The sequence below is a fragment of the Borborobacter arsenicus genome (assembly GCF_003934165.1).
Classification (GTDB): Bacteria; Pseudomonadota; Alphaproteobacteria; order Rhizobiales; family Rhizobiaceae; genus Pseudaminobacter; species Pseudaminobacter arsenicus.
Genome location: NZ_RKST01000008.1, coordinates 1 through 52,271, shown reverse-complemented (window position 1 = coordinate 52,271; position 52,271 = coordinate 1). Strand labels below are relative to the sequence as shown.

Here is a 52,271-nt window from a genome sequence, read left to right as displayed (position 1 = left end):
ATTCGGCCAGCTTGTCCGCGCACCATTTCGCGCCGCCACGTGCTGCGGCCCGGTGTTTGTCGGTGGTGACGGAATCCTGAGGCCGTTCGGCCCACCCTTGGAGTGTCCGCTGCGCGAATTGCAGCGCTTCCGTTACGCTGCTTTCAAAATCGGGAGTTGCACGGAAAGGCCCACAGCAGGCAACGAGCCCCTTCAGATCGAGGTCATAGGACCAGCTGAAGCCATCATCATCTTTGCGGAAACAGAGCCGGCCCGAGCCGTTCTTGCGCATGCCGCCGATCGTCAACTCGGTAGCATGGTCACCGCTCGGCCGCAGGTCGACAGGAATGAGGGGTGCCGTCTCTCCGGCTGTCACACCACTTTCGGCGGCTGCTCGCTCACAGGTGTCGCTACCGCGTCTCTCCACGTCGTCACGCCTGATAGGAGGTGGCGTTCCCCCTGCATGGTCCGGCCCATGCGCCCTACTCACCTCTCCCGCCATGCTGTCGGAAGGCACCTCAATGGCCTTCACAGTCGCACCGTTGTCCTCGGAGGCTTTCGCTTCGGGATTTTCTACAGCGGCTTTATCGGAGCCACGCGCTGCCAGCGGCCTCCCAAGGCTGCGGCCGCTATCGGCGCCGGCCGCATCTCCCGATTCAAATCCCCATACGTCCCAGCCTGGACGAGGTGAGCGGCAGAATAGTTCGATGCGCGGCACGGCTGGATAAAGCCGCTCGATCTGCTCGGCGAAATAGTCCGGCTTGACCGAATGCTTGCCCTTGCGCTCGCGATAGACCGTCTCTGGCTGGCTGCCCGGCAAGGGCGACGCAACATCGCCACGCCGCCCGATCAGCAACAGCTCGTGACGGTCGCGGCCCCAATAACCTGTCCCGGCAACTTCCTTGTCCCATATCCAGTGATGGACATAGGTGAAGCCCCACGCCTGCATGACGCGCAGGCCGTCGAGTAGCATCGGATTGGTGGCCCACAGGAAGAGTACCGCATCGCGCGCGGCAACGCCGCCGATCTGGGCGAGCAAGCCGCAGATTTCCGTGGTCGGCATGGTCGGATAGTGGTTTTCCGGGCTCTTCTCCCGGCCGGTCACTTCAGAGCGAACGCCAAACTGCCATGGCGGATCGGCATAGATGACCGGATAGAGCGCCCCAACCTTGCCGGGCGCAGCCTGTGCACCCTCGCCCGCGATACGGCGCATATTCTCCAGCCGCTCGCCATGGCGCACCCGCTGCCGTTCGGCGCGCAGTTCCTTGGCGCGAGCGATGATCTCGCGTTGCTCACGCTCCAACACTTCGCGCTGGGCGTCCCGTTCAAGATGCGAAAGCGTCTCGCCCGTCTTTACCGACAGGCGCCCGTCGCGGATTGCATCGACCAGTTCGGAGGAACCATGCTCATGGATCCGGCGCGCTGCCTTCACCGCCCGCTCGGAAATAGACAACCGCTCAGCTGCCTTGTGGGCGGGCACATGTGCACCCCCGGAATGCTGGTTAAGTCCGGTTTCCCAATCGACGATGCGCGCAGCAACCATGGCGCGCTGGCTATCGGTCAGGTGACGCCGGTGCAGATTGTGCGACAGCACGAAGTTCAGCGGATCATCACCGTCATAGGTGACGAAGATCGGCTCGACATCAGCGAACTGACAGGCAGCAAAACGATTGCGCCCGTCAAGAATCTTGCCATCAAGGAGAACGATAGGCACCCGCTGGCCAAACGTCACAATGTCGTCGGCAAGCTCGCGGATCTCCGCGTCCGGCAGCATCGGAAACAGTTCGGCCAGCGGGTGAGCCTGCATCATCAGGCCTCCGGCGCACCTTCGAAGGACGGCAGACCGGTCTTTTCCGCCGCTTCCTTCAGGTCATAGCCGACTTGCTCGCGCAGGAAGCTTTCCCAGCGATAGAGCTGGTAGAACCATTTGATCGAGCCGCCGGCAATCCGGTAGCGCAGCCGCGCCGGTATGCGTACGGCATCGCCGTCGACAAAGGCCGGCACCGACACCATGAAGATGCCGGGAATAATGACCGCTTCACCCTTCGCATTGATATGCTCTTCGGAGAACTCGACCTGACGTTCGCCGGTCTGCAGACGAATGCCCTGCTTTGCCTTGGCGTTGACATGAACTTCCAGATGTCGGGACAGGGCGACGACATCGCTGGGAGTGGCCATCGTCTCATTGAACAGCCGCTCATACTCGCTCTGCTCGCCATCGCTCGGTGCGGCCAGTTCCGCCGCATGCTCCTCGAGGAAGGCCGCAAAGACTTCCTGATCCATCGGCGTGGCATTGCAGCCGACCCAGGCCTTGAATTCCTCAGTCAGTGGGAAGGCATAGACGATGCGATGATTGCGGTTGCGGGCACCGCCTTCGGCGCTGTCGTAATCGATGACGGCTGTGAGCTTCGGTTCCGGCCAGCTGGTGCGGCCGAATAGTGCCGACTGGTCATCCTTGTGCCGATTGACCAGGCCAATGAAGCTTTCCAGCGTGTCGGCGGTAGCGGTGCCGCGGCGACGTGAAGGCGCAACGCGAAATTCATCAATCAGCGGCTTGAGTGAACGGAACGCCTGCGCCTTGCGATCGAAGCCCATCGGGATCGATGCAGGCAAGCCGTCGCCCAGGCCGGACGTGGTGACGTTGATCGTGGCAGGCTTCGCACCCTCATTGGCGAGAGTGGTAATCAGTTCGATGGCATGCGCATCGATAGGCGCTTTCTGCTGGTCGGCCATAGCCGTTTCCTTTCAGGGCTGGAGAAAATCAGGAGGCGGTGGCCGCCTCGTCGCTTTCCGGCTCACGGGCTGACCGGGCCGGGAACATGTCGATCTGGTTGGGGTGCTCGACCGAAAGCATGCCGTCGATCGTCCAGAACGGCGTCTTCATGAACTTGACTGTTTCCGGCAGCTTCGACTTGGCCTCGGCCTTGATGTCGACGCGGCCGAGCTCGTAATCGAGCGTGATCTTGACGGTGATCTCGGCCTTGCACTTGTCGGCTGGGCACTCTTCCAGCGCATCGATCGCTTCGGTGAGGAGCTTGTCGCAATGGTTGGAGAAGTCGCCACGCGACAGAAGGCCAAGCATTTCACGGAAGGTGCGGAGCACGCGGCTCATGGGTCAGTCCTTTCGGGATGGAGGAGATTTTCGGTAGGCACTTCCGGCAGCGGGTCGGCCGGCGTGATCAGGATAGGGAGCTTGTCTCCGGCAAGCTGAGCCTGCAGCTGCGCGATTTTCTCTTTCGCTTTCTCCAGACGGGCGAACATCGAACGCGTGCGCAGCGCGGCGTCATGGGCGCGCTGATTTGCATCCGAAAGCTGCTGGCGCAGATCGTCGACCTCGCGCGCAAGCACGTCGGTTCCGGAATTGGAGAGGCCAGCCTGGGCGAGCAGCGCCAGTGTCAGGCCGCCTGCTCCGGTAAGCCGATACTCGATCTGCTGGTCATCCTGCTCATGCAGCGGGTTATCTTCTGTGCGAGATGCGACCGGCTCGATCAGGCCTTTGCGCTCAAGCGAAGCGCTTGCGCCGTAGATCCGGCGCTCGCCACCGGCGGCAAGGGCCAGTTCGGAAATCTGGTTGCGCGTCAGCGTCAGGCTGAATGCGCCGCTGGTGACGTAGTCGGAGAACCGGGCGTTCATCTCCGCTTCCTCCTGTCGCGCAGCGCCTGCAGGATCCTGTCGACGCGCGCCGCCGGAACGCCGGTCGCCTTGGCGATTGCCGCGGCATCGCCCTGCCCGGCGCAGGCAAAGACCAGGCGCACCTGCTCATCGAGTTCGGCATCGGAAATCGGATCGTCGCGCTCCTGGCCGACGCGCGCGGCAAAGGCGGCATCGAACAGAAGCTGCGCATAGGCCGTGGTGGTGTAGCCGCGCGGCTTCGCCATCTCATGCAGGCGCTGATGCGCCCGCGGCGGCACCTTGATGGTGATGGAGATCGGCGCGGGAGGCATCAGGCTGCATCCTCCACCACGCTCGGGCAGCCGGCGAGATAGGCGCGATGGAAGCTGCAGTAGCAGCCATTCGTCCGGCCCGGACGCCACAGAGCAGGCGATACCGCTTCCGAGCAGAAGCGGGTGCCGCGGTGATCGCGACCGATTGGAAAGCGGCATTCATGCGAATCGAGGTCGATCAGATGCCATCCGTCCGGATCAGCGCCGGGCGCGAGCGGCGGCTTGCGCATGTCGATCATGTCGGCGATCGACCTCACGCCACGCCCCCGCCAACAAGCGAAAGCCCGCCCTGCCCGCGCACACTGGCCACCACCTTGCGATATTCGGCAAGCGAGCGCTCGACACCCGCCAGCGCCTTGTCGATCTGGCTGGCCTCGGCGGGCGTCAGCTTGCCGTCAGCAAAAGCCAGGGCGCCGGCCGTCATCAGTTCGCCCATCTGAACAACAGCCTCGGCGTGGCTAGCCATCACCGAAACATTGTCGGAAGCCGCAACTTCAGTTTCGGCGAACCGGCGGCCACGAGCCGAGGCAATCGCCTCGCTGAGATCGAACCGGCCGGTTTCTTCCTCCAGCGCAAAGATCGCATCGAGCGGCATCAGTTCCGGACTGTCGGAGTTGGCCCAACGGCCCACCGTCGATTTGCCATAGGAGCATACGGAGGCTGCCCGTTCGATGCCGCCAGCTGCTGCGATCAGGTCGCGCTGCTTGGCCTTGAGCAGGAAGTGACGGGCATTCGCGTTGGGTACCATGCTGGCCTCCTCGAAAAGGCAAAAAGCTTCCCGCGCCGGGAAATCCCGGCGTCGTTTCCCGTGGCGGGAACTGGTCAGGTGATTCAGTGTGCGGGGGTCAAAACCTCATGGAGGCCCGCAACAAGATGCTGTCATGGTCCGCCGCTCCTGAAACGGTTGTCGCCGGTTCGGTTGAATGCCGGCAGGTCGGTAAGGTCGCCGTCGCGGGCGAATGCCGCGCGGTTGCGCTCAACCTCGTCGAGCACGGCACGGGCAAGCGGCCCGGCGCCGATCTTGGTGGCGTGGGTGGCAAGCGCCAGCGTCAGGGCCTCGTCGGCAGAACACTGCTCATAGGCTGCGATCGCGCGCAGCAGGATGGTTGCGTGATCGGAGAGACGCACGAACGCCATATCCATGTCGGGGCCGCAGGCGTGATCGACGCCGATGACCACCGGCTCGCATGGCATGGCGTCGGACTCGGTGAAATGAAGAAAGGCCGCCCTGTCACCGGAGGAGCTTGGCGACAGGGCGGCAGTTTCCGCATGCCCGGGAGGAGGTGGACACGCGGTCAGGGGTTCGGGACGAGCTGCACGCTCGCGGAAGGGATCAAATACGCCGGCAAGGCGGGCACCGCGATCAGCCAGGATGGAACTGGAGAGCCGGGACTTCATTCGGCTGCCTCCACCACATTTGGTATGGGCGCACTACTGGACTCCCCCGGATGGATATCTTGCCCGGCGCGAATCGCTGCCGCAGGCTCGCAAGGATCGGATGCGGGGATAAGCGCCTCGATCGGTAGACCGGTTTCCCGGCTGATCGCAGCAGCCAAGCGCAGTGAAGGGGTAGCTTTCCCGGCCTTGATCTTAGTGATCATTGAGCGATCACAACCAACCTTCGCGGCCAGAACCGCATCGGTCGTGTTGGTGGAACTGAGATGTTCGGCCAGCTTTGTCATGCCGGGAACGTGAATGTCATGAACGTGAATGTCAAGCACAATGTGAATGACATTGCATGGACCGCACAACAGCCCAATGCGAAAATGTGAATATGGCTCCCGTAAAAAAAGATCTTAGACCGCTCGGAAAGCACTTCCTCAAGGAGTGGCGCGAATACCGCAAGCTCGACCAGGAGGAGGTGGCGAGCAGCCTTGACGTGTCTCGGACACTCTTATCCAAGATCGAGGGAAGGAAGAGTCCCTATACCCAGCGCACACTCGAAGCTGCGGCTGGAGTTTATGGCTGCACGCCCGCACAGTTACTTTCGCAAAACCCTGGGCGCGCCGACAACTTCATCACGCTGTTTGAACGCGCGGAGAGGTTAGACGGAGCCCGCAGGGATCATGTTATGCGGATTATCGAAGCGGCTCTTGGAAGTCCTTCTGGATAAGCGCGAAAGTCTTATCCACCTGCGAAGACCAATCTCCACCATATAGAGCCGCTAAGGATGCCGCGAGAGCTGCAGCATCCCGCCTCACGCGCTCGTAGGGGTCCATCGCCGCGAGTGGTGATGCTAGCGGTGCCGCGAACACCCCTGAAAACAGAACCCGCCGGTTGATATTGTTAGGTTTGATCGGGTCTTCGGTACACGCACTCAACAAAGCCAAGCCTCCCGCCGCTACATCAAAAACCAGAACATTATACGAACATTGCTCCCTCGAAAGAGTCAACGTCTATTCCGCTTTTCATAATGCGTGGCACATATCACGGCACATTTCCACCTGAAATGACACCATTTAAGCACGTCAAACTTTCAGCCATAAGATTGGTATGTCACAGCAAGAGCCTCCGAGATTTAACCTCCGGTTGACGCCCGATCTCCAGAAGCGGATCAAACACGCCGCTATCGAGAGCGAGCGCAGTGTGAATGCTGAAATTCTCGCGCGGCTTGAGACTACATTCTCACCCGATCCGACAGCTCAACTGGCGGCTGTACTGCGGCCGTTCGCATCCCTGGGTGATCATGACCGCGCCAAGATAGTGGAGCTTTTGGCCCAGACTGTGGATATCCTGGCAAAGGGCACTGCCAAGCGTTAGGCGCTCTCGCGCTGCCGCCACCATTGGATCAGATTCTATTCATCTTTTAACGACTGTTCATCGTATTCACATTTCTTCTTGATCTATGTGTGAATGTCATGCACTATCCAGCGTGACAGTCCCACTGAGCATCGGAGAAATGATCATGGACACTCTGCAGGACATCCTGTCCGGCATTGCGATGGTGAGTTTCATCACTGGCGCAGGCTTCTGGCTTTCGGTGCTGGCATGATCCACCAGCGCAACTATCGCCCCGAATGCGAAAGCTGGCCTGAGTGCAATTGCACCGACCATTGCGAGGTCCGCCGCTTTCTCAACATCGACGAGCCCCGCTTTGGCTGGTTTGAATTCTTCATGCTGGCCTTGCTGCTGATCGGCGTCGCCGCCCTGGCTTATGCCGGGTGGCCGTCATGACGCTGTTCCGCATCCATTTCGACCAGGGCGAGCCGATCGACATCGAGGCAGCAACGCCAGCCGCCGCGCAAGCTGCGGTGCAAAAGCAGCGCCCGGCCGGTTGCATCAAGAAAATCAAGAGGGTGAAAGGAGAAGGCGCGATGCCGGCACCCGCCGAAGAACAACCGCACCCGTGCCCGATCTGCGCCGAGCCGTTCAAGCCGGATGATCTCTGCGCATCGGATGTCGAGATGGGCATCTGTCACGCTGCATGTCTGGAAGGTTCTCCGGTTGTCGACCTTGACACCGGAGAGCCGGTCGACGGCCCGGCCACGACCTATACCTATCGCTCTGTTGAGGGTCAGGCCAATGGCTGATGTGATAGCCGGCGATGCGATAGAGACAGCTGCCCGCAAACTTGCCGCCTGGCTGGGCTATAGTTGGGATGGCCTCGACGATGGCAGCATCGTTGGGAAAGGCTTCCCTGTCTTCGCATTCAACCAGTTCGGCGGCCGGTGCTTCCAGGGCTACAAGGGCGATCTGATCGACTTCGCGCGCGAACTGCTGTCCGCCGCCCCCAAAAAGCCGCGCGATATCAGCGAAGCATTGATCGAGGCCAAGGCGATCATCTTCTTCTACGAAGACGAATTTGAGAACCTTCGGTGGATCGCCACGAACGATGTCAAGGGAAACAAATCCGGTGGCGACAAGCTCGGCCGCGACATGGATCGCTGGGAGAACCATCCCGATCACGTCCATGAGCGCTTTCGCCTGCGCGCGCGGGAAGCACTGGGGGCCAAGACGGCGCAGATCGAATGGATCGCTCTCGGTGGCTATATTGACCCGCCACCGCCCCCGGACGGCTTCATCACTGAAGTTAAGCGCGACGGGCACATGGGTATCGTAACCCACTATCGCTTTGTCTCAGCGCAGGAGGGCCGCCCGAATGGCTGAGCACTCCACCATCGAATGGACCGACGCCACATGGAACCCGATCACCGGCTGTTCTGTCGTCTCCCCCGGCTGCACCAATTGTTACGCCATGCGCCTTGCCGGCACACGGCTGAAGCACATCCCGAGCCGTAAAGGCCTCACCCGCGACAGCAAGGCCGGCCCGGTCTGGACGGGCGAGGTCCGCCTCAACAGCGAATGGCTCGACCAGCCGCTGCGCTGGAAGAAGCCCGGCCGGATCTTCGTCTGCGCCCATGGCGACCTGTTTGCCGAAGGCGTTCCGGACGAATGGATAGACCAGGTCTTTGCCGTCATGGCGTTGGCGCCGCAGCATACCTTTCAGGTGCTGACCAAGCGTGCCGCAAGGATGCGGGAATACATCACTGCACGCTTGAACAATTCGCGGCTCCGGCTCCAGATCGTCGGCACGATGAACATGATGGGCGCCGGTGCAACCCGACCGATCGGCTATCGCATGTGGCCCCTCCCCAATGTCTGGCTTGGCGTCTCTACCGAAGATCAGCAGCGCGCCGACGAGCGCGTTCCAGAGCTGCTCGCCACGCCGGCAGCAATCCGCTTCGTCTCGGCCGAGCCGCTGCTGGGCCCGATCCAGTTCGATGATTTCTGCAACGGATATAAATTCATTGACGCCTTGCGGGGCAATTGGTGGCACGACAACCCGGATGGTCCAAATCCAATCTCGCGCGGCCATGAAAAGCTGGACTGGATCATCGCCGGTGGCGAGAGCGGCAAGGATGCCCGGCCGATGCATCCGGACTGGCCGCGCCAGATCCGCGATCAATGCACAGAGGCTGGCACGGCCTTTTTCTTCAAGCAGTGGGGCGCGTGGCAGATAGCCGAGGAAATCGAGCAGGCCGAAGGAATACCGCACCATTGGCGATTTCCTGACGGGGATGAATTCCACATCGTCTCTGACGGCCACGACATCATCATGTGCGAAGCTCAGGACAGCCGCACGCCGAAGAGGATTTGGCGCGACTATTGGGCAGATGGCCATGGCAACCTTGCCAAGCGCTGCGGCAAGAAAACCGCCGGCCGGCTGCTCGACGGCGTCGAGCACAACGGCATGCCCGAGATCCGCGAGGTGCCATTCTCGTGAGCAGCAAGAACCCGACCGTCAATCGTTGGCTCACCGACAAAGCGATGGACCGTATCGACCATGCGCTGGGCCGTCCGATCTGGCCTTTGCGCGAGACTTACCGCAATCACTATGCGACCGACGCGACTGGCGCACTGGCGATTGATCTCGCCTACTCTGCGCACTGGGAAAGCCTCGGCCAGTCCGGCAGCATGGCATTTTTCGCTGTGACCGTCACCGGTAGGAAAGCCCTCGCTGATTATCTGGACAGCATGGACGCGACCCAGCGCCACCGCGCCTACCTCGTCACCTACGAAGGCCATTCGCGCATAGTGCCGGCCAAGAGCCGTGCCAATGCTCGCTATTCAGAATTTCTGACCATTCGCGATTGCTTCTCCGAATTGACCTTCGGAGAGTTCATCCGCGCATCCAGCGTGAGGCAGGCATGAGCATCGTCCGTCACGAAGGCCTCCAGCAGATCACCTGCGATTCCTGCCCGGCTGCATTCGGCGAGACCTATGCCGACGAGGATTTCGGCCAGATGATCGCCGACGTGAAGGCTGCCCGCTGGCTTGTCCGCCCGGTCAACGCTGCAGCTGCTGCGCGCAACGACCGCTCGACACAGGATCTGTTCGGTTCGGCCCCGCGCATTGCCGGCGGCAAGGCTCAGCAGAAATTCACCCACACCTGCCCGGCCTGCGCCAAGGCGGCACGAGATCAGCGAGGCAGCCTGATATGACCGATCGGCCCATCCTCTTTTCCGCCCCCATGGTCCGCGCCTTGCTCGACGGCAGGAAGACCCAGACGCGGCGGGTGATCGACTTCCCCGGCATCGAAAAGGTGCTGGAGTTTGTTTCCGTCGCCACCGATCAGCAGGGCCGGCGCGTCTATGAAATGAAGGACGCCGCCGGAGAGTTCGTTACGCGGCCGGCCGGCAAGCACTTCGCCGAATACCAGTTCTGGCCGAAATACGCCGTCGGCGACCGCCTCTGGGTGCGCGAGGCGTGGGCTCCGCTCGATGCCCTTACCCATTCCGATCCCGGCGTGCAGGCCCTGGCAGATCGCGGCTTCTATCGGGCCGACGATAGCACAGTGGAAGGAGAAATCTCGCGCTGGCGACCCGGCATACACATGCCCCGTTGGGCCTCCCGCCTCACCCTGAACGTCACCGATGTCCGCGTGCAGCGGGTTCAGGTGATCGGCGAGGCAGATGCCGTCGCAGAAGGCGCGATTGTTCCGAGTAAGACTGGACCGCATTATACGGCGCTCGATGCGCCATTCGGAAAGCGCCGCGTCGGCACAAGTGCCTATAACCTTTTTCGCCAAGTTTGGAACGACATCAACGCCGCACGCGGTTTCGGCTGGGAGGCAAACCCCTGGGTTGTCGCCGTCACCTTTGCAGTCGAGCGGCGCAATATCGATCAGGTGCGGCCGTGAAGAACCCTGCCATCCTGCCCGTCTCGCTCGCCCCTTTCGGCGTCAACCGCGAACAGGCCGCCACGCTGATCGGCGTCAGCCCGACCGTCTTCGATCGCCTCGTGCAGGACGGAACGATGCCGCAACCTCGCTTGCCGGTGAAGGGCCGATGCGTCTGGGATGTGGACGAACTCGCCACGGCCTGGCGCCAGCTGCCGCACCGTGGCGGCGCCTCACATCTTGACGACGCCACCGCGAACGACAATCCTTGGGACCGTAAAGCCGCCAAGAGATGAGCGATCCCGTGAAAATGGACCTTAAAGGCGTGGTGATGGATAAAGATCGCCGCGACAACGAAAGGTACTACTTTCGGCAACTCGGCAAGAAGAAGGTCCGCCTGAGAGAACCCTACGGCTCAGATGCGTTCCTCGAGGAGCTCCGCTGCGCACGCGAAGGCATCCCTTACACACAGAGAGGCGCACACGCGCGCAAGACGAGTAAACGCGATGTCCGGCAGCCGGCCAAGGCAGGCACGCTCCTGTGGCTCTGCCAGGAATATTTCAGGCGCGGCGGCGCAGAGGTCACGCTGGCGACCATGTCGCGCCGCCGCGCGATCCTCGAAGGCATCTGCAAGAAGCCGCACCCGCTGGAAGGCGATCCGGATCCTGACTATCCGACCAAAGGCTCCCTTCCCTTTGCCGGCATGAAGCGAACCCACGTGAAGGAGCTGCGCGACACCCGCCTTGATGCCTTCGGCGCGGCCAACAATATCGTCAAGGCGGTATCGGCCATGTTCGAATGGGCGAAGGACGCCGAGCTCGTCGAGCACAACCCGGCGCACGGCATCAAGCCGCTGAAGAGCGGCGAAGGCTGGCACACATGGACGATCGAGGAGATCGTCCAGTTCGAACAGCACCACGAGGAAGGCTCGACAGCCCGCCTCGCGCTGGCGATTTTCATGTACACCGGCCTGCGCCTGTCGGATGCTTCGATCTTCGGCCGGCAACACATCCAGCTCGTGCGCAACGAGGAAACCGGTGAGCTGGAGAAGTGGATCAAGATCCGGCCGAAGAAAACGAGCCACGGCGCCGATCCTGTTATGGTGGAAATCCCGCTCCTGGCGGATCTCGAAACCGCTCTGGCGAAATGTCCGGCCGATCAGATGACCTATCTGGTCACCTCATTCGGCAAGCCGTTCACGGAAAACGGCTTGGGCAACAAGATGCGCGAGTGGTGCGATTCGGCTCATCTGCATCATTGTTCGGCCCATGGCCTGCGAAAGGCCGGCGCAACCGTGGCAGCAGAGAACGGCGCGACTCACGAACAGCTGAAAGCGATTTACGGATGGACCACCTACAAGCAGCCGGACCTTTACATCCGGAAAGCCAGGCGCCGGAAGGTCGCAAAGGCGGCTTCGCACCTGCTGGTTTTCGACCGAAACGAGAACAAAAAAGTCCCACTTTTGGACGGGGTGGAATTAAGTGGGACGATTTCGGGCAAAAAAGATAATAAAATCAATAGCCACTAAAGTCGTTGGTGGGCTGGATGGGACTCGAACCCATGACCCCAGAATTAAAAGTTCCGTGCTCTACCACCTGAGCTACCAGCCCTCACCAATCCGCTCTGACGGCTTCTCCCGAATTTCGCAGGTTTTCCGCCGGTGCGGCTTGCGAAGATCCAAGGTTTGATAACCGGCAGCGGAGCGGATGCTTTCGGCGGAGCCGGATGCCCCCCGAAATTGCGCCGGAACATAGGGAGAGTGGCACAGCCGGTCAACCGTTAAATAGTGCTCACGAAGCGCAAGCTATCGTCCACGCCAAAGGCTTCAAAGCCCCAGTATGCGATAAGAAATAGAGTATTATTTTCAATGGCTTGTGATTTTTGTCGGAACCGGCTGTGTCTCAAACCGTTTCTTTTCTACAGAAATGTGACCCGCTATCGAGGAGCGAATCATGAAAAAATTCTTGTCAGGCCTTTGTGCCACCACTCTGGCGCTGTCATTCACAGCAGCGTCCATTGCGCCGGCAAATGCCGCGCAACCTTTTGTACCGAAGATTGAAAGCGCCCAACTGGATGTGACCCAGGTTCAGTACCGGGATCAGTTCGGACAACGCTTCTATCCTCGAAACAGCCGTCGGGATTGGCGCGAAGGGCGTGATTTCCGGCGGGACGCGCGGCACTATCGGCGTGGATTCGAAAGTCGCGGCGACTACTATTACTGGAGAGGCCACCGCGGCTATCGTCACTACCGACCCGGTTACCGCGAATATAATGGTTTCTGGTTTCCGGCCGCCGCTTTCATCGCAGGTGCGATCGTCAGCGGCGCATTGAACAATGCCCAGCCTGTTTATCGCGGTGGGGATTCGCACGTTCAATGGTGCTACAACCGCTATCGGTCCTATCGGGCGTCCGACAACACCTACCAGCCTTATAATGGGCCTCGACGTCAGTGCCTCTCGCCTTACTGAGGCAGCAGCGAGCTACCTATCGATTAGGCTGACGACATCCTCTCCTCGCCCAACGGGCGGGGAGCTTAAAAACGAAAGCCAAACGAAGGCGCTGTCGGGATGATTCGTCAGCGCGTTGTCTCCATCAGCTTTACTTCAGTGTCCCGGCAAATCTGGCGAATGGTATCCATCTCGCAGCGATCCGTGATGAAGGTGTCGACCTGCGATAGATGGCCAATGCGCACCGGCGCGGTTCGCTCGAATTTTGTCGCATCTGCGACCAGGATGACGTGACGCGCATTGGCAATGATTGCCTGAGCCACTTTCACTTCGCGAAAATCGAAATCCAGCAATGCCCCGTCGTGATCGATCGCCGAAGCGCCGATCACCGCATAGTCGACCTTGAACTGCCGGATGAAATCGACGGCCGCCTCGCCGACAATACCGCCATCGGATCCGCGAACGACCCCACCGGCAATCACAACCTCGATCTCAGGAAACACCCGCATCCGATTGGCAACATTTATATTATTGGTGATTATCATCAGACCGATGTGGTCAAGCAGCGCTTCGCTGACGGCTTCCGTCGTGGTGCCAATATTGATGAAGAGCGAGGCATTGTCCGGGATGAGGCTTGCGGCCGCGCGTCCTATCGCTTCCTTCTCGTCGGAGGCGATCTTGCGTCTGGCCTCGTATTCCATGTTCTCGATACCGGAAGGAAACAGGGCCCCGCCATGAATGCGGTTCAAGAGGCGCTGCTCACAAAGGTCGTTAAGGTCCTTGCGTATCGTCTGTGGCGTCACTCCGAAATGCGTAGAAAGGTCCTCGACAAGAACGCGCCCGTTGTCCTTGGCCATCTGGATGATTTCGGAATGCCGTGCCGACAGAAACAAGATACGCCTCCGGGTTTCGTTTTCTGGTGATTCTAGTCGAAAACGAAATGCCGAGATAGACGTCCTGTGCCCTTATAGGGTGGGGATATCGCCTCTCGCCCAACCTTCAGTGATAAGGGCGGCGCGCTCGCCAAAGGTGCCAGCTTCTACGGCACCGCGAATATCGGCCATCAGGCGCTGGTAATAGGCAAGATTGTTCCAGGTCAGCAGCATGGCGCCGAGCGACTCCTGCGACTTGACCAGATGATGCAGGTAAGCTCGCGAATAGTCACGCGAAGCCGGGCAATCGCTTTCCTCATCGAGCGGCCGATGGTCCTCGGCATGGCGGGCATTACGCAGATTGATCTTGCCGCGTCTGGTATAGGCAAGTCCGTGGCGTCCAGCGCGGGTTGGCATCACGCAATCGAACATGTCGATTCCGCGCGCCACCGATTTCAGGATGTCATCCGGCGTGCCGACGCCCATCAGGTAGCGGGGCTTGTCACCTGGCAACTGCGGACAGGTCACGTCGAGCATGTCCAGCATCACCGGCTGCGGCTCGCCGACCGCAAGCCCGCCAACGGCATAGCCTTTCAGGTCCAGTCCGGACAGAACCTGCGCTGAGCGTTCACGTAGGAGTGCCACGTCGCCGCCCTGAACGATGCCGAACATCGCCTTGCCCTGCTGGGTACCGAAGGCAGCCTTGCAGCGCTCCGCCCAGCGCAGCGACAGTTCCATCGCCCGTTCGACATCGCTTTCCTTCGCCGGCAGGGCGATACATTCGTCGAGCTGCATCTGGATATCCGAATCCAGCAGGCCCTGGATCTCGATCGAGCGCTCGGGCGTCATCTCGTAAGGCACGCCGTCGATATGCGAGCGGAAGGTCACGCCCTTTTCGGTGAGCTTGCGCAGCTTCGACAGCGACATCACCTGGAAGCCGCCGGAGTCGGTGAGGATAGGATATGGCCAGCGTGCAAATTCATGTAGCCCGCCAAGCCGCGCAACCCGCTCGGCCCCAGGTCGCAGCATGAGGTGATAAGTGTTGCCGAGGATGATATCGCTGCCCAGGTCGCGCACCTGATCCATATACATGGCCTTGACGGTGCCGCCGGTGCCCACCGGCATGAAGGCAGGCGTGCGCACGGTTCCGCGCGGCATGGAAATCTCGCCGCGCCGCGCCTTGCCATCGGTCGCGATCAGCCTGAAGGAAAACTCTTGGGTCATGGATCGGCCCTGAACAGCAGGCTGGCATCGCCATAGGAGTAGAATCGATAGCCGGTCTCGATGGCATGCGCGTAAGCCTGGCGCATAATATCGATGCCCGAAAAAGCCGAAACCAGCATGAACAGGGTCGACCGGGGCAGGTGGAAATTGGTCATCAGCACATCGACGAGCTTGAAGCGATAACCGGGGGTGATGAAAATATCCGTCGGCCCAGACCAGGCCTTGATCCGCCCATCTTCTCCGGCGGCGCTCTCCAGCAGGCGTAGCGAGGTGGTGCCTATGGAAACGATGCGCCGCCCCCCGGCCTTTGCGGCGTTGATCGCGTTTGCTGTCGCCTCCGAGACATAGCCAATCTCGGCATGCATCTTGTGCTCGTCCGTGTCGTCAGCCTTGACCGGAAGAAAGGTGCCGGCGCCGACGTGAAGCGTCACGAAATGGCCCTCGATGCCGCGCTCATCGAGCGCTGCCAATAGTGCCGGCGTGAAATGCAACCCAGCCGTCGGTGCGGCCACAGCGCCATCCTCGCGGGCATAGATCGTCTGGTAGTCGGCGCGGTCGCTCGCATCGTCCGGGCGCTTGGAGGCGATATAGGGTGGCAGCGGGATATGGCCGACAGACCGGATCGCCTCGTCCAGAAAAGGCCCCGATACGTCGAAAGCAAGCAGTGCTTCGCCGCCCTCGCCTTTTTCGACCACGGTTGCATCAAGCGCACCGAGAAAACAGGCGTTTTCGTCATGGCCGAAATGGATTCGGTCGCCTGCCGCAACCCGCTTGCCTGGACGCATGAAGGCATGCCAGCGATCCGCGCCAGCCCGCATATGCAGTGTGGCTTCGACCTGCGCAACGGCCTCACCGCGCCGGCGAATGCCCTTCAACTGAGCCGGAATAACCTTGGTGTCGTTGAACACGACGACATCGCCTGGCGAAAGCAACGATGGCAGATCGGCAACCAGCCTATCCTCTACAGCCTCACCGGGCTCGACCACCATGAGGCGGGCAGCGTCGCGGGGGTGAGCCGGTCGCAATGCAATCCGCTCTTCGGGCAATTCGAAGTCGAAAAGATCAACACGCATCAGAGATAACGCACCATCACTGCGCCGATCAACAAAAGCAGCGCGCCGGCAATCCTGCCTACGGAAATCTCACGTACCGCCACCCCGAGTACGCCGATCCGGTCCACGACCATGCCGGCAATCAATTGCCCGGCAACCAGGAACGCCATGAGCGCGGCAGCCCCCAGCCGTGGAATGAGGATGATGGTGCTGGTGACATAGACCGCCCCGAGACATCCGCCGACGATAAACAGCCACGGCGCGGGCACTCGCCAATCTATGACGGCACCCTGCGCGCGTGACAAGGCAAAGGTCACCAAGCCCAGAACTATCGCGCCAGCAAAAAACGAGATGGCCGCAGCGGCAAGGGTGGAGCCGAGTCCACGCGCCAGTTCAGCGTTGACCGGCGCCTGGACAGCAACGAAAGCGCCGGCCAGAACGCCGAGCAACGGCCACAACATCCCCGCCATGACGCGTGCCTCTTGCTCAGGCTGCGACGTCGGCCGCAACCTTCAGCGACACGATCTTGTCGGGATCCTGCACCGGCTCGCCGCGCTTGATCTTGTCGACATTCTCCATGCCTTCGATCACCTGGCCCCACACCGTATATTGGCGGTTCAGGAACGAAGCGTCCTCGAAGCAGATGAAGAACTGCGAATTCGCCGAGTTCGGATTCTGCGCACGAGCCATCGAGCAGGTCCCGCGCGAATGGTTCACATTGGAGAATTCCGCTTTCAGGTCCGGCTTGTCCGAGCCGCCCATGCCAGCACGCGCCGGGCTGAAATTCGGGCCGTCCGACTTGCCGAACTTCACATCGCCGGTCTGGGCCATGAAGCCATCGATGACGCGATGGAAGACGACGCCGTCATAAGCACCTTCACGCGCCAGTTCCTTGATGCGGCCGACATGGCCGGGAGCCAGATCGGGCAGAAGTTCGATGACGACCTTGCCCTTGGTGGTCTCCATGATGAGCGCGTTCTCGCGATCCTTGATTTCGGCCATTTTACGTTTTCCTTGTTAAAACTAATTTCCGTCGCCGACGATCCGCACCTTGATCATGCGGTCGGGTCCATTGACAAGCCCATTGGCAGCCGGGTCACCCTTTTTTATCTTGTCCACCGCTTCCATGCCGCTCTCGACGGTGCCGACGATCGTGTACTGGCCGTCAAGGCCCGGATTTGGCGCGAACATGATGAAGAATTGCGAATTGGCTGAGTCCGGATTTTGCGCCCGCGCCATGCCCACCGTGCCGCGCACGAAATGCTCTTCGGAAAACTCAGCCGGAATATCGGGCAGTTGCGAGCCGCCAGTGCCGGAGCGTTCGGCGCTGTAGCCATCCTCCAAGTCGCCGAATTCGACGTCTCCGGTCTGGGCCATGAAGCCGTCGATGACGCGATGGAACGCAACATTGTTATAGGCGCCTTCACGCACCAACGTCTTGATCTGCTCGACATGTTTGGGTGCCAAATCTGGACGCAGCGCAATGGTGACATCGCCATCCTTGAGCGAGATCACCATAGTGTTGTCCGGCTCGGCGGCCAGGCTTGCTGCCGGCACTCCGACCAACCCGGCAAGAACAATGAGGGGAAGGCCAAGCCTTTTGAAATGCATGAGCATGCTTTGAAACCTCTATTTTGCAAATTTAGCGGTAAGCGCGCCCGCCACGACCTCCGGTACAAAAGGCCGTATATCACCACCCATCGAAGCTATCTGGCGGACGAGTGTGGCGGTAATGGTGCGCACCGACGGGCTTGCCGGCAAGAACACCGTCTGCAGTTCCGGCGCCATGGTCTCGTTCATGCCGGCCATCTGCATCTCATAATCCAGATCGGTGCCATCGCGCAGGCCCCTGATCATGATGGAGGCACCGTTCTTACGTGCTGCATCGATCACCAGCCCGTCGAATGCGACCACCTTGATGCGATGACTGTCGGCACCAAACTCGGCTGCGGCGGATTTCTCGATCAGTTCGACACGTTCATCGAAAGAAAACAGCGGCTTTTTCGATGGCTGCACGCCGATGGCCGCAAATACTGTATCGGCCACGGCAAGCGACGCCTTCAGCACATCGAGATGGCCGTTGGTCAACGGGTCGAAGGAGCCGGCATAGATGGCGATACGATCTGTCATGGCGTGGCTTTTTAGCGGTCGCGTGGCGCAAAGGCAATCTGCATAGATCACGGCGATGAACGCCAGATGAACACTGTGATCACGGCAAGTTCAAGTCAGGCAAGTAAGCATCGCTGGAAAAGACGAAACCAAATCACCATATCCGCGTTGTAGGGATCAGGAGAACAACATCATGATCATTTACATGCTAGCCGCCGCAATGACCATTGCCATGCTGATCGCCACTGCGTTCGGAATCCATCAGGAGACGCAGCGGTTGCGCTATCGGGAGCAGAAAGCGCGCACCGACGGATTTGGCCGGCGCTAAGTATAGTCTCGCCGACGGCCTCGCCAATCGAGGCCGTCACGGTCATGCAGTCTAGCTCGAAGGCTCCCCTGCAATAGAAGCCGAATTCCCGTCCAAGCCAGCAGATTCGCTTTCCTCCCCGCCTTCAGATTCCTCCTCGCCATTGGCTTCGGAAATCCGTTCGACCGAGACCACCCTTTCACCATCCGCAGTATTGAAGATAGTCACGCCCTTGGTGGCACGGCTGGCGATGCGAATGCCGCCAATGGGCACCCGAATGACCTGCCCACCGTCCGAAACCAGCATGATCTGGTCGTCGTCGCCTACAGGGAAGGCCGCAACCAGGCGCCCGATCTCCGCCGTCTTCGATACGTCGGTTGCACGAATGCCCTTGCCGCCGCGCCCGGTCAGACGGAAGTCGTAGGATGACGAGCGCTTGCCATAGCCCTGCTCGGTCACCGTCAGCACGAACTGCTCGCTTGCCTTCAACTCTTCATAACGCTCCGGCGCCAGCGTCGTCTCTTCTCCGACTTCCTCATTGGTCAGGGAAATGTCGTCTTCATCACCGGTCGACAGCTTACGCTCGGCCGTCGACTGCTTGAGGTAAGCCGCACGCTCGGCCGGCGTCGCCTCGACATGGTGCAGAATGGTCAGCGAGATTGCGCGATCGCCTTCGGCCATGGAAATACCACGCACGCCCACCGAATTGCGGCCGGCGAAAACGCGCACGTCGCCCACCGGGAAGCGAATGCACTGGCCGGATGCGACCGTCAGCAGCACATCGTCATTTTCCGTACAGGTTTCGACGCCGAGGATCTCATCGCCCTCCTCGTCCAGCTTCATGGCAATCTTGCCGTTGCGGTTGACCTGGACGAAATCCGACAGCTTGTTGCGTCGCACGGTGCCGCGGGTCGTAGCAAACATCACGTCCAGTTCACCCCAGCTCGCCTCGTCTTCCGGGAGCGGCATGATGGTGGTGATGCGCTCGCCCTGTTCCAGCGGCAGCATGTTGATCAGAGCCTTGCCGCGCGATTGCGGATTGCCGATCGGCAGGCGCCAGACCTTTTCCTTGTAGACGATGCCGCGCGAGGAAAAGAACAGCACCGGCGTGTGGGTATTGGCCACGAACAGGCGGGTGACGAAATCCTCGTCCTTGGTCGACATGCCCGAACGGCCCTTGCCGCCCCGGCGTTGCGCCCGGTAGAGCGAAAGCGGCACGCGCTTGATGTAGCCGGTATGGCTGACGGTCACGACCATGTCCTCGCGCTGGATCAGGTCCTCGTCGTCCATGTCCGAACCGCCGTCGGTGATCTCGGTGCGGCGCGGTGTACCGAACTCGTCGCGAACCGCGGCAAGCTCGTCCTTGACGATCTGCTGGATGCGGGCACGCGACGACAATATGTCGAGATAATCGCGGATTTCTTCGCCGATCGTGTTCAACTCGTCGGCGATCTCGTCACGGCCTAGCGCCGTCAGGCGCTGCAGGCGCAGTTCGAGGATGGCACGCGCCTGCTCTTCCGACAGATTGTAGGTGCCGTCGTCATTGATGCGATGACGCGGATCGTCGATCAGCCGGATCAGCGCCTCGACATCGGTTGCCGGCCAGCGGCGCTCCATCAACTGGTCGCGCGCCGTTTGCGGGTCAGGAGCGTGACGGATGAGCTTGATGACCTCATCGATATTGGCAACAGCAATGGCCAGACCAACCAAGACATGGGCGCGGTCGCGCGCCTTCCGCAGAAGATACTTGGTGCGGCGGCTGATGACGTCCTCGCGGAATGCCACGAAGGCCTTCAGCATATCGGTCAGCGTCAGCACTTCCGGCTTGCCGCCATTGAGTGCCACCATGTTGCAGCCGAATGAGGTCTGCAACGGTGTGAAGCGGTAAAGCTGGTTGAGGATGACCTCGGCATTGGCGTCGCGCTTCAGTTCGATGACGACGCGGTAGCCTTGTCGATCGGACTCGTCGCGGATATCGGAGATGCCCTCGATACGCTTGTCGCGCACCAGTTCGGCCATCTTCTCGATCATCGTCGCCTTGTTCACCTGATAGGGAACCTCGGTGATGATGATCGCCTCGCGGTCGTTGCGGATCTGCTCGATCGCCACCTTGCCGCGCATGATGACGGAGCCGCGCCCGCTGGAATAGGCGCTGTAGATGCCTGACCGGCCAAGGATCAATCCGCCGGTCGGGAAATCCGGACCCGGAATGATCTCCATCAGTGCAGGCAGATCGATCGCGGGATTATCGATGACCGCAATGGCGCCGTTGCACACCTCCATGAGGTTGTGCGGCGGGATGTTGGTGGCCATGCCGACGGCGATGCCGCCCGACCCATTGACCAGCAGATTCGGGAAGCGTGCCGGCAGGACGCGTGGCTCCTTGCCCGAGGCATCGTAGGTTTCCTGGAAATCGACCGTATCCTTGTCGATATCCTCCAGAAGCTCATGCGCAACCCGGGTCAGGCGGGATTCGGTGTAGCGCATCGCCGCCGGCGGATCGCCATCGATCGAGCCGAAATTGCCCTGCCCGTCGATAAGCGGCACGCGCAAGGACCAGTCCTGCGCCATGCGCACCAATGCGTCATAGATCGAGGCGTCGCCATGCGGGTGATATTTACCCATGACGTCTGCCACCGGGCGCGCCGACTTCACATATTTGCGGTTCCAGTGATAGCCGCTCTCATGCGAGGCATAGAGGATACGGCGATGAACCGGCTTCAGCCCATCGCGGACATCTGGGAGGGCACGGCTGACGATGACGCTCATCGCATAGTCGAGATAGGAGCGTTGCATCTCCTCTATGATCGAGACAGGCTCGATGTCGGAGGGGCCGCCGGGTCCACCCGGTATTTTCTGGTCGGTCAAATCAGGTCACTTGAACTCTTGGGAATCACCGTCCTCTTATATAGGAACGGGATGGATTTCTCCAATTCCGCCATGTTTTTTCCAACGTTGATTTCCCTCGGAAAATCAAACGGATATCGGATTCAAACGGCCATGCGACACCATGGCCCCAGCCCAACAGGGCGTAGCAGGCACGCCGCCCGGCGATGTGAGGGTGGAATGCGCTCGCCAATAGCTATAGCCTGCCTGCGCGGAGGGGTCGTATATGCCGAATTTCGAGAGTATTTTCAACGCTTTCGTCACAATTCTCGTGACCATCGATCCGCCCGGCCTTGCACCGTTATTCCTTGCGGTGACACGCGGCATGAGTCGCGACCAACGCCATCAGGTGTCGATCCGGGCCAGCATCATTGGCTTTTGTGTCATGGCGCTGTTTGCGGTTGCGGGTGCCTCCATCCTCTCGGTCTTCGGCATCACGCTGCCGGCTTTCCGTGTTGCCGGCGGATTCCTGCTGTTCTTCATCGCTTTCGAAATGGTGTTCGAGAAGCGGCAGGACCGCAAGGAGAAGATCTCCGATGTGGCAATCACCCGCGACCACATCCACAATATCGCCGCCTTTCCACTGGCGATCCCGCTTATTGCCGGACCCGGCGCCATTTCGGCAACCGTGCTCCTGTCCGGTTCGTTTCAGGGATGGGCTGCGCAGGCGACCCTGGTTGGCATCATCCTCGTCTGCCTGCTGGCGACCTATCTTGTCTTCGTGCTTGCCGAACGTATTGATGGGCTGCTCGGGCAGACCGGGCGCTCCATCCTCACACGCCTTCTCGGCGTTATCCTTGCTGCATTGGCGGTCCAGTTCGTGGCCGATGGCGTTAGGGCACTGGCAACAGCTTAAGACTTGCGATACACGCCAAGGTAGCGGGGGCGCGCAAACCAAACCGTTGTCAGGCAGAACCATGAACCAGAACAGGCTCTATTTCATCATCGGCGCGCTTGTCGTCGTCGTGATTGTTCTCGGCATCTACATGTATCGGCAGGAAACCAAACCAAGCGGCGTGGAACTTCGTATCGACGAGTCCGGCGTATCGGTCCAGCAACAGTAGCCGGACAAGAAACAGCGTTCAGCGGCAAGGCGAAGGCTACTGTAGCCTGCACCGCCCATGGAATTGCCGACGCGCTGTTCCGGATTCACAAAGACCCGACCGAATACAGCTCCACGTCTCGGTCGGGTTACCCTACCCGCTCCGATGCCCAATGAAGCCAGGATCGACTTATGCGCTCAATTTTCGGGGCACCTTAAAGCCGCTTCGGAGCTTACATCCCCAAACGCAAATCGGGCTCAGAACGGAATTTCGTCATCGAGATCGCGTGACGATCCTCCGCCCCGGTTGCCGCTGCCACCACCGCCACCGCGCCAGTCGTCGCTCGGCCCGGATTGGCCGAAGTCCGAGCCACGGCTGCCACCGCCGCCATAGCCAACCTGGCCGCCCTCGCTCTGGCCGCGCGAGTCGAGCATCTGCAACTCACCACGGAACTTCTGCAGCACGATCTCGGTCGTGTAGCGCTCGATGCCGTCCTTTTCCCATTTGCGGGTCTGCAACTGGCCTTCGATGTAAACCTTCATGCCCTTCTTCAAATACTGCTCGGCGACCTTGGCGAGATTGTCATTGAAGATCACCACCTGATGCCATTCGGTCTTTTCGCGGCGCTCGCCGGAATTCTTGTCGCGCCACGTTTCGGAAGTCGCGATGCGCAGATTGACGACCGGATCACCGGAGTTGAGGCGCCGGATTTCAGGGTCCGCTCCAAGATTACCGACCAGAATGACCTTGTTGACGCTACCCGCCATGACATTGCTCCATACGCATCCGAATATCTGCTGACCGCAACCGGCAGCAACGTCGCTACACCCTAGACGATGTTGCCCGCCCATGCCCTGGGCGGATCAAAATTCGATCTACTGTCCACAACTCATTTGTTCTTATTTTGTTCTAAACGAAACGAGCCTCCGTTTCAAGTGTGTAGTTTCCGCTCCGCCGCATGCCGGTCCGCTACCTGGCAAACCAAGGCCTCGCGGCTCATTCAAGTGCACGCGAGGCCCTTATGGCATTCTAGCCAATTGCCGGGAGTGGTTTACCGGCTTTGATTTCGGATGCACGCGGCAGTCAGCCGACGATCCGACTACAGTCTCTGATTTTCAAGGGGGACATCAGCCTGCGTTGATCGGGGAAACCCGAGGGCTAGGCTTGATGCGGCTCTGCACCGTTGCAAAGCCCTTTGGGACTGTCAGGTGGGGTCATGCCTCCGCTCCTCTGTCAGTTGCTCCAAAGTCTTCCGTAGCACCTATCCGCCTGCCTGCGGCGTCTCGCAGACTGCCCATTGGCGACGAAGAGCATCAGGGGATGCTCGGCTTCGGATGACGAAAGCAACTCTGCCCCTATTGGCCTGCCGACGTCAACAGCCAAGGGAGGGACCGATCAAAATGTGATTGAAACGCCGGCAAACGACGACAATGACGGGCAATCCAACGCCACTGTCTGGCCGTTCCTGGCGGCTTTTTTTATTCTCAGGAGATGTCAGGAACTTGTTCGGCCTTTGTTCTTTTTGCTTGCTCCACCGGCGCAAAAGCGGCAAAACCTGCTGACAGTGGACAGGCCGCCTCGACAGCGCGGCAGGAATACCTACATGAGCGTTTGGCCGGACAAACCAGCCAATCCGAAACTTTTTGAATTGAGGCGGCGGATCCGGCATGGCCGACCATAAATATCTCTCCGTTCGCGGCGCGCGCGAACACAATCTGAAGAATGTCGATCTCGATCTGCCGCGGGACTCGCTGATCGTCATGACTGGCCTGTCCGGTTCGGGCAAATCCTCGCTCGCCTTCGATACGATCTATGCCGAGGGCCAGCGGCGCTATGTCGAGAGCCTATCGGCCTATGCGCGTCAGTTCCTGGAAATGATGCAGAAGCCGGATGTCGACCAGATCGATGGCCTGTCGCCGGCAATCTCCATCGAACAGAAGACGACCTCGCGCAATCCGCGCTCCACGGTGGGCACTGTCACTGAGATCTATGATTATATGCGCCTGCTGTTTGCGCGTGTCGGCATACCCTACTCGCCCGCCACCGGACTGCCGATCGAGAGCCAGACGGTCAGCCAGATGGTCGACCGGGTGCTGGCGCTGGATGAGGGCACGCGCCTTTATATCATGGCGCCCATCGTGCGTGGCCGCAAAGGCGAGTACCGCAAGGAATTGGCCGAACTGCAGAAGAAGGGGTTCCAGCGCGTCAAGATCGACGGCGCCTTCTACGAGATCGCTGATGCCCCGGCACTGGACAAGAAATACAAGCACGACATCGACGTCGTGGTGGACCGCATCGTCGTGCGCGGCGACCTCGGAACGCGGCTTGCGGATTCGATCGAGACCGCGCTGAAGCTGGCCGATGGCCTGTGCGTCGCCGAATTCGCCGACCGGCCGCTGCCGGCCAGTGAGACGGCCGAGGACTCGGTCAACAAATCCAAGAACGAGACGCACGAGCGCATCCTGTTTTCGGAGAAATTCGCCTGCCCCGTGTCGGGTTTCACCATTCCCGAAATCGAGCCTCGGCTGTTTTCCTTCAACAACCCCTTCGGCGCCTGCCCGGCCTGCGACGGCCTTGGAACGCAACGCGCCATCGATGCCAGCCTCGTCGTGCCCGACGACAATGTTTCGCTGCGCGGCGGCGCGGTTTCGCCCTGGGCCAAGTCGACCTCGCCATATTATGCGCAGACGCTGGAGGCCCTGGGCAAGGTCTATGGCTTCAAGCTTGCCGACAAGTTCAGCGACCTGGACGAAGAAGCCAGGAATGCGATTCTTTACGGCACCGGCACCCAGGAAATCACCTTCCATTATGATGACGGCCTGCGCTCCTACAAGACGACCAAGACTTTCGAAGGCGTGATCCCAAATCTGGAGCGCCGCTGGAAAGAGACGGAATCGGCCTGGATGCGCGAGGAGATCGAGCGCTTCATGTCCTCGACCCCCTGCCCGGCCTGTAACGGCTATCGCCTGAAGCCCGAGACGCTGGCCGTCAAGATTGCCGGCAAGCATATCGGCCAGGTCTCGGAAATGTCGATCAGGGCTGCCAATAGCTGGTTCAAGCACCTGCCGGCCGAACTGAACGAAAAGCAGAACGAGATCGCTGTCCGCGTCTTGAAGGAAATTCGCGAGCGGCTGCGCTTCCTCAATGATGTCGGCCTCGATTATCTGACACTTTCGCGCAATTCCGGCACGCTTTCGGGCGGCGAAAGCCAACGCATCCGGCTTGCCTCGCAGATCGGCTCGGGTCTGACGGGCGTGCTCTATGTGCTTGATGAACCTTCGATCGGCCTTCATCAGCGCGACAATGCGCGCTTGCTGGACACGCTGAAGCATCTGCGCGACCTCGGCAATACGGTGATCGTGGTCGAACATGACGAGGACGCGATCCTGACCGCCGACCATGTCGTCGATATCGGCCCCGCTGCCGGCATCCATGGCGGGCAGATCATCGCCGAAGGCACACCAGCCGAGATCATGGCCAATCCCGCGTCGATCACCGGCAAATATCTGACCGGCGAACTCGAAATCGCCATGCCGGCAGAGCGTCGCCAGCCGAAAAAGGCACGCCGCATCAAGGTGGTTGGCGCACGCGGTAATAATCTGAAGAATGTCACGGCCGAAATCCCGCTCGGCACGTTCACTGCGGTCACCGGCGTCTCGGGCGGCGGCAAATCGACCTTCCTGATCGAGACGCTTTTCAAGGCAGCATCGCGCCGCATCATGGGCAGCAGAGAGCATCCGGCCGAACATGACCGCATCGAGGGGCTGGAATTCCTCGACAAGGTCATCGACATCGACCAATCGCCGATCGGCCGCACGCCACGCTCCAATCCGGCGACCTATACCGGCGCTTTCACGCCCATCCGTGACTGGTTTGCCGGCCTGCCGGAAGCCAAAGCCCGTGGCTACCAGCCCGGCCGCTTCTCCTTCAACGTCAAGGGCGGGCGTTGCGAGGCCTGCCAGGGCGATGGCGTCATCAAGATCGAGATGCACTTCCTGCCGGATGTCTATGTCACCTGCGACGTCTGCCATGGCAAGCGCTACAATCGCGAAACGCTCGACGTCACCTTCAAGGGCAAGTCGATTGCCGATGTGCTTGAAATGACTGTGGAAGAAGGCGTCGACTTCTTCGCCGCAGTGCCGGCGGTGCGCGACAAGCTGCAGACGCTGGCCAAGGTCGGCCTGGGCTACATCAAGGTCGGCCAGCAGGCGACCACGCTGTCGGGCGGCGAGGCGCAGCGCATCAAGCTCGCCAAGGAATTGTCGCGCAAGGCGACCGGCAAGACACTCTATATCCTCGACGAGCCGACGACCGGTCTGCATTTCCATGACGTCGCCAAGCTGCTGGAAGTGCTGCACGAACTGGTCGAGCACGGTAATACGGTGGTGGTGATCGAACACAATCTCGAGGTCATCAAGACGGCGGACTGGATACTCGACCTCGGTCCCGAGGGTGGCGACGGCGGCGGCGAACTAGTGGCTGGCGGAACGCCGGAAGACATCGCCCGCGAGCCGCGCAGCTATACCGGCCAGTTCCTCAATGAATTGCTGGAGCGCCGGCCGAAACGAAAGGCGGAAGCGGCGGAATAGATTTCCGCATGCATCGATTTGTGGAGGATCAAATGACGGCTAGTGGAAAAATCCGTGCCGGCATGGGCGGTTGGACCTTCGAGCCTTGGGAAACCTCCTTCTATCCCGAGAAGCTCGCCAAGGCCAAGCAGCTGCAATATGCCAGCCGTCAGGTCCCCACCATTGAGGTAAACGGCACCTATTATTCGTCTTTCAAGCCCAATACTTTCGCAAAATGGGCAAGCGAAGCGCCAGAAGGCTTTGTTTTTTCACTGAAAGGCAATCGCTTCGTCACCAATCGGCGGGTGCTGGCGGAGGCTGGCGAGTCGATGATGCGCTTCTTGGAATCCGGCGTGTCGGAACTCGGCGAAAAGCTCGGGCCAATCCTTTGGCAATTTGCACCCACCAAGAAATTCGACGCCAAGGATTTTGGTGCCTTCCTTTCCCTGCTGCCTGAAAAGCAGGATGGCGTGCCACTGCACCACGCTGTCGAGGTCCGGAATCCTTCCTTCGTGGTGCCGGAGTTTGTTGCGCTTGCGCGCAAGCATAATGTCGCGATCGTCTATGCCGATCACGCCACCTATCCGGCAATTGCCGATGTGACCGGCGATTTCGTTTATGCGCGCCTGCAGACCGGGCACGACGAGATAGCAACCTGCTATCCACCCTCCGCGCTGGATGCATGGGCCGCGCGCGCAAGGTTGTGGGCCGGAGGCAAGGCACCGGGCGACCTGCCACTCGCTGCGCCGGACGAACCCGCACTGGTCAAGCCCCGAGATGTGTTCATCTATTTCATCACCTCGGGCAAGGTGCATGCACCGCATGGCGCAATGGCCTTCATGGAGCGGGTCGGCTAGCCCGACGCCCGAGTTGGATAGCATTGCGTCCTAACGGACGGATATTGGCGATCTATCCCTTTGTTTGAGCATCGGGTTTTCCGAAAACCGTATTCCACCTTTCGGCCTGACGCGCTGGCAGCAACTCTCGTATGGTGGGCAACAGGGCTAGTGGCAGGTCTTCGGCGATCAGCCCCGGCCCGAAGCGCAAGGCAGCATCCGCATGGGCCCACACCGCCGCACATGCCGCTTCGAATGGCGGCATGCCTTGCGCCAACAGGCCGGCGCAGATGCCGGAAAGCACGTCACCCGAACCTGCAGTGGCCAGAAGCGGCGTACCGTTGCCGTTGATTGCAGCGTAACCGGAAGGCGCGGCAATCACGGTGTCGGGTCCCTTGTAGATGATGACGGCTCCGGATCGCTTTGCCGCAGCCCGCGCCTTTTCCAGCTTCGAGATTTGGCTTTCGCCGGCAATGTCCGGAAAAAGCCGGCGAAATTCGCCTTCATGCGGGGAAAGCACCGTGGCCGGAGCCCCGTCCCTATGCAATGCGTCGAACAATAGCTCTGGCCGGCCGGCGAATGTCGAAAGCCCATCGGCATCGAGGACAAGGCTTGGCAAGCCGCCGGCTTTCGCCAGCATGGCGAGGAGGAAATCACCCGCGTCGGCTTCAGCGCCCAGGCCCGGCCCATAGACGAGCGAGTGCGGGCGACGGGCTTCCAGGAACGCCAGCACCTCCTCTAGCGTGTCAGCCTCGCGCAGGATGATCGATGTCAGATGCGCTGCGTTAATGGCGGTCGATGCGGAGGGCGATAACAGGGTCACCGCCCCTGCCCCGATCCTTGCTGCCCCCATTGCAGCAAGCCGCGCGGCCCCCGTCGCAGCCGGCCCACCGGAAAACACGCCGACATGGCCGCGGCTGTATTTATAGCTGTTGATATTTGGAGCCGGGAAATGGCCGATCCACGCGGCGGGCGTATTTTCCACGCAGGCGCTACCGATCGCAGCCACTGTCCGGTCGCCAATGCCGATATCGGCCACCACCACCTCGCCGCAGAAATCCCTGCCCGGCAGCAGCAGATGCCCCGGCTTCTTGCGTGTGAATGTCACGGTTATTGCCGCGCGAAAAGCCGCCCCAAGTATTACTCCGGTTTCGCCCGAAACGCCCGACGGTAGATCCACCGCTACGACGGTGCGTGAAGAAGTCGCCTCCGCGATCCGGCACAGCTCGTGCGACAGGGGCTTCGACAGCCCGGCCCCGAACAGTGCATCGACGATGACAGAGCCGGCTTCGGGCTCGTAATCGGCCAACGGCTGAGGTTGGATTGGGCATTCGCGTGCTGCGATGGCCGCATCGCTGCCCACGCGCGGCCGACCCTGTGCATACAACGCAACATTCATCCCAGCGTCCGAAAGCAGGCCCGCGACGACATAGCCATCGCCGCCATTATTGCCCGGCCCACACAGCACGTCGACCTTGGCGGCTCCGGAGAACCGCTCCAGGATAAGTGCTGCAACCGCATGACCGGCGTTGTGCATGAGATCAATGCCGCTGAGCGGGCCGCCTTCTATGGCCGCCCTATCAACCAGCGCCATTTCAGCGGGGGTAAGAATTTCATGCGCCATGCGCGACGCCTCGATAGGTCTCAATATCGACCTGTCTATCATATCGCGGCTGCGGCCTGAACCGGGTCTCTGCTCCGGCAACGATCCAATCTGCCTAAAAACTAGGCGCATTGCACAATCGATAGCCTGCCACGCTTTCAGACTTTGTAGTGGTGTAAAGTGTCTTGCTGCAAACACCTGAAAACATGACTGAAACACAACTTTTCCGCGCCCAATACGTCAAAGGCGACGAGTTCTTGCTCACAACGCAAACTGGCACGCTTCCTGCTTGAATATGGGCAATCGGCGCAAGGCCGTTCGTTTCTTCCAGCGGAGGCATATTTCCAAATGAAAAAAATCGAAGCGATCATCAAGCCGTTCAAGCTCGATGAGGTCAAGGAAGCTCTTCAGGAAGCCGGCCTGCAAGGCATTACGGTGACCGAGGCAAAGGGTTTCGGACGCCAGAAAGGCCACACGGAACTCTATCGCGGCGCCGAGTATGTCGTAGACTTTCTCCCCAAGGTGAAGATCGAACTGGTTCTGGGTGACGATTCCGTCGAGGCGGCCATCGAGGCCATCCGCAAGGCCGCCCAGACCGGCCGCATCGGCGACGGCAAGATCTTTGTCTCCAACATCGAGGAAGTGGTTCGCATCCGCACCGGCGAAACCGGCATCGATGCCATCTGAACCGGCTCTGCCGGGCACTCTCTTTAACGTCATACACAGGAAGATCACATGACGACAGCCAACGACATCCTCAAGCAGATCAAGGAAAACGACGTGAAGTTCGTTGACCTGCGCTTCACAGACCCCAAGGGCAAATTGCAGCATGTCACGATGGACGTTGCCGAGGTCGATGAGGACATGTTCGCCGACGGCGTCATGTTCGACGGTTCCTCGATCGCCGGCTGGAAGGCCATTAACGAGTCCGACATGGTTCTGATGCCGGACCCCGACACCGTTCACATGGACCCATTCTTCGCGCAGTCGACCATGGTCATATTGTGCGACATTCTCGATCCGGTCTCCGGCGAAGCCTATAACCGCGACCCGCGCGGCATCGCCAGAAAGGCCGAAGCCTATATGAAGGCCGAAGGCATCGGCGACACCATCTTCGTCGGCCCGGAAGCCGAATTCTTCATTTTCGATGACGTCCGGTTCAAGGCCGACCCATACAATACCGGGTTCAAGATCGACTCCAACGAACTGCCCTCCAACGACGACACTGACTACGAGACCGGCAACCTTGCCCACCGGCCGCGCGTCAAGGGCGGCTATTTCCCGGTGCCGCCGATCGATTCCTGCCAGGACATGCGCTCGGAAATGCTCACTGTTCTGACCGAGATGGGCGTGCGGGTGGAAAAGCATCATCATGAAGTGGCGCCCGCGCAGCACGAACTCGGCGTCAAATTTGACGCGCTGCTGCGTAACGCCGACAAGATGATGCTCTACAAATATGTCGTGCACCAGGTCGCCAATGCCTATGGCAAGACGGCCACCTTCATGCCCAAGCCGCTGTTCGGCGACAATGGTTCGGGCATGCATGTGCATATGTCGATCTGGAAAGAGGGCAAGCCGACCTTTGCCGGCAACGAATATGCCGGCCTCTCGGAAAGCTGTCTCTACTTCATCGGCGGCATTATCAAGCACGCCAAGGCCATCAACGCCTTCACCAATCCGCTGACCAACTCCTACAAGCGGCTTGTGCCTGGCTACGAAGCGCCTGTCCTGCTCGCCTATTCGGCGCGCAACCGTTCGGCCTCCTGCCGCATACCGTTCGGTTCTTCGCCGAAATCCAAGCGCGTCGAAATCCGCTTCCCCGATCCGGGCGCCAACCCGTATCTGGCATTTGCCGCCATGCTCATGGCCGGTCTCGACGGTATTAAGAACAGGATTCATCCGGGCCAGCCTATGGACAAGGACCTCTACGACCTGCCGCCGAAGGAATTGAAGAAAATCCCGACCGTCTGCGCCTCGCTGCGCGAAGCGCTGCAGAGCCTCGACAAGGATCGCGGCTTCCTCAAGGCCGGTGGCGTCTTCGATGACGACCAGATCGACAGCTATATCGAACTCAAGATGGCCGAGGTGATGCGTTTTGAAATGACGCCGCATCCGGTCGAGTTCGATATGTATTATTCGGTGTAATTTCGATCACCCGTTGCCAAAGAAAAAACCCGGCGCTCATCACGCCGGGTTTTTTTTATGAACTGGCTGCCCCAGTCTAACCCAATGCTTCGAGCAGGCGAACAGCACCTGTCATGTCACGCTTGCGATAGTTGCGGCGCGCAAGAGCTTCCGAATCCTGCCCCCATTGCTCGATCTGCCAGTCCTCATCGATGTGAGCTGCCGTCCACGCAGTCTCAAGGTCGAGCTCACCGCATTCGACGGCTAGTGCAAGAAGTGCCGACCCGGTCAGTGAGGTCATCAGATGGAGGGCCGCCAGTCGCATCGGCTCGCTTCTGTGACTGAGGTGGATGCCGATCGCGCCGATTGCCTCGCGCGGCTGCTCGACATGCACCACCCCTTCGGCCAGCAGGAACCGCGCGCCAAGCGCAGCACGCGCCCAATCCAGCACGCCGTCCCATGCATCGGCCTGGCGCCGTACCACCGCTTCGGGCGTGTCGGCGCGGTAGCAGAGCATGTCCGACGAGGCGAAACGCAATATATCCTCAAGCACCGCCTGGGGGTCGGCAGCGACCCCGTCGATCGCCGTATTGGCCAACCGCATCACCGGCATGGTTATGGCATCGATATGGTCGGCCTGAGCGGAAAACTCCGCCGCCACCAATTCAGCCGCAGCCCTGGTTGGTAAGATCAGCATGGCCCGCGCCGGCGTGCGTATCGGCTTGCCATCAAGATGAATTGCAAACCCTTCCTCAAGCGGTGCGACTGCAACCTCCTTGTAGAAGCGCTTCGGCAATTGTCGTTTCAGCTGGCTTTGCGCCCTTCGGATCGGGTCGGGATCAGAAAGAAAGTCAGTGGTTTCGAGATCGTTCAGAAGATCACGCATCGTTGGCCTCGTAGATCTGTCGGCGTGGCGGTCGATTGACTATGGTCAGCCCGGCCGCGATCAACGCCAGCGCCAGGAATATCCGGATGCTCAACGGCTCTCCCAGCAGCACCCCCCCACACAGAACACCAAAAGCCGGCGTGAGGAAGGCAAAACTCGCCAAGCCTGAGGCTGGATAGCGCCGGATCAGCCAGAACCACAAATTATAGGTGAAGGCGACGACCACGATTGCCTGGAAAAGAAGGGCAGTATTTGCCAGCAACGTGACCTCGCGAACGATCGGTCCCGCCCATATCAACAACGGCGCGGCCATGACCGTGGTGACGAGCAGTTGGTAGAGCAATAGCTTCTCGGGCCCGGCGCTGTTGAGCCGGCTTTTCTTGATCACCAAAGTGTTCCCCGCCCAGAATATGCCGGCACCCAGGCTGAGCAAATCACCCGTAATCGCCGATGGGCTGGGTAGGCTGAGCTTGTCCGAAAAAACCAGACCGACACCAAGGAAGGCCAGCACCAGGCCGAGGAACTTGGACAGTGTTATGCGCTCGCCAAGCAGGAAATGCGCGCCGATCAGCACCCAGAACGGCATCGTGTTGACCATCAGGGAACTACGCGCAACGGTGGTGAACTCTAGCCCGATGAAGAGCAAGATGAACTCTCCGGCAAAGAGCGCGCCAGCCAGCAGGCCTACCCAAAGCGTACCGTCGGGTTCGAACAGCCGAATGCGGCGGTAGTGGCACCACCACAGAACGAGCAGCCCACCGATAGCCGAGCGCGCCAGGGTGACAAAGATCGGATTGTAGCCGCCATAAGACAGTTTCGCGGCCACGCCGTTGAGGCCCCAGGAGAATGTGAGGCCAATCATGATTGCGGCGGCGAAAGCATCGACAGCTTCGCGCCGCGCCAAAGGTGCGGTCGTCACGCTCACAGATCGTCCTCGGCGCTCGCCTCGTCAAAGCCGAGCAGGTTCCAGCTTTGACGCATATGCTGCGGCATCGGCGCTGTGACGTCGATCACACCATTGTCCGGATGTGGAATTCGAATCCGCCTTGCATGGAGATGCATCCGGTTCTGGATGCCTCCGGGAAACTCCCAATTCTGGTCGGCCTCGAAATATTTCGGATCACCGATAATCGGGCAGCCGAGATGAGCGGCATGCACGCGCAATTGATGCGTGCGGCCGGTATGCGGTTCCATTTCCAGCCATGACAGCGCCTGGGCCGCCTGCTCGACGACGCGATAGTAGGAAACCGCGTGGTCCGCACCTTTTTCGCCATGCTGGGCGACCCTCATCCGGTCGCCATCCGGTGTCGACTCCTTGGCCAGCCAGGTCGAAATCTTGTCCTCACGCTTCTTGGGCACACCTTTCACCAAGGCCCAATAGGTCTTCTTGGCGTCGCGCCCGCGAAAGGCTTCGGAGAGCTTCATCGCCGCAAGCCGAGTACGCGCCACCACCAGCACGCCCGAGGTGTCGCGGTCGATCCGATGGACCAGGCGCGGTTTCTCGCCCTTGCTGTTGCGCCATGCTTCCAGCATGTCATCCACATGACGAACGACGCCCGATCCGCCCTGGACAGCGAGGCCGGCGGGCTTGTTGAAGACAAACACTTTCGCATCTTCGTAAAGCAGCATCTGCGACAGGACATCGCCGTCGTCCTGGTTGCGCATGGTCTTTTGCGTCAGCGGACCAGCGCCCTGCTTGTCGACCCCAAGCGGCGGCACGCGGATTGTCTGGCCGGGCTCTATGCGCGTATCGGCCTTGGCGCGCGCACCATCGATCCGGATTTGCCCGGAGCGCAGCAGTTTCTGGAGATGCCCGAATCCGAGACCGGGAAAATGTGCCTTGAACCAGCGGTCGAGGCGCATGCCTGTCTCGCCGGCTTCGACCTTGATCTGCTCTACGCCTGCCATCGTCATTGTCCTTCGATCCGCAACGGATCACGGCCTGGAGCATCGGACCGAAAGGTGGATACCGGTTTTCGGATTTGTCCGATGCTCGCTCAAACAGTTAGAGTGACCCTTGTGCGTCCGATTAGACGTACGGCGCTCTAAACGGGCGCCATAGCATCAGCCGAAGCTTCTTGCGAGCCACATTCCCGGGAACAGGGCTAAAATGGGGCCGGTGACGCTGGCGATCAGCTATGCCAGTGCCGAGAATGACACCCCTCGTTCCCTCGGCTACTTTTTGCCGCGTGCCTGCCTTTCGCTTCTGAGCTTCGACCAGTAGTCGAGCCGTTTCCTGATCTCGCGTTCGAAGCCACGGTCCGGCGGCTCATAGAAGATCTGGCGTCCCATCTTCTCAGGAAAATAATCCTGACCGGAGAAGGCTTCAGGCGTGTCGTGGTCGTATTCGTACCCCTTGCCGTAGTCCTCATCCTTCATGAGCTTGGTCGGCGCATTGAGGATATGCCTGGGCGGCAGCAGCGATCCGTTCTCCTTCGCCGCCCGCATCGCCTCCTTGAAGGCGGTATATACGGCATTGGATTTCGGCGCTGTGGCGAGATAGACGGTCGCCTGGGCGAAGGCCAGTTCCCCCTCCGGCGAGCCCAGATAATCATAGGCATCCTTGGCGGCATTGGCGATGGTCAGCGCCTGCGGGTCGGCCAGGCCGATATCCTCGACCGCCATGCGTACCAGCCGCCGGCCGATGTAAAGCGGGTCCTCGCCGGCATCGAACATGCGCGAGAGATAATAGAGTGCCGCATCGGGGTCCGAGCCACGCACGGATTTATGCAGGGCCGAGATCAGGTTGTAGTGGCCGTCCTGACCCTTGTCGTAGATAGGCGCTCTGCGCTGGACGACACGCTGCAACCCCTCCGGATCGAAAATCTCGTCCGGCTTGGCCGCCCGCCAGATCTCCTCGGCCAGCGTCAGCGAAGCGCGCCCGTCTCCATCCGCCATGCGCATGAGCATCGCACGCGCTTCGGCATCCAGCGGCAGCTTGCGTCCCTCCGCCTCTTCCGCCCGCAACAGAAGCTTGGCGATGCTGTCCTCATCGAGCGATTTGAAGATCAGAACGCGCGCGCGTGACAACAAGGCGGCATTGAGCTCGAAGGAGGGATTTTCGGTCGTTGCGCCGACCAGGATGACGGTGCCGTCTTCCATGACGGGCAGAAAGGAATCCTGCTGCGCACGGTTGAAACGGTGGATCTCGTCGACGAAGAGCAGGGTCTGGCGGCCATTGGAGCGGCGTAAACGGGCAGTCTCGAACACCTTCTTGAGATCGGCGACGCCGGAGAAAATCGCTGATATCTGCTCGAAGGCAAGTCCGGTTTCGCCCGCAAGCAGTCGTGCCACCGTGGTCTTGCCGGTGCCCGGCGGCCCCCAGAAAATCATCGAGCCAAGCGAACCGGAGCGGATCATGCGCGTCAACGCGCCGTCCTCACCGGTCAGATGCTCCTGCCCGAAGACCTCGGCTAGGCTCGCCGGGCGTAGCCGGTCGGCAAGCGGGCGTCCAGGCGGTGCTTTGTCCGGTTCACCGGCACCAAAAAGATCAGCCATAGCTCTAATATCGCAACATCTGGCGCATCAATTGGCCGTTGCGTTCGACCGTGAAACGCCACCAGCGCGTATCCTGTTCCGCCACCTGCTTCAGCTTCTCCGGCGTATCGATCGTTTCGCCATTGACCTCTCGCACGATATCCCGCGGCTGGAAGCCGAATCCCGCTGCCGGCGAGTTGCGGTCGATATCCACTACGGTGACACCGGATGCATCTGAACGCATGCCAAGGCGCTGGGCAAGGCGCGGCGACAGCGCCGCCACCTTGATGCCGGCAAACGGGCTGCTCCCGCCTATGGTGACTTCCGTGGCCGATGTACCTTCGGGAGGGCGCTCAAGTTTGACATTTACGGTCTTCTCTTCGCCCTGGGTCAGGACCGACACCGTGGCTTCGCTGCCCACCGCAAGCGTGGCAAGCCGATAGCCCAGGGCCTCGACATGCTCCACGGCAACGCCATTCAGCGACAGCACGACGTCGCCGGGCTTCAAGCCTGCCTTGGCGGCCGGCCCGTCCGGCACCACGGCGCTAACGAGAGCGCCGGTAGGCTGCGGCATGCCAAGCGACTCGGCAATCAGCGCGGTCACCGGCTCGAAGGTCGCCCCGATGAATGGGCGCTCGAAATAGTCCCTGCCCTGCCTCGCCGCTTCGGCGACAGCCCGAACCATGTTGGACGGAATAGCAAAGCCAATACCGATCGAGCCGCCACTGCGGCTGTAGATGGCCGTATTGATGCCGACGAGCTGCCCCGTCATGTTGATCAGCGCGCCACCCGAATTGCCCGGATTGATCGCCGCATCGGTCTGGATGAAGAAACCGAAATCGGACACGCCGATATGCGTGCGGGCCAGCGCAGAGACAATGCCGCTGGTCGTGGTCTGGCCGACACCGAAGGGATTGCCGATCGCCAGCACCAGATCGCCGACCTCGAGCGCATCGGAATCGCCGATGGGAATGACTGGAAACGGCTTGTCGCTCTCGATCTTCAACACAGCGAGATCGAGCGTCTCGTCCTTGAGCAGCACCTTGCTTTCGAATTCCCGCCCGTCCGACGTGGCCACCTTCACCTCGTCCGCGTCGCGGATCACATGGTAGTTGGTCACCACGACGCCGCTTGGGTCGACCAGCACGCCAGACCCGAGCGAGGACTGCATGCGCTGAGGTGCCTGCCGACCGAAGAACTGCTCGAAGAACGGGTCGCCAGCGAAGGGCGAGCGCACGCGCACCTGCTGCGAGGCATAGACGTTCACCACCGCCGGCGCGGTTTCCTTCACCAATGGCGCAAAGGAAAGCTGGATTTCAGCTCGCCCGAATGGCAGCCTGCGGCCCTGTGGCGCGGGTGCAGCCGCCGGCTCGTCGCCACGCCGCAAAAGCTCGTTCAGAACTTCCTTCAGGCCGGGATCTTCTTTCGGTGCCGGAGCGGCCTGCTCGGCCGGAGCTTGCTGAGAGGGCTCTTTTTCCTGTGCCAGGGAAGGTATTGCCAGAAACGCGAAAGCGGCAGCAACCAGGGCGGCAACAGGAATGAATGGCAGTCGTTTCGCGACCATGCGAATCCTCCGGAACAAACGGCGCCATTGTCGCCACGATTGTGCAAAATGAAAGGCTGCAGAGACGGAAATCATTGCAGTTGCGCTATTTGCGCCAACCAGCCTCGATTGCGCGATCAAAAGCAAAAAGGGGCCGCAATGGCCCCTTCCTGTTCCGGTCGGCCCGAAGGCCGCGAATGTCAGCGAGATTACGCCGCTTCAGCTTCAGAATTGGCTTCCTCGGCTTCCACACGCGCACGATCGGCTGCGCCCTTGGCGTCAACATCGCGCTCGACGAACTCGATCACCGCCATCGGGGCATTGTCGCCGTGGCGGAAGCCCGCCTTCATGATACGCAGATAGCCGCCATTGCGGGTCGCATAACGCGGCGCGATCGTATCGAACAGACGCTTGACGACGCCTTCGTTACCGATCTGGGCAATGACCTGACGGCGAGCGTGCAGGTCGCCGCGCTTGCCCAAGGTCACCAACTTCTCGACGATCGGACGCAGGTCCTTCGCCTTGGGAAGCGTCGTTGTAATCTGCTCGTGCTCGATCAGCGAGACTGCCAGATTGGCAAACATCGCCTTGCGGTGGCTTGAGCTGCGGCCTAGCCGGCGGCCGGCAAATCCATGGCGCATGGCCCTACTCCTTTAAAATCCTGTTTCGAGAGGCCTGTGCCTCAATATTGGTCTTCGTAGCGCTTGGCGAGGTCTTCGATGTTCTCCGGTGGCCAATCGGCCACTTCCATGCCGAGATGGAGGCCCATCGCAGCAAGAACTTCCTTGATCTCGTTCAGCGACTTGCGACCGAAGTTCGGAGTGCGAAGCATCTCCGCCTCGGTCTTCTGGATCAGATCGCCGATATAAACGATGTTGTCGTTCTTCAGGCAATTGGCCGAACGCACCGAAAGCTCCAGTTCGTCGACCTTCTTGAGCAGCGCCGGATTGAACGCAAGTTCGGTGACCTGCTCGGCGGCAGCTTCCTTCTGCGGCTCTTCGAAATTGACGAAAAGGCCGAGCTGGTCCTGCAAGATGCGCGCGGCAAAGGCGACCGCATCTTCGCCCGAAATCGAACCATTGGTCTCGATCGTCATGGTCAGCTTGTCATAGTCCAGAACCTGGCCCTCGCGGGTGTTCTCGACCTTGTAGGAGACCTTCTTGACCGGCGAATAGAGGCTATCGACCGGGATAAGCCCGATCGGCGCATCTTCGGCGCGATTGCGGTCGGCCGGGACATAGCCCTTGCCGGTATCGACGGTGAATTCCATGCGGATCTCAGCGCCCTCGTCGAGGGTGCAGATGACGTGGTCGGGGTTCAGGATCTCGACATCGCCAACCGTCTGGATATCGCCGGCGTGAACGGCACCGGGGCCCTGCTTGCGCACAACCATGCGCTTGGGGCCGTCGCCTTCCATGCGGATGGCGATTTCCTTGATGTTGAGCACGATATCCGTGACATCCTCACGCACACCGGCGATGGAGGAGAACTCGTGCAGCACGCCGTCGATTTGGACGGCGGTCACGGCGGCGCCGCGCAGCGACGACAGAAGCACGCGACGGAGCGCATTGCCGAGCGTCAAGCCAAAGCCGCGCTCCAGCGGTTCAGCAACCAGCGTCGTCAGCGTCTTGTTCTTGGAAGAGAACTCGATCTTGTTAGGCTTGATCAGTTCCTGCCAGTTCTTTTGGATCATTTTGTCTTCCTTCCGATTCCCCACCACCATCCAATCGTGGCAGGCGATCTGGAAAAAGCCGCAGGGACGCCCGAAGCGCCCATGCGGCGGTGAATACGCAAACTAGACGCGGCGCTTCTTGCGCGGGCGGCAGCCATTGTGCGGGATCGGCGTCACGTCGCGGATCGAGGTGATGGTGAAGCCACCTGCCTGCAGTGCGCGCAGCGCCGATTCACGACCCGAACCGGGGCCGCAGACCTCGACTTCGAGAGTGCGCATGCCATGTTCCTGCGCCTTCTTGGCCACGTCTTCGGCAGCCATCTGGGCAGCGAAAGGCGTCGACTTGCGCGAACCCTTGAAGCCCTGGGCACCGGCCGACGACCAGGCAATCGCATTGCCCTGCGCGTCGGTGATGGTGATCATCGTGTTGTTGAAGGTCGAATTAACGTGGGCAACGCCCGACGAGATGTTCTTACGTTCGCGACGGCGAACCCTTACGGCTTCCTTGGCCATGATGTTCCTTTCAACGATATCTGCGCCGCCGTAACACCAGCGGCTACACCTGAGGCAGTCGGGGTTGGGCAGTCGGCAATCGGTTCACGCCCGAATGCCTACTGCCGATTGCCGGCTGCCTTACTTCTTCTTACCGGCAATCGCCTTGGCCGGACCCTTGCGGGTGCGGGCATTGGTGTGGGTGCGCTGGCCGCGAACCGGCAGCGAGCGGCGGTGACGCAGGCCGCGATAGCAGCCCAGATCCATCAGCCGCTTGATGTTCATCGAGACTTCGCGACGCAGATCGCCCTCAACCTGATAGTCGCGGTCGATGGTTTCGCGGATCGCCAGAACCTCGGCATCGGTGAGCTGGTTGACGCGACGATCGGCCGGAATGCCGACCTTTTCGATGATCTCGGCAGCAAACTTCTTGCCAATGCCGTGAATATACTGGAGCGCGATGATCACGCGCTTATTGGTCGGGATATTGACGCCGGCTATACGAGCCATTTTCTTCTCCATGTAGGCCGGTCAAGCCGGCGAGTGCGTTAACCCGCGTCCGGTGGAGGCCGGCCCTTGCGGGTGTTCCTGGTTCAATGCGACTGCCTTGCCCTCACGGACACGCAGAACTGACGCCTGAATGGGAGACGGGTCGCCATAGTCCAGACAGAGCGGATTGTCAACTGGAGCGGCCTATTTTGCCACTGTCTCCTTGAGGATCGACTCTATTGCTTCCGTAACGCTGTCGATCGGCGCCATGCCGTCCACGCCTTTCAGCATTCCCTTGGCATAATAGTAGCCGATCAGCGGGGCGGTCTTTTTGTAATATTCGCGCAGGCGCTCCTCGAAAACTTCCGGGTTATCGTCCTTGCGCACTGGCAAGCCGGCGGCCTGGGCTTCCTGTGCCCGCTTGACGATGCGCCCGACGAGAGCCTTGTCGTCGACGACCAGCTCGATCACGCTGTCGAGAGTCAACCCACGCTCGGCAAGCATCGACTGTACGGAATCGGCCTGCGCCAGGGTGCGGGGATAGCCGTCCAGAATGAAGCCCTTCGCGCAGTCCGGCTGATCGATGCGCTCTGCCACGATGGCATTCACGATCGCATCGGACACAAGCTCGCCCGCATCCATGACCGCTTTTGCCTTAAGTCCGACCGGCGTGCCCGCAGCAACGGCAGCGCGCAACATATCGCCCGTCGAAAGTTGGGGTATGCCGTACCGCTCTACCAGTCTTTGTGCCTGAGTCCCCTTGCCCGCTCCGGGTGGTCCCAGCAGTATCAGCTTCATTTGCCTCTCTTGCCCCCGCGCAACTTCGACTTCTTGATCAGCCCCTCATACTGGTGGGCAATCAGGTGACCCTGAATCTGCGCAACCGTATCCAGCGTTACACTGACCACGATCAGAAGCGAAGTGCCACCAAGGTAGAAGGGGATGCCAGTCGCCGAAATCAGGAACTCGGGCAAAAGGCACACAGCAACCAGATAGATGGCGCCGACAGCAGTGATGCGCGTAAGCACATAATCGATATATTCGGCAGTCCGCTCGCCCGGGCGGTAGCCGGGAATGAAGCCGGAATGCTTCTTCAACTGATCGGCCGTATCCTTGGGGTTGAACACGATCGCAGTGTAGAAGAAGGCAAAGAACGCGACCATCGCCGCATAAAGGAACATGTAGAGCGGCTGGCCATGGCCAACGGCGGCAAGCGCACTGGCCGCCCACGCCGGCAGGTTAGCGGTGTTGGAGAAACCAGCCACGGTCGCCGGCAAAAGCAGCAGTGACGACGCGAAGATCGGCGGGATGACGCCCGACGTATTGAGCTTCAGCGGCAGGTGCGACGTGTCGCCCTGGAACATGCGGTTTCCGACCTGGCGCTTCGGATACTGGATCAGAAGGCGGCGCTGCGCCCGCTCGACGAAAACGATAAGCGCCGTTACCGCGATTGCCAGCACGATGATGGCGAGGATCAGGCCGGTCGACAGCGCGCCGGTGCGGCCGAGTTCGAGCGTGCCGCCAATGGCACCGGGCATGCCTGCCACGATGCCGGCAAAGATGATCAACGAAACACCGTTGCCGATGCCGCGTTCGGTGATCTGCTCACCGAGCCACATCAGGAACATGGTGCCGCCGGTAAGGGTGATGACGGTGGACACGCGGAAGAACAGGCCCGGATCGGTCACAATTCCGCTGCCGCTTTCAAGCCCTACGGCAATTCCGTAGGACTGGACGATGCCCAGAAGCACCGTGCCGTAGCGAGTATACTGGTTGATGATCTTGCGACCCTGCTCGCCTTCCTTCTTCAGCGCTTCAAGCGTCGGCACCACCGACGTCATGAGCTGCATGATGATGGAAGCGGAGATGTAGGGCATGACGCCCAGCGCAAAGATCGCCATGCGCTCGACAGCGCCGCCGGCGAACATGTTGAACATGCCAAGCACGCCGCCGCTCTGCTGCTGGAAAGCCTGCGCAAAAGCCTCGGGATTGATTCCGGGGACCGGGATGTAAGTGCCGAGCCGATAGATGAACAGCGCACCCAGGGTAAACCAGATGCGCTTCTTGAGATCCTCGGCCTTGGCAAAGGCTGCGAAATTCAGATTGGAGGCTAATTGTTCAGCAGCCGATGCCATGGATTAAGTCTCCGCTTGGTCACGCTCGAAAGCCCGCGCCGGGCGGCACGTGTCGACGAAGCCACGAGATAGGCCTCGGACGATAAAGATGCAAGCGGCCACCGTGTGCCGGCAGCCGCTTAACCAAGGTTCTTTATTCTGCTTCGGCAGCCTGCTCGGGCAACTTGATCGAGCCGCCAGCCTTTTCGACTTTTTCGATCGCCGCCTTCGACGCGCCGGCGATATCGAACGCCACCTTACCCTTCAATTCGCCATCGCTGAGCAAGCGAACGCCGTCCTTCACACGACGGATCACGCCGGCCTTGACCAGAGCTTCCGCATTCACGACTTCCTTGGCATCGAGCTTCTTGGCATCGATCGCCGCCTGGATACGCGCAAGCGACACTGTAGCATAGCTCTTTGCGAACAGATTATTGAAGCCACGCTTGGGCAGGCGCCGGTAAAGCGGCATCTGGCCACCCTCGAAGCCATTGATCGACACGCCGGAGCGCGACTTCTGGCCCTTGACGCCGCGGCCACCGGTCTTGCCGGAGCCGGAACCGATGCCGCGACCGACGCGCTTCTTGGTATGCGTCGCGCCGTCCTTGTCACTCAGTTCGTTGAGTTTCATGATTCTTCTCCTGCGCCCGGTCTTACTTCTCGTCCACGACGCGGACGAGATGGCTGACCGCCGCGATCATGCCACGCACCGACGGCGTATCCTCAAGGGTGCGCTGCCTGTGCATCTTGTTGAGGCCGAGGCCGACCAGCGTCGCACGCTGTTCCTTGGGCCGGCGGATCGGGCTGCCGATCTGCTCAACGGTGATGGTCTTTACTGCTTTCTTGGCCATGGTCCTGGTCCCTGGTCAGCGCCGACTATTCTTCAGCCGCAACGGCAGAGCCGCGGCGTGCTTGAAGGGTCGAATATTTGATGCCGCGCGCTGCCGCCACATCCTTCGGATGCAACTGGCTCTTCAGCGCGTCGAAAGTGGCGCGAACCATGTTGTAGGGGTTCGACGAGCCCATCGACTTGGCGACGACGTCATGTACGCCCAGCGATTCGAAGACAGCGCGCATCGGGCCGCCGGCGATGATACCGGTACCCTGCTTGGCAGCGCGCAACAGAACGCGGCCGGCACCCCAACGTCCCTCGACGTCGTGATGCAGCGTACGGCCCGAACGCAGCGGAACGAAGATCATGTCGCGCTTGGCCGATTCGGTTGCCTTGCGGATCGCTTCAGGCACTTCACGCGCCTTGCCATGACCGAAGCCGACGCGGCCCTTCTGGTCGCCGACGACGACGAGCGCGGCAAAGCCGAAGCGCCGGCCGCCCTTGACGACCTTGGCCACGCGGTTGATGTGAACGAGCTTGTCGATAATACCGTCGTCGCGCTCTTCGCGGTCACGACCGCGCTCGCGGCCGCCGTCCCTGCGTTCTTGTGCCATATCCTGATTCCTTATTCTTTTCCGGAAGCACGGTTTCTACAAATACCGGCGCCGCTTTTGCGACGCCGGAGGTGAATTAGAAGTTAAGGCCTGCCTCGCGGGCGGCATCGGCAAGCGCCTTGACGCGGCCATGATAGATATAGGGCCCGCGGTCGAAGACCACTTCCTTGATGCCAGCCTTGACAGCGCGCTCGGCCACGAGCTTGCCGACAGCAGCAGCCGCCGCAGTGTCAGCACCCGTCTTCAAGGAACCCTTTAATTCCTTCTCAAGCGTAGATGCAGCGGCAATGGTGTGCCCCTTGCTGTCATCGATGATCTGAGCGTGAATGTTCTTCGACGAGCGATAGACCGAAAGACGCAGCCGGTCGCCCGAAACCTTCTTGAGTTGACGGCGCACGCGCGCGGCGCGGCGCTGAGTGGATTCCTTGGAAGCCATGATGTTCGTTCCTTGCCTTCTAAAACGGGAGCGGCCATCTGCGGTAGGCGATAGCGCCTCCCGCGACCGCGCACCGCGGCGTTACTTCTTCTTGCCTTCTTTGCGGACGATGACTTCGCCAGCATATTTCACGCCCTTGCCCTTATAGGGCTCGGGGCCGCGATATTCGCGGATCTCGGCGGCGACCTGGCCGACCACCTGCTTGTCGATGCCGGCGACCACGATCTCGGTCGGCTTCGGGACGCTGATCGTGACGCCTTCGGGCGCTCGGTAGATCACGTCATGGCTGAAGCCCAGCGCCAGTTGCAGATCCTTGCCCTGGAGGGCTGCACGATAACCGACGCCATTGATCTCGAGCTTCTTCTCGAAACCGTCCTTGACGCCTTGCAGGATGTTGACGATCTGGCTGCGCGACATGCCCCACTTGGAGCGCGCATCCTTAGACTCGTCGCGCGGCTGGACGGAGATTTCGCCGTCCTCCAGCTTGACCAGCACTTCATCGTTGACCACGAACTTCAGTTCACCCTTCGGCCCCTTGGCCGTAACGGTCTGGCCATCGACGGTGGCGGTAACGCCCTGCGGCACCGAGACGGGTTTCTTGCCAATACGAGACATGATGTTGTCCTCGCTCTTTCTGTCTTATGCTCGCCCGATCAGAATATCTGGCAGAGGACTTCTCCGCCGACATTCTGTTCGCGCGCTTCATGGTCGGCCATCACGCCCTTCGGCGTCGACAGGATCGAAATGCCAAGGCCGTTCGCAACCTGCGGAATCGACTTGACCGAAACATAGACGCGACGACCAGGCTTGGAGACGCGAGAGATATCGCGAATGACCGGAGCACCGTCAAAATATTTCAGCTCAATCTCGATTTCCGACTTGCCGTCGCCAAAATCGATCTGGCTGTAGTCGCGGATATAGCCTTCCGCCTTCAGCACGTCGAGAACGCGGGCACGCAGACGCGAGGCCGGCGTAGAGACCTTCGTCTTCCTGCGGCCATAAGCGTTGCGGATGCGGGTCAGCATATCGCCGAGAGGATCACTCAATGACATGGTGTGTGCTCCTTACCAGCTCGACTTGACCAGACCGGGCACGGCGCCCAGCGATCCAAGTTCACGAAGCGCGATGCGCGACATTTTCAGTTTGCGATAATAGGCGCGCGGACGACCGGTGACCTCGCAACGATTGCGGATACGGGTCTTGGACGAGTTGCGCGGCATGGCCGCAAGCTTCAGCTGCGCCCGGAAACGCTCCTCGATCGGCAGGCTCTTGTCCATGATCGTCGCCTTCAGCGCCTTGCGCTTGGCGGCGTTCAGTTCCACGAGCCGGCGGCGCCGGTTGTTCTTCTCGACTGAGCTGGTCTTTGCCATTTCAGATTTTCCTTTGCTCGCTGCCGTTACTGGCGGAAGGGGAAGTTGAAAGCCTTGAGCAGCGCCCGGGCTTCGTCATCCGTCTTCGCAGTCGTACAAACGATGATGTCCATACCCCAGATCTGGTCGACCTTGTCGTAATTGATCTCGGGAAACACGATATGTTCCTTGATGCCCATTGCATAGTTGCCACGGCCGTCAAAGCTCTTCGGGTTCAGGCCGCGGAAGTCGCGAACGCGTGGCAGCGCGATGTTCACCAGACGGTCCAGGAACTCGTACATGCGATCCTTGCGCAGCGTCACCTTGGTGCCGATCGGCATCTTCTCGCGGACCTTGAAGCCGGCGATCGAATTGCGGGCATAGGTGATAACCGGCTTCTGGCCGGCGATCAGCGCCAGGTCGGCAGCAGCGACCGAAGGCTTCTTGGAGTCGCCGGTTGCTTCACCGACGCCCATGTTGAGAACGATCTTGTCGAGGCGCGGAACCTCCATTTCATTCTCGTACTTGAACTGTTCCAGCAGCGCCTTGCGGATGGTCTCGTTGTAGACCGTCTTCAGGCGGGCCTGATATTCTGCCTTAGCCATTGATCACTTCTCCCGAGCGCTTTGCCACGCGCACCTTCGTGCCGTCCTTCTGGACCTGGAAACCGACGCGGGTCGGCTTGCCATCCTTGGGGTCGGCCAGCGCGATGTTCGACAAATGGATCGGCGCTTCCTTGGTAATGATCCCGCCCTCTTGGGACTGGGTCTGCTTCTGGTGGCGACGGATCATGTTCACGCCGCGAACGATGGCCTTGTCGTCCTTGGGCATAACCCGGACGACCTCGCCCGAGCGACCCTTGTCCTTGCCGGCCAGAACGACGACTTTGTCGCCTTTGCGAATCTTCTGCATTTTTCCGGCTCCTTACAGCACTTCAGGCGCGAGCGAGATGATCTTCATGTGGTTCTTGGCGCGCAATTCGCGCGGAACCGGTCCAAAGATACGCGTGCCGATCGGCTCTTTCTTGTTGTCGACGAGAACGGCAGCGTTCTTGTCGAAACGGATCACGCTGCCGTCCGGACGGCGGATGTCCTTGGCCGTGCGAACCACGACCGCCTTCATCACATCGCCCTTCTTCACGCGGCCGCGCGGAATGGCTTCCTTGATCGACACCACGATGATGTCGCCCACGGAAGCATATTTCCGCTTCGAACCGCCCAGCACCTTGATGCACATGACACGACGAGCGCCGGAATTATCCGCCACGTCGAGGTTTGTTTGCATCTGAATCATGACTGGCCGCCTTCTTCATTCATGGGCATCGGCATTGGCGCCCTGCCCGGCTTGTCCAAAATTTCGTTACTGCGATGCCTGGGCATCGGTGATGACGACCCAGCGCTTATCCTTGGAAATCGGAGCCGATTCCTGGATGAAGACCTGGTCGCCAACCTTGCAGGCGTTGTTTTCGTCGTGTGCCTTGTACTTCTTCGACATACGCACGACCTTCTTCATGACCGGGTGCGTGAAGCGCCGTTCGACCTTGACGACAACCGTCTTCTCGTTCTTGTCGCTGACGACAGTGCCCTGCAGAATGCGCTTTGGCATGTTTTTCGTCCTTAAGCCTTCTTGCCGGCCGATTTCTCGGCGGCGATGGTCTTGATGCGCGCGATGTCCCTGCGGACCTGCTTCACGCGGGCTGTCTTTTCGAGCTGACCGGTCGCCTTCTGGAAGCGCAGGTTGAACTGCTCCTTCTTCAGCGCGGCCAATTCATCGTTCAACTGGTCCGGGGTCTTCGACCGAACGTCTGCGGCTTTCATGACTCGTGACCTTTCTATTCAGCTATGCGCTGCACGAAGCGCGTTCTGACCGAGAGCTTGGCGGCGCCAAGACGCAGCGCCTCTCGCGCCACTTCCTCCGAGACGCCATCGATCTCGAACATCACGCGGCCCGGCTTGATGCGGCAGGCCCAGTAATCGACCGCGCCCTTGCCCTTGCCCATGCGGACTTCGGTCGGCTTGCCGGTCACTGGAACATCCGGGAAAATCCGGATCCACACGCGGCCCTGGCGCTTCATTTCACGCGTGATCGCACGGCGGGCCGCCTCGATCTCACGCGCCGTTACGCGGTTTGGCTCCAGCGCCTTCAGTCCAAAGCCGCCAAAATCCAGATTGGTGCCGCCCTTGGCGGCGCCGTGGATGCGGCCCTTGAACTGCTTGCGGAACTTTGTGCGCTTTGGCTGCAGCATCGTTCTTACTCCAAATTCTCAAATGTCTCAGGCGTTCTCGCGGCGGCGGCCGCGATCACCGCGCTCGCCTGCATGCGCCTCGCCCTCGGTCGCACGACGCTCCGAAGCCATCGGATCGTGCTCGAGGATCTCGCCCTTGAAGACCCAAACCTTGACGCCGCAGATGCCGTAAGCGGTCTGCGCCTCTGCCGTGCCGTAGTCGACATCGGCGCGCAGCGTGTGCAGCGGCACGCGGCCTTCGCGATACCACTCCATGCGCGCGATTTCCGCACCGCCCAGGCGACCCGAACAGTTGATGCGGATGCCTTCCGCACCCAGACGCATCGCCGACTGGACCGCGCGCTTCATGGCGCGGCGGAATGCAATGCGGCGCTCAAGCTGCTGGGCGATCGACTGAGCAACCAGCGTGGCGTCGGTCTCGGGCTTGCGAACCTCGACGATATTGAGGTGCGTTTCCGACTTGGTCATCTCGGTCAGCTTGCGGCGCAGCTTCTCGATGTCGGCGCCCTTCTTACCGATGATGAGGCCGGGACGCGCAGCATGGATCGTCACGCGGCACTTCTTGTGCGGACGCTCGATCACAACCTTGGAAATGGCAGCCTGCTTCAATTCCTTTTCAAGATACTCGCGGATCTTGATGTCTTCATGCAGCAGCTTGCCGTACTCGCCGGTGTTTGCGTACCAGCGCGAGTCCCAGGTGCGGTTGATGCCGAGGCGAAAGCCAATCGGGTTGATCTTCTGGCCCATTATGCGGCCTCCACTTTTTCTTCGACTTCGCGAACCACGATCGTGAGATGCGAGAACGGCTTCTCGATCCGGCTGGCGCGGCCACGGCCACGGGCATGGAAGCGTTTCATGACGATCGACTTGCCGACATAGGCTTCGGCAACCACGAGGGCATCGACGTCGAGGTCGTGATTGTTCTCCGCATTGGCGATAGCCGATTCCAGCGTCTTGCGAACGGTGCCGGCGATGCGCTTGCGCGAAAATTCCAGATCCGAAAGCGCGGTAGCGACCTTCTTGCCGCGGATCAGAGCGGCAACCAGATTCAGCTTCTGCGGGCTGACGCGAATGGTGCGCAGAACCGCACGCGCCTCGTTGTCAGCAAGCCTGCGCGGAGCTTTGGCCTTGCCCATGTTACTTCCTCTTCGCTTTCTTGTCGGCGCCATGACCGAAATAGGTCCGGGTCGGGGCGAATTCGCCGAACTTGTGGCCGACCATGTCTTCCGACACGCTGACCGGGATATGCTTCTGGCCGTTGTAGACGCCGAAGGTCAGGCCGACGAACTGCGGCAGGATCGTGGAGCGGCGGCTCCACATCTTGATCACTTCGTTGCGGCCGCCTTCGCGCACCTTCTCGGCTTTCTTGAGAAGAAAGCCGTCGATGAACGGGCCTTTCCAAACTGAACGGGTCACGTCAGACTACCTCTCTTTAGCTCTTGCGCTGATGACGCGAGCGCAGGATGAACTTGTCGGTCGCCTTGTTGGACCGCGTCTTCTTGCCCTTGGTCGGCTTGCCCCACGGCGTCACCGGATGACGGCCGCCGGAGGTGCGGCCTTCGCCGCCGCCATGAGGGTGATCGACCGGGTTCATGGTCACGCCGCGATTGTGCGGACGCTTGCCGAGCCAGACCCTGCGGCCGGCCTTGCCGAGATTGATGTTGGCGTGATCCGGGTTCGACACCGCGCCAACCGTGGCAATGCAAGAACCGCTGACGGCACGCTGCTCACCGGAATTGAGGCGCAGGATCGCCATGCCCTGGTCGCGTCCGACGAGCTGGGCGTAAGACCCGGCCGAACGTGCGATCTGGCCGCCCTTGCCCGGCTTGAGCTCGACATTGTGAACGATCGTGCCGACCGGCATCGAGCCGAGAGGCATCGCATTACCTGGCTTCACGTCGACATTGTTGCCGGCCACCACCTTGTCGCCGACAGCCAGACGCTGCGGGGCCAGGATATAGTTCAGCTCGCCGTCTTCATATTTGATCAGCGCAATGAAGGCCGTGCGGTTGGGATCGTATTCGATCCGCTCGACGGTACCCGCAACATCGAACTTGCGACGCTTGAAGTCGATGATGCGGTAGCTGCGCTTGTGACCGCCGCCGATGAAGCGCGCCGTGATGCGGCCGTAATTGTTGCGGCCGCCCGACTTCGTCAGGCCTTCGGTCAGGCCCTTGACAGGCTTGCCCTTGTACAGGCCGGAGCGGTCGACAATGACCAGCTGGCGAAGGCCAGGCGTTACCGGTTTGAAGTGTTTCAATGCCATTTTCTTGTCCTCGCGTCCGTCAGAGGCCCGTCGCGACGTCGATCGACTGGCCGTCGGCCAGCGTCACTACCGCCTTCTTCACGTCGCCCTGACGGCCGATCGTGCCACGGAAACGCTTCACCTTGCCCTTGCGGACCAGCGTGTTGACCGCCGTCACCTTGACGCTGAACAGCGCTTCGACCGCAGCCTTGATTTCCGGCTTGGTCGCCTTGCGGGCGACGTTGAAGACAACCTGGTTCTGTTCGGAAGCCATGGTCGACTTTTCAGTGATCGCCGGGCTGACGATCACATCGTAGTGGCGCAGATCCGTCATTTGAAGCGCTCCTCGAGAGCCTCGACGGCGGCCTTCGAAAGGACCAGCGTGCCGCGGCGCAGAATGTCGTAGACGTTGATGCCCTGGATCGGCAGGACATCGATGTTCGGAATGTTGGAGGCAGCGCGCTTGAAGTTTTCGTCAAGCTGCGCACCGCCGATCAGCAATGCGTTGGTCAGGCCGAGCTTGGCGAAATTCGCCACCAGGGCCTTGGTCTTGGCATCGGCCAACGCCAGATCATCGACTATGATCAGGTTCGACGCCTTGGCCTTGGCCGACAGCGCATGCTTCAGGCCGAGCGCGCGCACCTTCTTGGGCAACTCGTGCTCATGGCTGCGAACGACCGGGCCGTGCGCCTTGCCGCCGCCACGGAACTGCGGTGCACGTGCCGAGGAGTGACGGGCGCGGCCCGTCCCCTTCTGCTTGTACATCTTGGCGCCGGTCCGCGAGATGTCTGCGCGGCCCTTGGCCTGGTGCGTACCCTGCTGCTTCTTGGCAAGCTGCCAGCGCACGACGCGCTGCAGGATGTCTTCGCGCGGGTCAAGGCCGAAAATCTCCTCGGAGAGTTTGACCTTGCCGGCGTCGTCGCCGGCCAGCGTTGAAATCTTGAGATCCATTATTCCGCTCCCTCACTGGCCGGAGCTTCGTTCTTCTGCACCGCACGAATGCCGGCCGGCTTCGGCGCATTCTCCGGGAGCGCTTCCTTCACGGCATCGCGAACCAGGATCCATGCGCCCTTGGAGCCGGGAACGGCACCACGGATGAGGATCAGGCCACGATCGCTGTCCGTCGAGACAATCTCGACATTCTGCGTCGTCACACGGGTCGCACCCATGTGGCCGGCCATCTTCTTGCCCTTGAACACCTTGCCGGGGTCCTGACGCTGACCGGTCGAACCATGCGAACGGTGCGAAACCGAGTTACCATGGCTGGCGCGGCCGCCACCGAAATTGTGGCGCTTCATGACACCCTGGAAGCCCTTGCCCACCGAGGTGCCGGTCACGTCGACCTTCTGGCCCGGAACATAGTGCTCGACGGTGATTTCTGCGCCGACATCCAGCATGTTCTCGTCAGAGACGCGGAATTCGGCAAGCTTGGCCTTGGGCTCGACCGAGGCGGCGGCGAAATGGCCGCGCAGCGCCTTGGACGTGTTCTTGACCTTGGCGAGGCCAACGCCGAGCTGGACGGCGGTGTAGCCGTTCTTCTCTTTCGTGCGCTGCGCCACGACCTGGCAATTCTCCATGCGGAGAACGGTGACGGGAACATGCTCGCCAGCATCGTTATAGATGCGGGTCATGCCCAACTTCTGTGCGATAACACCTGAACGCATCGGTTCACTTCCTTCAGAGTTCGCTGTCGGGGAAAACCCTCCAGGCCTCTTGTTCCTCTGGAGTATCCTTCCGGGCTACTGCCCCTCAGGCCTCCTGTTCCAAGCCTTAGAGCTTGATCTCGACATCGACGCCGGCGGCCAGATCGAGCTTCATCAAAGCATCGACGGTTTGCGGGGTCGGGTCCACGATATCAAGCAGCCGCTTGTGCGTGCGCATCTCGAACTGCTCACGGCTCTTCTTGTCGACATGCGGCGAGCGGTTGACCGTGAATTTTTCGATCCGCGTCGGCAGCGGAATGGGCCCGCGAACATTGGCGCCGGTGCGTTTGGCCGTCGACACGATTTCGCGCGTCGAGGCGTCGAGCACCCGGTGATCAAACGCCTTCAGGCGGATGCGGATATTCTGACCGTTCATGCGTCACTTCCTTGTTCTGGCGCGGCGCGGGCATCCCCGCGCCCGCGACAGATCGATTAATTCTGGTTACTCGGTGATCGACACGACGACGCCGGCGCCGACCGTGCGGCCGCCTTCGCGGATGGCGAAGCGCAGCTTCTCTTCCATGGCGATCGGCACGATCAGTTCCACGTCCACCGTCACAT

The 52,271-nt window shown here is 60.6% G+C and carries 72 protein-coding genes and 1 tRNA gene (1 of these 73 running past the window's edge); 19 read left to right on the top strand and 54 right to left on the bottom strand.

Annotation, left to right across the window (positions count from 1 at the left end):
- The 9 genes from EET67_RS26095 to EET67_RS13760 all read right to left on the bottom strand — a co-directional run.
- A protein-coding gene (locus EET67_RS26095; protein ID WP_245450919.1) for an MT-A70 family methyltransferase crosses the window boundary here: on the bottom strand, positions 1–1,789 show its 5' portion. Its footprint begins 2,510 nt before the window's first position; only the first 1,789 of its 4,299 coding nucleotides appear in the window; its start codon is at positions 1,787–1,789; its stop codon lies beyond the left edge, outside the window.
- Positions 1,789–2,712, bottom strand: a complete 924-nt coding sequence (locus tag EET67_RS13795; RefSeq protein WP_128626767.1) for a DUF2303 family protein — start codon at positions 2,710–2,712, stop codon at positions 1,789–1,791. Before EET67_RS13795 ends, EET67_RS26095 begins: the two co-directional genes overlap by 1 nt.
- 28 nt (positions 2,713–2,740) lie before the next feature.
- Positions 2,741–3,091, bottom strand: coding sequence for a hypothetical protein (locus EET67_RS13790; protein WP_128626766.1), 351 nt, complete (start codon positions 3,089–3,091; stop codon positions 2,741–2,743).
- Positions 3,088–3,612: a hypothetical protein gene (locus tag EET67_RS13785; RefSeq protein WP_128626765.1), complete on the bottom strand. Its 525-nt coding sequence runs from the start codon at positions 3,610–3,612 to the stop codon at positions 3,088–3,090. Before EET67_RS13785 ends, EET67_RS13790 begins: the two co-directional genes overlap by 4 nt.
- The gene (locus tag EET67_RS13780; protein WP_128626764.1) at positions 3,609–3,923 is read right to left on the bottom strand and encodes a helix-turn-helix domain-containing protein; all 315 of its coding nucleotides are present in this window, start codon (positions 3,921–3,923) and stop codon (positions 3,609–3,611) included. Before EET67_RS13780 ends, EET67_RS13785 begins: the two co-directional genes overlap by 4 nt.
- Positions 3,923–4,180: a hypothetical protein gene (locus EET67_RS13775; RefSeq protein ID WP_128626763.1), complete on the bottom strand. Its 258-nt coding sequence runs from the start codon at positions 4,178–4,180 to the stop codon at positions 3,923–3,925. The genes EET67_RS13780 and EET67_RS13775 overlap by 1 nt, the downstream gene beginning before the upstream one ends.
- Complete coding sequence (locus EET67_RS13770; protein WP_128626762.1) at positions 4,177–4,671, bottom strand: phage regulatory CII family protein; 495 nt, start codon at positions 4,669–4,671, stop codon at positions 4,177–4,179. The genes EET67_RS13775 and EET67_RS13770 overlap by 4 nt, the downstream gene beginning before the upstream one ends.
- Before the next feature lie 131 nt (positions 4,672–4,802).
- Positions 4,803–5,321 (bottom strand): hypothetical protein, encoded by a 519-nt coding sequence (locus tag EET67_RS13765; RefSeq protein WP_128626761.1) that lies wholly within the window; start codon positions 5,319–5,321, stop codon positions 4,803–4,805.
- A complete protein-coding gene (locus tag EET67_RS13760; RefSeq protein ID WP_128626760.1) occupies positions 5,318–5,605 on the bottom strand; it encodes a helix-turn-helix transcriptional regulator in 288 nt (95 codons plus the stop codon). The genes EET67_RS13765 and EET67_RS13760 overlap by 4 nt, the downstream gene beginning before the upstream one ends.
- 56 nt (positions 5,606–5,661) lie before the next feature.
- Between EET67_RS13760 and EET67_RS13755 the strand changes: the two genes are divergently transcribed.
- The 11 genes from EET67_RS13755 to EET67_RS13705 all read left to right on the top strand — a co-directional run bounded on the left by EET67_RS13755 (position 5,662) and on the right by EET67_RS13705 (position 12,070).
- Complete coding sequence (locus tag EET67_RS13755) at positions 5,662–6,036, top strand: helix-turn-helix domain-containing protein (RefSeq protein WP_128626759.1); 375 nt, start codon at positions 5,662–5,664, stop codon at positions 6,034–6,036.
- 380 nt (positions 6,037–6,416) lie between these two features.
- The gene (locus tag EET67_RS13750; protein ID WP_128626758.1) at positions 6,417–6,683 is read left to right on the top strand and encodes an Arc family DNA-binding protein; all 267 of its coding nucleotides are present in this window, start codon (positions 6,417–6,419) and stop codon (positions 6,681–6,683) included.
- A 228-nt stretch (positions 6,684–6,911) separates the two neighbouring features.
- Positions 6,912–7,097 carry a hypothetical protein gene (locus tag EET67_RS13745; RefSeq protein WP_128626757.1) on the top strand — a complete coding sequence of 62 codons (186 nt, stop codon included), beginning with the start codon at positions 6,912–6,914 and terminating at the stop codon, positions 7,095–7,097.
- A complete protein-coding gene (locus tag EET67_RS13740; protein ID WP_128626756.1) occupies positions 7,094–7,453 on the top strand; it encodes a hypothetical protein in 360 nt (119 codons plus the stop codon). Before EET67_RS13745 ends, EET67_RS13740 begins: the two co-directional genes overlap by 4 nt.
- A complete protein-coding gene (locus tag EET67_RS13735) occupies positions 7,446–8,030 on the top strand; it encodes a hypothetical protein (protein ID WP_128626755.1) in 585 nt (194 codons plus the stop codon). The genes EET67_RS13740 and EET67_RS13735 overlap by 8 nt, the downstream gene beginning before the upstream one ends.
- On the top strand, positions 8,023–9,147 hold the full coding sequence (locus EET67_RS13730) for a phage Gp37/Gp68 family protein (protein WP_128626754.1): 1,125 nt from the start codon (positions 8,023–8,025) through the stop codon (positions 9,145–9,147). The genes EET67_RS13735 and EET67_RS13730 overlap by 8 nt, the downstream gene beginning before the upstream one ends.
- Positions 9,144–9,575 carry a hypothetical protein gene (locus EET67_RS13725; protein ID WP_245450918.1) on the top strand — a complete coding sequence of 144 codons (432 nt, stop codon included), beginning with the start codon at positions 9,144–9,146 and terminating at the stop codon, positions 9,573–9,575. Before EET67_RS13730 ends, EET67_RS13725 begins: the two co-directional genes overlap by 4 nt.
- Positions 9,572–9,865 carry a hypothetical protein gene (locus EET67_RS13720; protein ID WP_128626753.1) on the top strand — a complete coding sequence of 98 codons (294 nt, stop codon included), beginning with the start codon at positions 9,572–9,574 and terminating at the stop codon, positions 9,863–9,865. The genes EET67_RS13725 and EET67_RS13720 overlap by 4 nt, the downstream gene beginning before the upstream one ends.
- The gene (locus EET67_RS13715; protein WP_128626752.1) at positions 9,862–10,563 is read left to right on the top strand and encodes a hypothetical protein; all 702 of its coding nucleotides are present in this window, start codon (positions 9,862–9,864) and stop codon (positions 10,561–10,563) included. The genes EET67_RS13720 and EET67_RS13715 overlap by 4 nt, the downstream gene beginning before the upstream one ends.
- Positions 10,560–10,838: a helix-turn-helix transcriptional regulator gene (locus EET67_RS13710; RefSeq protein ID WP_128626751.1), complete on the top strand. Its 279-nt coding sequence runs from the start codon at positions 10,560–10,562 to the stop codon at positions 10,836–10,838. Before EET67_RS13715 ends, EET67_RS13710 begins: the two co-directional genes overlap by 4 nt.
- A complete protein-coding gene (locus tag EET67_RS13705; RefSeq protein WP_165899904.1) occupies positions 10,835–12,070 on the top strand; it encodes a tyrosine-type recombinase/integrase in 1,236 nt (411 codons plus the stop codon). Before EET67_RS13710 ends, EET67_RS13705 begins: the two co-directional genes overlap by 4 nt.
- 6 nt (positions 12,071–12,076) lie before the next feature.
- On the opposite strand, the gene EET67_RS13700 is transcribed toward EET67_RS13705, so the two are convergent.
- A tRNA-Lys gene (locus tag EET67_RS13700) sits at positions 12,077–12,152 on the bottom strand.
- Positions 12,153–12,494: 342 nt separating this feature from the next.
- On the opposite strand from EET67_RS13700, the gene EET67_RS13695 reads away from it, so the two are divergent.
- Complete coding sequence (locus EET67_RS13695) at positions 12,495–13,010, top strand: BA14K family protein (protein ID WP_128626750.1); 516 nt, start codon at positions 12,495–12,497, stop codon at positions 13,008–13,010.
- Between the two features lie 107 nt (positions 13,011–13,117).
- Here the strand turns inward: EET67_RS13695 and EET67_RS13690 are convergent, their stop codons facing one another.
- From EET67_RS13690 to coaD, 7 genes are all read right to left on the bottom strand, one after another.
- Positions 13,118–13,882, bottom strand: coding sequence for a DeoR/GlpR family DNA-binding transcription regulator (locus EET67_RS13690; RefSeq protein WP_128626749.1), 765 nt, complete (start codon positions 13,880–13,882; stop codon positions 13,118–13,120).
- A gap of 72 nt (positions 13,883–13,954) precedes the next feature.
- Complete coding sequence (gene tgt / locus EET67_RS13685; protein ID WP_128626748.1) at positions 13,955–15,085, bottom strand: tRNA guanosine(34) transglycosylase Tgt; 1,131 nt, start codon at positions 15,083–15,085, stop codon at positions 13,955–13,957.
- Entirely contained in the window at positions 15,082–16,158 is a 1,077-nt protein-coding gene (gene queA, locus EET67_RS13680; protein WP_128626747.1) for a tRNA preQ1(34) S-adenosylmethionine ribosyltransferase-isomerase QueA, read from the bottom strand. Before queA ends, tgt begins: the two co-directional genes overlap by 4 nt.
- Positions 16,158–16,607 (bottom strand): DMT family transporter, encoded by a 450-nt coding sequence (locus EET67_RS13675; protein WP_128626746.1) that lies wholly within the window; start codon positions 16,605–16,607, stop codon positions 16,158–16,160. Before EET67_RS13675 ends, queA begins: the two co-directional genes overlap by 1 nt.
- Positions 16,608–16,623: 16 nt before the next feature.
- The gene (locus EET67_RS13670; RefSeq protein ID WP_128626745.1) at positions 16,624–17,139 is read right to left on the bottom strand and encodes a peptidylprolyl isomerase; all 516 of its coding nucleotides are present in this window, start codon (positions 17,137–17,139) and stop codon (positions 16,624–16,626) included.
- A 21-nt stretch (positions 17,140–17,160) separates the two neighbouring features.
- Positions 17,161–17,748: a peptidylprolyl isomerase gene (locus EET67_RS13665; RefSeq protein ID WP_128626955.1), complete on the bottom strand. Its 588-nt coding sequence runs from the start codon at positions 17,746–17,748 to the stop codon at positions 17,161–17,163.
- Positions 17,749–17,766: 18 nt separating this feature from the next.
- Positions 17,767–18,267 carry a pantetheine-phosphate adenylyltransferase gene (coaD, locus tag EET67_RS13660; RefSeq protein ID WP_128626744.1) on the bottom strand — a complete coding sequence of 167 codons (501 nt, stop codon included), beginning with the start codon at positions 18,265–18,267 and terminating at the stop codon, positions 17,767–17,769.
- 172 nt (positions 18,268–18,439) lie between these two features.
- Between coaD and EET67_RS26410 the strand changes: the two genes are divergently transcribed.
- A complete protein-coding gene (locus EET67_RS26410) occupies positions 18,440–18,574 on the top strand; it encodes a hypothetical protein (protein WP_281011082.1) in 135 nt (44 codons plus the stop codon).
- Between the two features lie 51 nt (positions 18,575–18,625).
- On the opposite strand, the gene gyrA is transcribed toward EET67_RS26410, so the two are convergent.
- Positions 18,626–21,421, bottom strand: a complete 2,796-nt coding sequence (gene gyrA / locus EET67_RS13655; RefSeq protein WP_128626743.1) for a DNA gyrase subunit A — start codon at positions 21,419–21,421, stop codon at positions 18,626–18,628.
- Between the two features lie 244 nt (positions 21,422–21,665).
- Between gyrA and EET67_RS13650 the strand changes: the two genes are divergently transcribed.
- Both EET67_RS13650 and EET67_RS25655 read left to right on the top strand, forming a co-directional pair.
- A complete protein-coding gene (locus EET67_RS13650) occupies positions 21,666–22,295 on the top strand; it encodes a MarC family protein (RefSeq protein WP_128626742.1) in 630 nt (209 codons plus the stop codon).
- Between the two features lie 61 nt (positions 22,296–22,356).
- Positions 22,357–22,503: a hypothetical protein gene (locus EET67_RS25655; RefSeq protein ID WP_165899903.1), complete on the top strand. Its 147-nt coding sequence runs from the start codon at positions 22,357–22,359 to the stop codon at positions 22,501–22,503.
- 236 nt (positions 22,504–22,739) lie between these two features.
- Here the strand turns inward: EET67_RS25655 and ssb are convergent, their stop codons facing one another.
- Together ssb and EET67_RS13640 are read right to left on the bottom strand one after the other, a co-directional pair.
- Positions 22,740–23,249, bottom strand: coding sequence for a single-stranded DNA-binding protein (ssb, locus tag EET67_RS13645; RefSeq protein WP_128626741.1), 510 nt, complete (start codon positions 23,247–23,249; stop codon positions 22,740–22,742).
- Positions 23,250–23,966: 717 nt separating this feature from the next.
- Positions 23,967–24,161: a hypothetical protein gene (locus EET67_RS13640; RefSeq protein WP_128626740.1), complete on the bottom strand. Its 195-nt coding sequence runs from the start codon at positions 24,159–24,161 to the stop codon at positions 23,967–23,969.
- On the opposite strand from EET67_RS13640, the gene uvrA reads away from it, so the two are divergent.
- Positions 24,150–27,071: an excinuclease ABC subunit UvrA gene (gene uvrA, locus EET67_RS13635; RefSeq protein ID WP_128626739.1), complete on the top strand. Its 2,922-nt coding sequence runs from the start codon at positions 24,150–24,152 to the stop codon at positions 27,069–27,071. The two genes, EET67_RS13640 and uvrA, sit on opposite strands and share 12 nt — an antisense overlap.
- Before the next feature lie 32 nt (positions 27,072–27,103).
- A complete protein-coding gene (locus EET67_RS13630; protein ID WP_128626738.1) occupies positions 27,104–27,907 on the top strand; it encodes a DUF72 domain-containing protein in 804 nt (267 codons plus the stop codon).
- 52 nt (positions 27,908–27,959) lie between these two features.
- Here EET67_RS13630 and EET67_RS13625 read toward each other — a convergent pair whose 3' ends face one another.
- Complete coding sequence (locus EET67_RS13625) at positions 27,960–29,510, bottom strand: NAD(P)H-hydrate dehydratase (protein WP_128626737.1); 1,551 nt, start codon at positions 29,508–29,510, stop codon at positions 27,960–27,962.
- Between the two features lie 327 nt (positions 29,511–29,837).
- Here EET67_RS13625 and EET67_RS13620 point away from each other — a divergent pair, with 327 nt between their 5' ends.
- A complete protein-coding gene (locus tag EET67_RS13620; RefSeq protein WP_128626736.1) occupies positions 29,838–30,176 on the top strand; it encodes a P-II family nitrogen regulator in 339 nt (112 codons plus the stop codon).
- 48 nt (positions 30,177–30,224) lie between these two features.
- Positions 30,225–31,634: a type I glutamate--ammonia ligase gene (glnA, locus tag EET67_RS13615; RefSeq protein WP_128626735.1), complete on the top strand. Its 1,410-nt coding sequence runs from the start codon at positions 30,225–30,227 to the stop codon at positions 31,632–31,634.
- 76 nt (positions 31,635–31,710) lie between these two features.
- Here the strand turns inward: glnA and EET67_RS13610 are convergent, their stop codons facing one another.
- The 33 genes from EET67_RS13610 to EET67_RS13450 all read right to left on the bottom strand — a co-directional run.
- Positions 31,711–32,499 (bottom strand): ATP12 family chaperone protein, encoded by a 789-nt coding sequence (locus EET67_RS13610; RefSeq protein WP_128626734.1) that lies wholly within the window; start codon positions 32,497–32,499, stop codon positions 31,711–31,713.
- The gene (locus tag EET67_RS13605) at positions 32,492–33,424 is read right to left on the bottom strand and encodes a DMT family transporter (protein ID WP_425359525.1); all 933 of its coding nucleotides are present in this window, start codon (positions 33,422–33,424) and stop codon (positions 32,492–32,494) included. Before EET67_RS13605 ends, EET67_RS13610 begins: the two co-directional genes overlap by 8 nt.
- A complete protein-coding gene (locus tag EET67_RS13600) occupies positions 33,421–34,407 on the bottom strand; it encodes an RluA family pseudouridine synthase (protein WP_128626733.1) in 987 nt (328 codons plus the stop codon). The genes EET67_RS13605 and EET67_RS13600 overlap by 4 nt, the downstream gene beginning before the upstream one ends.
- Positions 34,408–34,674: 267 nt before the next feature.
- Positions 34,675–35,997, bottom strand: a complete 1,323-nt coding sequence (locus tag EET67_RS13595) for a replication-associated recombination protein A (RefSeq protein WP_128626732.1) — start codon at positions 35,995–35,997, stop codon at positions 34,675–34,677.
- 4 nt (positions 35,998–36,001) lie between these two features.
- On the bottom strand, positions 36,002–37,540 hold the full coding sequence (locus EET67_RS13590; RefSeq protein WP_128626731.1) for a DegQ family serine endoprotease: 1,539 nt from the start codon (positions 37,538–37,540) through the stop codon (positions 36,002–36,004).
- A gap of 188 nt (positions 37,541–37,728) precedes the next feature.
- A complete protein-coding gene (gene rplQ / locus EET67_RS13585) occupies positions 37,729–38,160 on the bottom strand; it encodes a 50S ribosomal protein L17 (protein WP_128626730.1) in 432 nt (143 codons plus the stop codon).
- A gap of 41 nt (positions 38,161–38,201) precedes the next feature.
- On the bottom strand, positions 38,202–39,212 hold the full coding sequence (locus EET67_RS13580; RefSeq protein WP_128626729.1) for a DNA-directed RNA polymerase subunit alpha: 1,011 nt from the start codon (positions 39,210–39,212) through the stop codon (positions 38,202–38,204).
- A gap of 102 nt (positions 39,213–39,314) precedes the next feature.
- A complete protein-coding gene (gene rpsK / locus EET67_RS13575) occupies positions 39,315–39,704 on the bottom strand; it encodes a 30S ribosomal protein S11 (protein ID WP_128626728.1) in 390 nt (129 codons plus the stop codon).
- Positions 39,705–39,824: 120 nt separating this feature from the next.
- On the bottom strand, positions 39,825–40,193 hold the full coding sequence (rpsM, locus tag EET67_RS13570; RefSeq protein ID WP_128626727.1) for a 30S ribosomal protein S13: 369 nt from the start codon (positions 40,191–40,193) through the stop codon (positions 39,825–39,827).
- A 183-nt stretch (positions 40,194–40,376) separates the two neighbouring features.
- Entirely contained in the window at positions 40,377–40,970 is a 594-nt protein-coding gene (locus EET67_RS13565; protein ID WP_128626726.1) for an adenylate kinase, read from the bottom strand.
- On the bottom strand, positions 40,967–42,307 hold the full coding sequence (gene secY / locus EET67_RS13560) for a preprotein translocase subunit SecY (RefSeq protein ID WP_128626725.1): 1,341 nt from the start codon (positions 42,305–42,307) through the stop codon (positions 40,967–40,969). Before secY ends, EET67_RS13565 begins: the two co-directional genes overlap by 4 nt.
- 133 nt (positions 42,308–42,440) lie before the next feature.
- On the bottom strand, positions 42,441–42,917 hold the full coding sequence (gene rplO / locus EET67_RS13555) for a 50S ribosomal protein L15 (protein WP_128626724.1): 477 nt from the start codon (positions 42,915–42,917) through the stop codon (positions 42,441–42,443).
- 22 nt (positions 42,918–42,939) lie between these two features.
- Positions 42,940–43,137: a 50S ribosomal protein L30 gene (rpmD, locus tag EET67_RS13550; RefSeq protein WP_128626723.1), complete on the bottom strand. Its 198-nt coding sequence runs from the start codon at positions 43,135–43,137 to the stop codon at positions 42,940–42,942.
- 25 nt (positions 43,138–43,162) lie between these two features.
- Positions 43,163–43,732 carry a 30S ribosomal protein S5 gene (rpsE, locus tag EET67_RS13545; RefSeq protein WP_128626722.1) on the bottom strand — a complete coding sequence of 190 codons (570 nt, stop codon included), beginning with the start codon at positions 43,730–43,732 and terminating at the stop codon, positions 43,163–43,165.
- A 76-nt stretch (positions 43,733–43,808) separates the two neighbouring features.
- Positions 43,809–44,168 carry a 50S ribosomal protein L18 gene (gene rplR / locus EET67_RS13540; RefSeq protein WP_128626721.1) on the bottom strand — a complete coding sequence of 120 codons (360 nt, stop codon included), beginning with the start codon at positions 44,166–44,168 and terminating at the stop codon, positions 43,809–43,811.
- A gap of 81 nt (positions 44,169–44,249) precedes the next feature.
- A complete protein-coding gene (gene rplF, locus EET67_RS13535; protein ID WP_128626720.1) occupies positions 44,250–44,783 on the bottom strand; it encodes a 50S ribosomal protein L6 in 534 nt (177 codons plus the stop codon).
- A 38-nt stretch (positions 44,784–44,821) separates the two neighbouring features.
- Complete coding sequence (rpsH, locus tag EET67_RS13530; RefSeq protein ID WP_128626719.1) at positions 44,822–45,220, bottom strand: 30S ribosomal protein S8; 399 nt, start codon at positions 45,218–45,220, stop codon at positions 44,822–44,824.
- A gap of 12 nt (positions 45,221–45,232) precedes the next feature.
- Entirely contained in the window at positions 45,233–45,538 is a 306-nt protein-coding gene (gene rpsN, locus EET67_RS13525) for a 30S ribosomal protein S14 (RefSeq protein ID WP_128626718.1), read from the bottom strand.
- A 26-nt stretch (positions 45,539–45,564) separates the two neighbouring features.
- Complete coding sequence (rplE, locus tag EET67_RS13520) at positions 45,565–46,122, bottom strand: 50S ribosomal protein L5 (protein WP_128626717.1); 558 nt, start codon at positions 46,120–46,122, stop codon at positions 45,565–45,567.
- Positions 46,115–46,429, bottom strand: a complete 315-nt coding sequence (gene rplX, locus EET67_RS13515; protein WP_128626716.1) for a 50S ribosomal protein L24 — start codon at positions 46,427–46,429, stop codon at positions 46,115–46,117. The genes rplE and rplX overlap by 8 nt, the downstream gene beginning before the upstream one ends.
- A 12-nt stretch (positions 46,430–46,441) precedes the next feature.
- Positions 46,442–46,810 (bottom strand): 50S ribosomal protein L14, encoded by a 369-nt coding sequence (gene rplN, locus EET67_RS13510; RefSeq protein WP_006205457.1) that lies wholly within the window; start codon positions 46,808–46,810, stop codon positions 46,442–46,444.
- 66 nt (positions 46,811–46,876) lie between these two features.
- A complete protein-coding gene (gene rpsQ, locus EET67_RS13505) occupies positions 46,877–47,122 on the bottom strand; it encodes a 30S ribosomal protein S17 (RefSeq protein WP_128626715.1) in 246 nt (81 codons plus the stop codon).
- A gap of 11 nt (positions 47,123–47,133) precedes the next feature.
- Positions 47,134–47,334: a 50S ribosomal protein L29 gene (rpmC, locus tag EET67_RS13500; RefSeq protein ID WP_128626714.1), complete on the bottom strand. Its 201-nt coding sequence runs from the start codon at positions 47,332–47,334 to the stop codon at positions 47,134–47,136.
- A gap of 14 nt (positions 47,335–47,348) precedes the next feature.
- Positions 47,349–47,762 (bottom strand): 50S ribosomal protein L16, encoded by a 414-nt coding sequence (gene rplP / locus EET67_RS13495; protein ID WP_128626713.1) that lies wholly within the window; start codon positions 47,760–47,762, stop codon positions 47,349–47,351.
- 27 nt (positions 47,763–47,789) lie between these two features.
- Positions 47,790–48,509: a 30S ribosomal protein S3 gene (gene rpsC / locus EET67_RS13490; RefSeq protein ID WP_128626712.1), complete on the bottom strand. Its 720-nt coding sequence runs from the start codon at positions 48,507–48,509 to the stop codon at positions 47,790–47,792.
- Positions 48,509–48,898 carry a 50S ribosomal protein L22 gene (gene rplV, locus EET67_RS13485; RefSeq protein ID WP_128626711.1) on the bottom strand — a complete coding sequence of 130 codons (390 nt, stop codon included), beginning with the start codon at positions 48,896–48,898 and terminating at the stop codon, positions 48,509–48,511. Before rplV ends, rpsC begins: the two co-directional genes overlap by 1 nt.
- Position 48,899: 1 nt before the next feature.
- On the bottom strand, positions 48,900–49,178 hold the full coding sequence (gene rpsS, locus EET67_RS13480) for a 30S ribosomal protein S19 (protein ID WP_128626710.1): 279 nt from the start codon (positions 49,176–49,178) through the stop codon (positions 48,900–48,902).
- 16 nt (positions 49,179–49,194) lie between these two features.
- Positions 49,195–50,028 carry a 50S ribosomal protein L2 gene (gene rplB / locus EET67_RS13475; RefSeq protein WP_128626709.1) on the bottom strand — a complete coding sequence of 278 codons (834 nt, stop codon included), beginning with the start codon at positions 50,026–50,028 and terminating at the stop codon, positions 49,195–49,197.
- Positions 50,029–50,047: 19 nt separating this feature from the next.
- Entirely contained in the window at positions 50,048–50,341 is a 294-nt protein-coding gene (locus EET67_RS13470) for a 50S ribosomal protein L23 (protein ID WP_128626708.1), read from the bottom strand.
- Positions 50,338–50,958, bottom strand: a complete 621-nt coding sequence (gene rplD / locus EET67_RS13465; protein WP_128626707.1) for a 50S ribosomal protein L4 — start codon at positions 50,956–50,958, stop codon at positions 50,338–50,340. Before rplD ends, EET67_RS13470 begins: the two co-directional genes overlap by 4 nt.
- Positions 50,958–51,671: a 50S ribosomal protein L3 gene (gene rplC, locus EET67_RS13460; RefSeq protein WP_128626706.1), complete on the bottom strand. Its 714-nt coding sequence runs from the start codon at positions 51,669–51,671 to the stop codon at positions 50,958–50,960. The genes rplD and rplC overlap by 1 nt, the downstream gene beginning before the upstream one ends.
- A gap of 106 nt (positions 51,672–51,777) precedes the next feature.
- On the bottom strand, positions 51,778–52,086 hold the full coding sequence (rpsJ, locus tag EET67_RS13455) for a 30S ribosomal protein S10 (protein WP_006205468.1): 309 nt from the start codon (positions 52,084–52,086) through the stop codon (positions 51,778–51,780).
- 66 nt (positions 52,087–52,152) lie between these two features.
- Positions 52,153–52,271: EF-Tu C-terminal domain-related protein (locus tag EET67_RS13450; protein WP_133308880.1), on the bottom strand; the 119-nt coding region annotated here is incomplete at its 5' end.

Excerpts from the sequence above, each read along its gene's own strand:
- EET67_RS13630 (WP_128626738.1), top strand. The coding sequence starts at position 27,104 with ATGACGGCTAGTGGAAAAATCCGTGCCGGCATGGGCGGTTGGACCTTC.
- rplO (WP_128626724.1), bottom strand. The coding sequence starts at position 42,917 with ATGAAACTCAACGAACTGAGTGACAAGGACGGCGCGACGCATACCAAG.
- EET67_RS13640 (WP_128626740.1), bottom strand. The coding sequence starts at position 24,161 with ATGGTCGGCCATGCCGGATCCGCCGCCTCAATTCAAAAAGTTTCGGAT.
- glnA (WP_128626735.1), top strand. The coding sequence starts at position 30,225 with ATGACGACAGCCAACGACATCCTCAAGCAGATCAAGGAAAACGACGTG.
- ssb (WP_128626741.1), bottom strand. The coding sequence starts at position 23,249 with ATGGCGGGTAGCGTCAACAAGGTCATTCTGGTCGGTAATCTTGGAGCG.
- EET67_RS13600 (WP_128626733.1), bottom strand. The coding sequence starts at position 34,407 with ATGGCAGGCGTAGAGCAGATCAAGGTCGAAGCCGGCGAGACAGGCATG.
- rplQ (WP_128626730.1), bottom strand. The coding sequence starts at position 38,160 with ATGCGCCATGGATTTGCCGGCCGCCGGCTAGGCCGCAGCTCAAGCCAC.
- EET67_RS25655 (WP_165899903.1), top strand. The coding sequence starts at position 22,357 with ATGAACCAGAACAGGCTCTATTTCATCATCGGCGCGCTTGTCGTCGTC.
- EET67_RS13705 (WP_165899904.1), top strand. The coding sequence starts at position 10,835 with ATGAGCGATCCCGTGAAAATGGACCTTAAAGGCGTGGTGATGGATAAA.
- rplE (WP_128626717.1), bottom strand. The coding sequence starts at position 46,122 with ATGGCTAAGGCAGAATATCAGGCCCGCCTGAAGACGGTCTACAACGAG.
- EET67_RS13650 (WP_128626742.1), top strand. The coding sequence starts at position 21,666 with ATGCCGAATTTCGAGAGTATTTTCAACGCTTTCGTCACAATTCTCGTG.
- EET67_RS13755 (WP_128626759.1), top strand. The coding sequence starts at position 5,662 with ATGGACCGCACAACAGCCCAATGCGAAAATGTGAATATGGCTCCCGTA.
- EET67_RS13715 (WP_128626752.1), top strand. The coding sequence starts at position 9,862 with ATGACCGATCGGCCCATCCTCTTTTCCGCCCCCATGGTCCGCGCCTTG.
- rplV (WP_128626711.1), bottom strand. The coding sequence starts at position 48,898 with ATGGGCAAGGCCAAAGCTCCGCGCAGGCTTGCTGACAACGAGGCGCGT.
- EET67_RS13760 (WP_128626760.1), bottom strand. The coding sequence starts at position 5,605 with ATGACAAAGCTGGCCGAACATCTCAGTTCCACCAACACGACCGATGCG.
- EET67_RS13795 (WP_128626767.1), bottom strand. The coding sequence starts at position 2,712 with ATGGCCGACCAGCAGAAAGCGCCTATCGATGCGCATGCCATCGAACTG.
- rpsE (WP_128626722.1), bottom strand. The coding sequence starts at position 43,732 with ATGGCACAAGAACGCAGGGACGGCGGCCGCGAGCGCGGTCGTGACCGC.
- rpsH (WP_128626719.1), bottom strand. The coding sequence starts at position 45,220 with ATGTCATTGAGTGATCCTCTCGGCGATATGCTGACCCGCATCCGCAAC.
- EET67_RS13670 (WP_128626745.1), bottom strand. The coding sequence starts at position 17,139 with ATGGCCGAAATCAAGGATCGCGAGAACGCGCTCATCATGGAGACCACC.
- EET67_RS13790 (WP_128626766.1), bottom strand. The coding sequence starts at position 3,091 with ATGAGCCGCGTGCTCCGCACCTTCCGTGAAATGCTTGGCCTTCTGTCG.
- EET67_RS13620 (WP_128626736.1), top strand. The coding sequence starts at position 29,838 with ATGAAAAAAATCGAAGCGATCATCAAGCCGTTCAAGCTCGATGAGGTC.
- EET67_RS13735 (WP_128626755.1), top strand. The coding sequence starts at position 7,446 with ATGGCTGATGTGATAGCCGGCGATGCGATAGAGACAGCTGCCCGCAAA.
- rpsJ (WP_006205468.1), bottom strand. The coding sequence starts at position 52,086 with ATGAACGGTCAGAATATCCGCATCCGCCTGAAGGCGTTTGATCACCGG.
- rplB (WP_128626709.1), bottom strand. The coding sequence starts at position 50,028 with ATGGCATTGAAACACTTCAAACCGGTAACGCCTGGCCTTCGCCAGCTG.
- EET67_RS13470 (WP_128626708.1), bottom strand. The coding sequence starts at position 50,341 with ATGACGGATCTGCGCCACTACGATGTGATCGTCAGCCCGGCGATCACT.
- coaD (WP_128626744.1), bottom strand. The coding sequence starts at position 18,267 with ATGACAGATCGTATCGCCATCTATGCCGGCTCCTTCGACCCGTTGACC.
- rpsM (WP_128626727.1), bottom strand. The coding sequence starts at position 40,193 with ATGGCTCGTATAGCCGGCGTCAATATCCCGACCAATAAGCGCGTGATC.
- secY (WP_128626725.1), bottom strand. The coding sequence starts at position 42,307 with ATGGCATCGGCTGCTGAACAATTAGCCTCCAATCTGAATTTCGCAGCC.
- rpsN (WP_128626718.1), bottom strand. The coding sequence starts at position 45,538 with ATGGCAAAGACCAGCTCAGTCGAGAAGAACAACCGGCGCCGCCGGCTC.
- rpmC (WP_128626714.1), bottom strand. The coding sequence starts at position 47,334 with ATGAAAGCCGCAGACGTTCGGTCGAAGACCCCGGACCAGTTGAACGAT.
- rpsQ (WP_128626715.1), bottom strand. The coding sequence starts at position 47,122 with ATGCCAAAGCGCATTCTGCAGGGCACTGTCGTCAGCGACAAGAACGAG.
- EET67_RS13625 (WP_128626737.1), bottom strand. The coding sequence starts at position 29,510 with ATGGCGCATGAAATTCTTACCCCCGCTGAAATGGCGCTGGTTGATAGG.
- EET67_RS13695 (WP_128626750.1), top strand. The coding sequence starts at position 12,495 with ATGAAAAAATTCTTGTCAGGCCTTTGTGCCACCACTCTGGCGCTGTCA.
- rplR (WP_128626721.1), bottom strand. The coding sequence starts at position 44,168 with ATGGCTTCCAAGGAATCCACTCAGCGCCGCGCCGCGCGCGTGCGCCGT.
- queA (WP_128626747.1), bottom strand. The coding sequence starts at position 16,158 with ATGCGTGTTGATCTTTTCGACTTCGAATTGCCCGAAGAGCGGATTGCA.
- rpsK (WP_128626728.1), bottom strand. The coding sequence starts at position 39,704 with ATGGCCAAGGAAGCCGTAAGGGTTCGCCGTCGCGAACGTAAGAACATC.
- uvrA (WP_128626739.1), top strand. The coding sequence starts at position 24,150 with ATGGCCGACCATAAATATCTCTCCGTTCGCGGCGCGCGCGAACACAAT.
- EET67_RS13730 (WP_128626754.1), top strand. The coding sequence starts at position 8,023 with ATGGCTGAGCACTCCACCATCGAATGGACCGACGCCACATGGAACCCG.
- EET67_RS26410 (WP_281011082.1), top strand. The coding sequence starts at position 18,440 with ATGATCATTTACATGCTAGCCGCCGCAATGACCATTGCCATGCTGATC.
- EET67_RS13675 (WP_128626746.1), bottom strand. The coding sequence starts at position 16,607 with ATGGCGGGGATGTTGTGGCCGTTGCTCGGCGTTCTGGCCGGCGCTTTC.
- EET67_RS13770 (WP_128626762.1), bottom strand. The coding sequence starts at position 4,671 with ATGGTACCCAACGCGAATGCCCGTCACTTCCTGCTCAAGGCCAAGCAG.
- tgt (WP_128626748.1), bottom strand. The coding sequence starts at position 15,085 with ATGACCCAAGAGTTTTCCTTCAGGCTGATCGCGACCGATGGCAAGGCG.
- EET67_RS13565 (WP_128626726.1), bottom strand. The coding sequence starts at position 40,970 with ATGAAGCTGATACTGCTGGGACCACCCGGAGCGGGCAAGGGGACTCAG.
- rplN (WP_006205457.1), bottom strand. The coding sequence starts at position 46,810 with ATGATTCAGATGCAAACAAACCTCGACGTGGCGGATAATTCCGGCGCT.
- EET67_RS13740 (WP_128626756.1), top strand. The coding sequence starts at position 7,094 with ATGACGCTGTTCCGCATCCATTTCGACCAGGGCGAGCCGATCGACATC.
- EET67_RS13610 (WP_128626734.1), bottom strand. The coding sequence starts at position 32,499 with ATGCGTGATCTTCTGAACGATCTCGAAACCACTGACTTTCTTTCTGAT.
- EET67_RS13780 (WP_128626764.1), bottom strand. The coding sequence starts at position 3,923 with ATGCCTCCCGCGCCGATCTCCATCACCATCAAGGTGCCGCCGCGGGCG.
- EET67_RS13785 (WP_128626765.1), bottom strand. The coding sequence starts at position 3,612 with ATGAACGCCCGGTTCTCCGACTACGTCACCAGCGGCGCATTCAGCCTG.
- EET67_RS13595 (WP_128626732.1), bottom strand. The coding sequence starts at position 35,997 with ATGGCTGATCTTTTTGGTGCCGGTGAACCGGACAAAGCACCGCCTGGA.
- EET67_RS13580 (WP_128626729.1), bottom strand. The coding sequence starts at position 39,212 with ATGATCCAAAAGAACTGGCAGGAACTGATCAAGCCTAACAAGATCGAG.
- rpmD (WP_128626723.1), bottom strand. The coding sequence starts at position 43,137 with ATGGCCAAGAAAGCAGTAAAGACCATCACCGTTGAGCAGATCGGCAGC.
- rplF (WP_128626720.1), bottom strand. The coding sequence starts at position 44,783 with ATGTCTCGTATTGGCAAGAAACCCGTCTCGGTGCCGCAGGGCGTTACC.
- rplX (WP_128626716.1), bottom strand. The coding sequence starts at position 46,429 with ATGCAGAAGATTCGCAAAGGCGACAAAGTCGTCGTTCTGGCCGGCAAG.
- EET67_RS13765 (WP_128626761.1), bottom strand. The coding sequence starts at position 5,321 with ATGAAGTCCCGGCTCTCCAGTTCCATCCTGGCTGATCGCGGTGCCCGC.
- rpsC (WP_128626712.1), bottom strand. The coding sequence starts at position 48,509 with ATGGGCCAGAAGATCAACCCGATTGGCTTTCGCCTCGGCATCAACCGC.
- rplD (WP_128626707.1), bottom strand. The coding sequence starts at position 50,958 with ATGGATCTCAAGATTTCAACGCTGGCCGGCGACGACGCCGGCAAGGTC.
- rplC (WP_128626706.1), bottom strand. The coding sequence starts at position 51,671 with ATGCGTTCAGGTGTTATCGCACAGAAGTTGGGCATGACCCGCATCTAT.
- EET67_RS13720 (WP_128626753.1), top strand. The coding sequence starts at position 9,572 with ATGAGCATCGTCCGTCACGAAGGCCTCCAGCAGATCACCTGCGATTCC.
- EET67_RS13665 (WP_128626955.1), bottom strand. The coding sequence starts at position 17,748 with ATGCATTTCAAAAGGCTTGGCCTTCCCCTCATTGTTCTTGCCGGGTTG.
- EET67_RS13745 (WP_128626757.1), top strand. The coding sequence starts at position 6,912 with ATGATCCACCAGCGCAACTATCGCCCCGAATGCGAAAGCTGGCCTGAG.
- EET67_RS13590 (WP_128626731.1), bottom strand. The coding sequence starts at position 37,540 with ATGGTCGCGAAACGACTGCCATTCATTCCTGTTGCCGCCCTGGTTGCT.
- EET67_RS13750 (WP_128626758.1), top strand. The coding sequence starts at position 6,417 with ATGTCACAGCAAGAGCCTCCGAGATTTAACCTCCGGTTGACGCCCGAT.
- rplP (WP_128626713.1), bottom strand. The coding sequence starts at position 47,762 with ATGCTGCAGCCAAAGCGCACAAAGTTCCGCAAGCAGTTCAAGGGCCGC.